This is a genomic window from Burkholderia sp. 3C (assembly GCF_054589155.1).
Window position 1 is genome coordinate 1 of the sequence record NZ_BAAILN010000159.1, and the last position, 47,859, is coordinate 47,859.

The 47,859-nt window shown below is 64.0% G+C and carries 33 protein-coding genes, 1 tRNA gene, 1 pseudogene and 1 riboswitch; of the genes and pseudogenes, 17 read left to right on the top strand and 18 right to left on the bottom strand.

The annotated features are described in order from the left end of the window. Window positions 1–151: pseudogene (glyA, locus tag ACYP33_RS34095) on the bottom strand (serine hydroxymethyltransferase); the annotation flags it as partial. A 141-nt stretch (window positions 152–292) separates the two neighbouring features. Further along, window positions 293–392, bottom strand: a riboswitch (ZMP/ZTP riboswitch). Window positions 393–627: 235 nt separating this feature from the next. Here glyA and ACYP33_RS34100 point away from each other — a divergent pair. The 10 genes from ACYP33_RS34100 (at window position 628) to ACYP33_RS34145 (ending at window position 9,125) form a co-directional block, all read left to right on the top strand. Beyond that, entirely contained in the window at window positions 628–1,374 is a 747-nt protein-coding gene (locus tag ACYP33_RS34100) for an SDR family oxidoreductase (RefSeq protein WP_459625515.1), read from the top strand. A gap of 118 nt (window positions 1,375–1,492) precedes the next feature. Next, a complete protein-coding gene (gene ybgC / locus ACYP33_RS34105) occupies window positions 1,493–1,969 on the top strand; it encodes a tol-pal system-associated acyl-CoA thioesterase (protein ID WP_459625516.1) in 477 nt (158 codons plus the stop codon). Window positions 1,970–2,141: 172 nt separating this feature from the next. Next, a complete protein-coding gene (tolQ, locus tag ACYP33_RS34110) occupies window positions 2,142–2,819 on the top strand; it encodes a protein TolQ (RefSeq protein ID WP_414444037.1) in 678 nt (225 codons plus the stop codon). Between the two features lie 10 nt (window positions 2,820–2,829). Further along, the gene (tolR, locus tag ACYP33_RS34115) at window positions 2,830–3,279 is read left to right on the top strand and encodes a protein TolR (RefSeq protein WP_414444036.1); all 450 of its coding nucleotides are present in this window, start codon (window positions 2,830–2,832) and stop codon (window positions 3,277–3,279) included. Continuing rightward, on the top strand, window positions 3,276–4,343 hold the full coding sequence (tolA, locus tag ACYP33_RS34120) for a cell envelope integrity protein TolA (protein WP_459625517.1): 1,068 nt from the start codon (window positions 3,276–3,278) through the stop codon (window positions 4,341–4,343). The genes tolR and tolA overlap by 4 nt, the downstream gene beginning before the upstream one ends. Before the next feature lie 88 nt (window positions 4,344–4,431). Continuing rightward, window positions 4,432–5,730, top strand: a complete 1,299-nt coding sequence (gene tolB, locus ACYP33_RS34125) for a Tol-Pal system beta propeller repeat protein TolB (RefSeq protein ID WP_414450282.1) — start codon at window positions 4,432–4,434, stop codon at window positions 5,728–5,730. Between the two features lie 17 nt (window positions 5,731–5,747). After that, a complete protein-coding gene (gene pal / locus ACYP33_RS34130) occupies window positions 5,748–6,263 on the top strand; it encodes a peptidoglycan-associated lipoprotein Pal (protein ID WP_414444033.1) in 516 nt (171 codons plus the stop codon). Window positions 6,264–6,282: 19 nt separating this feature from the next. Beyond that, window positions 6,283–7,032: a tol-pal system protein YbgF gene (gene ybgF / locus ACYP33_RS34135; protein WP_414444032.1), complete on the top strand. Its 750-nt coding sequence runs from the start codon at window positions 6,283–6,285 to the stop codon at window positions 7,030–7,032. 76 nt (window positions 7,033–7,108) lie between these two features. Further along, window positions 7,109–7,184: transfer RNA gene (locus tag ACYP33_RS34140), tRNA-Lys, on the top strand. A gap of 321 nt (window positions 7,185–7,505) precedes the next feature. After that, on the top strand, window positions 7,506–9,125 hold the full coding sequence (locus ACYP33_RS34145; RefSeq protein ID WP_459625518.1) for an NAD(P)/FAD-dependent oxidoreductase: 1,620 nt from the start codon (window positions 7,506–7,508) through the stop codon (window positions 9,123–9,125). A gap of 67 nt (window positions 9,126–9,192) precedes the next feature. Here ACYP33_RS34145 and ACYP33_RS34150 read toward each other — a convergent pair whose 3' ends face one another. Continuing rightward, window positions 9,193–10,314 (bottom strand): branched-chain amino acid ABC transporter substrate-binding protein, encoded by a 1,122-nt coding sequence (locus tag ACYP33_RS34150; RefSeq protein ID WP_459625583.1) that lies wholly within the window; start codon window positions 10,312–10,314, stop codon window positions 9,193–9,195. A 346-nt stretch (window positions 10,315–10,660) separates the two neighbouring features. On the opposite strand from ACYP33_RS34150, the gene ACYP33_RS34155 reads away from it, so the two are divergent. The 3 genes from ACYP33_RS34155 (at window position 10,661) to ACYP33_RS34165 (ending at window position 14,226) form a co-directional block, all read left to right on the top strand. Further along, window positions 10,661–11,821, top strand: a complete 1,161-nt coding sequence (locus ACYP33_RS34155; RefSeq protein WP_459625520.1) for a GlxA family transcriptional regulator — start codon at window positions 10,661–10,663, stop codon at window positions 11,819–11,821. 105 nt (window positions 11,822–11,926) lie between these two features. After that, on the top strand, window positions 11,927–13,168 hold the full coding sequence (locus tag ACYP33_RS34160; protein ID WP_459625521.1) for a D-amino acid dehydrogenase: 1,242 nt from the start codon (window positions 11,927–11,929) through the stop codon (window positions 13,166–13,168). A gap of 65 nt (window positions 13,169–13,233) precedes the next feature. After that, a complete protein-coding gene (locus ACYP33_RS34165; RefSeq protein WP_459625522.1) occupies window positions 13,234–14,226 on the top strand; it encodes an asparaginase in 993 nt (330 codons plus the stop codon). Window positions 14,227–14,267: 41 nt separating this feature from the next. Here the strand turns inward: ACYP33_RS34165 and ACYP33_RS34170 are convergent, their stop codons facing one another. From ACYP33_RS34170 to ACYP33_RS34200, 7 genes are read right to left on the bottom strand one after another with little or no spacing between them, the layout of a single operon-like run. Further along, the gene (locus ACYP33_RS34170) at window positions 14,268–14,906 is read right to left on the bottom strand and encodes a GNAT family N-acetyltransferase (RefSeq protein ID WP_459625523.1); all 639 of its coding nucleotides are present in this window, start codon (window positions 14,904–14,906) and stop codon (window positions 14,268–14,270) included. Between the two features lie 32 nt (window positions 14,907–14,938). Further along, entirely contained in the window at window positions 14,939–16,255 is a 1,317-nt protein-coding gene (locus ACYP33_RS34175; RefSeq protein ID WP_414450287.1) for an aminotransferase class I/II-fold pyridoxal phosphate-dependent enzyme, read from the bottom strand. 40 nt (window positions 16,256–16,295) lie between these two features. Continuing rightward, window positions 16,296–17,231 carry a UDP-3-O-acyl N-acetylglycosamine deacetylase gene (locus tag ACYP33_RS34180; protein ID WP_414451996.1) on the bottom strand — a complete coding sequence of 312 codons (936 nt, stop codon included), beginning with the start codon at window positions 17,229–17,231 and terminating at the stop codon, window positions 16,296–16,298. Beyond that, window positions 17,231–24,862 carry an SDR family NAD(P)-dependent oxidoreductase gene (locus ACYP33_RS34185; protein ID WP_459625525.1) on the bottom strand — a complete coding sequence of 2,544 codons (7,632 nt, stop codon included), beginning with the start codon at window positions 24,860–24,862 and terminating at the stop codon, window positions 17,231–17,233. The genes ACYP33_RS34180 and ACYP33_RS34185 overlap by 1 nt, the downstream gene beginning before the upstream one ends. A 2-nt stretch (window positions 24,863–24,864) precedes the next feature. Further along, the gene (locus ACYP33_RS34190) at window positions 24,865–26,394 is read right to left on the bottom strand and encodes an LTA synthase family protein (RefSeq protein WP_459625584.1); all 1,530 of its coding nucleotides are present in this window, start codon (window positions 26,392–26,394) and stop codon (window positions 24,865–24,867) included. Beyond that, the gene (locus ACYP33_RS34195) at window positions 26,391–27,182 is read right to left on the bottom strand and encodes an SDR family NAD(P)-dependent oxidoreductase (RefSeq protein ID WP_414444021.1); all 792 of its coding nucleotides are present in this window, start codon (window positions 27,180–27,182) and stop codon (window positions 26,391–26,393) included. The genes ACYP33_RS34190 and ACYP33_RS34195 overlap by 4 nt, the downstream gene beginning before the upstream one ends. Beyond that, on the bottom strand, window positions 27,175–28,380 hold the full coding sequence (locus ACYP33_RS34200) for a capsule biosynthesis protein (protein ID WP_459625585.1): 1,206 nt from the start codon (window positions 28,378–28,380) through the stop codon (window positions 27,175–27,177). Before ACYP33_RS34200 ends, ACYP33_RS34195 begins: the two co-directional genes overlap by 8 nt. A gap of 368 nt (window positions 28,381–28,748) precedes the next feature. Between ACYP33_RS34200 and ACYP33_RS34205 the strand changes: the two genes are divergently transcribed. After that, window positions 28,749–30,425 (top strand): hypothetical protein, encoded by a 1,677-nt coding sequence (locus ACYP33_RS34205; RefSeq protein ID WP_459625527.1) that lies wholly within the window; start codon window positions 28,749–28,751, stop codon window positions 30,423–30,425. A gap of 43 nt (window positions 30,426–30,468) precedes the next feature. Here the strand turns inward: ACYP33_RS34205 and ACYP33_RS34210 are convergent, their stop codons facing one another. The 9 genes from ACYP33_RS34210 to ACYP33_RS34250 form a co-directional block, all read right to left on the bottom strand. Further along, complete coding sequence (locus ACYP33_RS34210; protein WP_459625528.1) at window positions 30,469–31,116, bottom strand: ABC transporter ATP-binding protein; 648 nt, start codon at window positions 31,114–31,116, stop codon at window positions 30,469–30,471. Beyond that, a complete protein-coding gene (locus tag ACYP33_RS34215; RefSeq protein WP_459625529.1) occupies window positions 31,113–31,910 on the bottom strand; it encodes an ABC transporter permease in 798 nt (265 codons plus the stop codon). Before ACYP33_RS34215 ends, ACYP33_RS34210 begins: the two co-directional genes overlap by 4 nt. Window positions 31,911–31,920: 10 nt before the next feature. Continuing rightward, the gene (locus tag ACYP33_RS34220) at window positions 31,921–34,026 is read right to left on the bottom strand and encodes a hypothetical protein (RefSeq protein WP_459625530.1); all 2,106 of its coding nucleotides are present in this window, start codon (window positions 34,024–34,026) and stop codon (window positions 31,921–31,923) included. Between the two features lie 44 nt (window positions 34,027–34,070). Continuing rightward, complete coding sequence (locus ACYP33_RS34225; RefSeq protein WP_459625531.1) at window positions 34,071–36,017, bottom strand: glycosyltransferase family 61 protein; 1,947 nt, start codon at window positions 36,015–36,017, stop codon at window positions 34,071–34,073. Between the two features lie 113 nt (window positions 36,018–36,130). Next, window positions 36,131–37,444 carry a glycosyltransferase family 4 protein gene (locus ACYP33_RS34230; protein WP_459625532.1) on the bottom strand — a complete coding sequence of 438 codons (1,314 nt, stop codon included), beginning with the start codon at window positions 37,442–37,444 and terminating at the stop codon, window positions 36,131–36,133. A 119-nt stretch (window positions 37,445–37,563) separates the two neighbouring features. Continuing rightward, on the bottom strand, window positions 37,564–38,490 hold the full coding sequence (locus tag ACYP33_RS34235) for an NAD-dependent epimerase/dehydratase family protein (protein WP_459625533.1): 927 nt from the start codon (window positions 38,488–38,490) through the stop codon (window positions 37,564–37,566). An 8-nt stretch (window positions 38,491–38,498) separates the two neighbouring features. Next, the gene (locus ACYP33_RS34240) at window positions 38,499–40,454 is read right to left on the bottom strand and encodes a CgeB family protein (RefSeq protein ID WP_459625534.1); all 1,956 of its coding nucleotides are present in this window, start codon (window positions 40,452–40,454) and stop codon (window positions 38,499–38,501) included. A 214-nt stretch (window positions 40,455–40,668) separates the two neighbouring features. Next, window positions 40,669–41,703 (bottom strand): GDP-mannose 4,6-dehydratase, encoded by a 1,035-nt coding sequence (gmd, locus tag ACYP33_RS34245; RefSeq protein ID WP_459625535.1) that lies wholly within the window; start codon window positions 41,701–41,703, stop codon window positions 40,669–40,671. A 165-nt stretch (window positions 41,704–41,868) separates the two neighbouring features. Beyond that, complete coding sequence (locus tag ACYP33_RS34250) at window positions 41,869–43,041, bottom strand: polysaccharide biosynthesis/export family protein (RefSeq protein ID WP_459625536.1); 1,173 nt, start codon at window positions 43,039–43,041, stop codon at window positions 41,869–41,871. Between the two features lie 132 nt (window positions 43,042–43,173). On the opposite strand from ACYP33_RS34250, the gene ACYP33_RS34255 reads away from it, so the two are divergent. From ACYP33_RS34255 to ACYP33_RS34265, 3 genes are all read left to right on the top strand, one after another. Beyond that, window positions 43,174–44,340: a glycosyltransferase family 4 protein gene (locus ACYP33_RS34255; protein ID WP_459625537.1), complete on the top strand. Its 1,167-nt coding sequence runs from the start codon at window positions 43,174–43,176 to the stop codon at window positions 44,338–44,340. Continuing rightward, window positions 44,337–46,253: a capsular polysaccharide export protein, LipB/KpsS family gene (locus ACYP33_RS34260; protein WP_459625538.1), complete on the top strand. Its 1,917-nt coding sequence runs from the start codon at window positions 44,337–44,339 to the stop codon at window positions 46,251–46,253. The genes ACYP33_RS34255 and ACYP33_RS34260 overlap by 4 nt, the downstream gene beginning before the upstream one ends. 107 nt (window positions 46,254–46,360) lie before the next feature. Beyond that, the gene (locus ACYP33_RS34265; protein ID WP_459625539.1) at window positions 46,361–47,785 is read left to right on the top strand and encodes a mannose-1-phosphate guanylyltransferase/mannose-6-phosphate isomerase; all 1,425 of its coding nucleotides are present in this window, start codon (window positions 46,361–46,363) and stop codon (window positions 47,783–47,785) included. The last annotated feature ends 74 nt before the right edge of the window (window positions 47,786–47,859 follow it).

Genomic DNA, 47,859 nt, shown 5'->3' on the forward strand with positions numbered 1-47,859 from the left:
GCGAACCTTGCGCAGCCATCACGGCCGGGCTGGTGTAGTTCTCGGAAGCGATCAGCTCGATGTGATCTTCCTGGCGCTGGTTTTCGTGCTGGATCGCCTGCCAGAGGTCGGGATCGACGTTCGCGATGGTGCTTTGGGCTCTGTCAAACATACGGTTTCCGTCAAGTGTGTACAGGTTGACCGGGGCGGCCGAGTACATTGCGCAATGCTGGCGGCATGGCCAGCCCGGCGCGACGGAAAAATCCGGTTGACGCAAGGCGGACAGCCACCGGCAATGTACGCAACGGCGCACAACGGCTGCCCAGGCGAACGGCAAAAACGAAGCCCTGCGCTTCACGGTGGGATGCTCCACCTTGAACCCGAGGGTTCTATCGCCAGTCACGCAGGGGCTGATGAGCGCCGTAGTTTATTGGATGCCCGATGAATAGGCAACCGGCCGGCCACCCCGCCGAAGCAATAGGGGCACGAACAAAATCAATCCGACTCCCAAGCCGGACGCGGCTTTCCGAGCGGTCGGCACACGCTTGGCCGGCCCCGCGGCCGGAGCATGTCGCCTTGCCGCAACGCGGCATTCTCAGTAGGCTAACGATCCCCCCTATCGTTTCACCCTATCGACCAGGAGCAGCAATGATCGTGTTCGTCACCGGCGCATCCGCAGGATTCGGCGCCGCCATCGCCCGAGCGTTCGTCAAGGGCGGCCACCGCGTGGTCGCCAGCGCCCGCCGCAAGGACCGCCTCGACGCACTCGCCGCCGAACTGGGCGCAGCCCTGCTGCCCGTCGAGCTCGACGTGCGCGACCGCGCCGCCGTCGAGGCGACGCTGAACGGCTTGCCCACGGAGTTCGCCGATGTCGACGTGCTCGTCAACAACGCCGGCCTCGCGCTCGGCACCGAGCCGGCGCAGCGCGCCAGCCTCGACGAATGGCAGACGATGATCGACACCAATTGCTCGGGCCTCGTCACCGTCACGCACACCTTGCTGCCCGGCATGATCGCGCGCGGTCGCGGCCACGTCTTCAATCTCGGCTCGGTGGCCGGCACCTATCCGTACGCAGGCGGCAACGTGTACGGCGCGACCAAGGCATTCGTCCGACAATTCAGCCTGAACCTGCGCACCGATCTGCTCGGTACGCCGCTGCGCGTGACCGACATCGAGCCGGGCCTGTGCGGCGGCACCGAATTCTCGAACGTGCGCTTTCGCGGCGACGATGAAAAGGCCTCCAATGTCTACGCGAACGTCCAGCCGCTCACGGCGGAGGACATCGCCGACACGATCTACTGGATCGCGACGCGCCCCGCCCACGTCAACATCAATACGGTCGAAATGATGCCGGTCGCGCAAGCGCCGGCCGGCCTCGCAGTGCATCGCGGCTAAATACGCTCCCGGCCTGCTCCCATGCCCCTCGGCGGGGCCGGGCAGGTCGTCGCGCGCGCAACATTCGGTTACCAAACCCGGCCGAAAGCGGCGAAACGTTCCGGTAGAATGCGCTGCCATGACCGACGCCGATCGTAAGCCCGAAGCCGCGTTTGCGTTCCACTGGCCAGTGCGTGTGTATTACGAAGATACCGACGCCGGCGGGATCGTCTTCTACGCCAATTATCTGAAGTATTTCGAGCGCGCCCGCACCGAATGGCTGCGCGCCTGCGGGCTCGATCAGCATCATCTCGCCGCGGAAACCGGCGCGATGTTCGTGGTGCGCGACACGGCGGTCGATTACCGCGCGCCAGCCCGGCTCGACGATCTGCTGACCATCGTCAGCCGAATCGAGCGCTTCGGGCGAGCCTCGCTGATCTTCGTTCAGGAGGCCTGTCGCGGCGACGCGCTGCTGGTATCCGGGCGCACCGGCATCGGCTGGGTCGATCGCGCTTCGCTGCGGCCGGTGGGCATCCCGGCTGCCGTTCGCGGTGCACTGGAACGGGGTCCGGCCTCGAATCTGTCAACGGCCGACGCATCAATACCGTTTATCTAAAACCGGTGAAACTTGCGGCCCCGATCCGGGATCGATAAGAGCAGCGAACGGAAACGCAGCAACACAGGGCGTCGGCAGACGACCTGCCATAACCGTCCGGAAGCCGGACCCGTAGCGCCAGCCGTGCGACAACTCGGCGCGACGGCCAAGAAGGCATGACAACCACACACCTATGAATTCTGCTCAAGACTTGTCGATCGTTTCTCTCGTCCTCAATGCGAGCTTGCTCGCCCAGGCCGTGATGGGGCTGCTGCTGCTGCTGTCGCTGTTCTCCTGGACGATCATCTTCCGCAAGTGGTTCGCGATCCGCCGCGCCCGCATCCAGACCGAACGCTTCGAACGCGAATTCTGGTCGGGCGGCGACCTGCAGGCGTTGTATCAGAGCGCAGCCAACAATCGCCATACGATCGGCTCGCTCGAACGGATCTTCGAATCGGGCATGCGCGAATTCCTGAAAGCCAAGGAAAAGCGCATGACCGATCCGTCGCTGATTCTCGACGGCGCCCGCCGCGCGATGCGCGCCTCGTTCCAGCGCGAGCTCGACATGCTCGAAAACAACCTCGCGTTCCTCGCCTCGGTCGGCTCGGTCAGCCCGTACATCGGCCTGTTCGGCACGGTCTGGGGGATCATGAATTCGTTCCGCGGCCTCGCCAACGTGCAGCAGGCCACGCTCGCCAACGTTGCGCCGGGCATCGCCGAGGCGCTCGTCGCCACCGCGATCGGCCTGTTCGCCGCGATTCCTGCCGTGGTGGCGTACAACCGCTACGCGCACGACATCGATCGTCTGGCCAGCCGCTTCGAAACCTTCGTCGAAGAATTCTCGAACATTCTGCAGCGCCAGGCGCAATAAGGAGCACGCGATGGCCGGCACTCCCTTTCGTTCCAGCATGCGCGGCGGCCGTTCGCGCCGCTCGATGTCCGACATCAACGTCGTTCCCTACATCGACGTGATGCTCGTGCTGCTCGTGATCTTCATGGTCACGGCACCGCTCGTCGCGCCGTCGATCGTGAACCTGCCGACGGTCGGCAATGCCGCCCCGCAGGATCAAACGCCGCCCGTGGTGGTCAACATCCAGGCCGACGGCAAGATGAGCGTTCGCTACAAGAGCGAAGCCGGCGCGTCGCAGGAAGACGCGATGACGAAAGCCGAACTCGACGACTTCATCGCGTCGCGCCAGGCCGATCATCCCGACCAACCGGTTGTGATCGCAGCCGACAAGACCGTGCAGTACGACAAGGTCATGACCGTCATGTCGGACCTGAAAGCACGCGGCGTCAAGCGCGTGGGCCTCCTCGTCAAATCGAAATGAATCAGCGCAAACAACGCACCGCCTCGCCGTTGAGCCCGCCGCAAGAACGCGGCACGGGGCGCGCGTTCGTGCTGGCCGCGTTGATGCACGTGCTGCTGATCGCCCTGCTCTATCACGGCGTGCAGTGGCAAAACAGCACGCCGGCCGGCGCGGAAGCCGAGCTGTGGACCGAAGTGCCGGATTCGCCGGCACCCCAACCGGTTCAGCCCGCCCCGCCCGTCAAGGTCGCACCCGCGCCGCCGCCGCCGATAAAGGACGATAATGCCGATATTGCGCTGCAGCAAAAACGCCGCCAGCAACAGGAAGCGGCGGCACGCGAAGCCCAGCTCGCCGAACAGCGCCAGCAGGCACTGAAAGCCGAGCAGGAAGCGCAGGCCAAGCGCGCCGCCCAACTGGCCGCGCAGCAACTGGCCCAGCAGCAAGCGGCGGACAAGCAGGCCGAGAAGCAAAAACAGGCGGACAAGCTGCGGCAACAACAGCTCGCCGACCAGCAGAAGAAACTCGAACAACAGCAGAAGCTCGACCAGCAACGCAAACAGGCGCAAGCGCAGGCCGAAGCCGAGAAGAAGGCCGAGGCCGACAAGGCCGCGGCGGCGGCCAAATCGGAAGCCGCCGCCAAGGCGAAGGCCGAAGCCGCCGCGAAAGCCAAGGCCGATGCCGCTTCCAAGGCCAAGCTGGACAAGGAACGCCAGGCTCGCCTCGCCCAGTTGCAGGGCGCGGCCGGTGGTTCGGGCGGCGCCGACGGGCTCGCAAAGAGCGGCACGGGCAGCGGCTCGGGCGGCAACGCCGCCTCGCCGGGCTATGCCGACAAGGTCAAGCGCCGGGTGAAGCCGTTCATCACCTGGGGCGGCTCACGCGAAGGTCTGGAAACGCGCGTGCAGGTTCGCTGCTCGCCGTCGGGCGATGTGCTCGGCGTGACGGTAACGCGGTCGAGCGGCAATTCGGCCTGGGATGACACGGTCGTGAGCGCGGTGCGTAACGCCTCGCCGCTGCCGCCCGATACTAACGGAAGCACCCCGGGCAACATTGCAATTACCTTCCGGGCGGCCGGCGACGCGAATTAAGCATTACACTCGCGCGCAAGCTGTTCGGAACGAATCGACTATTGTCGAGTCTCTGCGCATGCGCAGTTACATACGGGAATCGGTAAGCATGAGTTTGATGACGAAGCTGGGTTTCAGGGCACTCGTGGCCTCGTGTCTGATCGCGGCGGGCAGTGCCGCGAACGCGCAGGTCAACGTTCTCATCACGGGCGTCGGATCGACCCAGATTCCGATCGCCACCGCGAATTTCGTCAACGAAGCGGGCCTGCCGCAATCGGTGACGGCCGTGGTGCGCTCGGATCTGTCCCGCACCGGCAAGTTCTCGAACATCGACGCGGGCAGCACCCCGGTGCCGGAAACGGCGCCGGTGGACTACGCGGCGTGGAAGGGCAAGGGCGCGAACGCGTTCGTCGCCGGCACCGTGGATCGCGAAGGCGGCCAGGTGAAGGTCAACTTCATGCTGTTCGACACGAACAAGCAGCAGAGCCTCGGCGGCCTGTCGCTGACGGCGTCGGGCGATGCCGAAAGCATGCGCAAGACGGGCCACAAGATCGCCGATTTCATCTATCAGAAGCTGCTCGGCGTGCGCGGCGTGTTCAACACGCGGCTCTCGTACGTGACGCGTTCGGGCGGCAAATACCGCCTGCTGATCTCCGATTCGGATGGCGAGAACGCGGTGCCGGCACTGACCAGTTCCGAGCCGATCATCTCGCCGGCGTGGTCGCCGAGCGGAACGAAGGTTGCTTACGTATCGTTCGAACTGCGCAAGCCGGTGGTGTATATCCACGACCTGCCCACCGGCCGCCGCTACGTGATTTCCAACCAGAAGGGCAACAACAGCGCGCCGGCCTGGGCGCCGGACGGCCAGACGCTGGCGGTCGCGCTGTCGTTGTCGGGCAACACGCAAATCTACTCGGTCAGCGCGACGGGCACGGGCCTGCGCCGGCTCACCCAGAGCAGCTCGATCGATACGGAACCGTTTTATTCTCCTGATGGCCGGTGGATCTACTTCACCAGCGATCGCGGCGGTGCGCCGCAAATCTACCGGATGCCCGCCCAGGGCGAAAGCGCCGGTAGCGCGCAACGCGTGACGTTCACGGGCAACTACAACACCAGCCCGCGCATCAGCCCCGACGGCAAGCTCCTCGCGTACATCTCGCGTACTGGCGGGGGCTTCAAGCTGTATGTCCAGGATCTGCAAACCGGCGCCGCCAACGCGGTCACCAATACGACGCATGACGAATCGCCGAGTTTCGCGGCAAACGGTCAGTACGTGCTGTACGCGACCCAAGCCAATGGCCGCAGTGTGCTTGCCGCCGTCCCGTCCGACGGCAGTTCGCCGCCGCAGATTCTGCCCGTCCAGGGCGGCTCGTTCCGCGAGCCGTCGTGGGGGCCGTTCATGCAATGACCAACAGGAGATTCACCATGAAGACCAATAAAGCTCGCCTCGCACTCGCCGTCATGATGTTCGCGGCACTCGCCGCCTGTAAGTCGGGCGTCAAGCTCGACGACAAGGCGAACCAGCAAGGCAACGCGCTGCAAACGCAACCGAACCCGAACGACGTCGCGCAAGTGAACGTCGATCCGCTGAACGATCCGAACAGCCCGCTGGCCAAGCGCAGCGTGTACTTCGACTTCGACAGCTACTCGGTGTCGGATCAGTATCAAGGTCTGCTGGGCCAGCACGCTCAATACCTGAAGAGCCGCCCGGCGCGCCACATCCTGATCCAGGGCAACACCGACGAGCGCGGCACCAGCGAGTACAACCTCGCGCTGGGCCAGAAGCGTGCCGAAGCCGTCCGCCGCGGCCTGTCGCTGCTGGGCGTGCCGGATTCGCAAATGGAATCGGTGAGCCTGGGCAAGGAAAAGCCGCAAGCGACCGGTCATGACGAAGCTTCGTGGGCGCAAAACCGCCGCGCGGACATCGTCTATCAACAATAAGTAAGGGACGAACCGCCGTATGACGCACCGCTTCCCCTGGCTGCGTGCAGCCGCCGCGGCCTGCGTCGCGGGTGTCGCGCTCGGCGCGGCGCCCGCGCACGCGGGCATGTTCGACGACGACGAAGCCCGTCGCGCCGTGCTCGACCTGCGTAGCCGCACCGACAACCTGACCAATCAGGTGTCGGCCGCGCAACGCACGATCCTCGATCAGTCCGCCCGTATCGACCAGCTCAACCAGCAGGTTGCGACGCTGCGCGGCCAGAACGAGGATCTGACCAACCGCCTCACGACGCTGGAGCGTCAGGAGCGCGACGCCTACTCCGATCTCGATACGCGTCTCAAGAAGTTCGAGCCGCAGCAGACCACGGTGGATGGTGTCGAAGGGACGGTCCAGCCCGGGGAAACGGACGCGTTCAACGCGGCCTCCCAGCAGTTCCGCGCCGGCGACTTCAAGGGCGCGGCCGCTTCGTTCCGCGCCTTCATCGCCAAGTACCCGCAAAGCCCGTATCAACCGGTCGCGCAGTACTGGCTCGGCAACGCGCAGTACGCGCTGCGCGACTACAAGGGCTCGACGGCAACCTGGCAGGCGCTCGTGAAGGCCTTCCCGCAGCACCCGCGCGCCGGTGACGCCCTCGTGGCGATCGGCACGAACCAGCTGGAGCAAGGCCAGAAACCGGCCGCGAAACGCACGTTCGAGCAGGTGGTGTCGCAGTTCCAGGGTTCGAGCGCGGCGCAGGCGGCGCAGGCGAAGATCGATTCGATCAAGTAGAAGATGGCAGGATCATGTCGTTAAGGGTCGAGTGCTTGACGATCCCGAAAATTAGCGGCTATAATTTCGCCTCTTTGGGTCGTTAGCTCAGCTGGTAGAGCAGCGGACTTTTAATCCGTTGGTCACAGGTTCGAATCCCGTACGGCCTACCAAAGCATCAAACAGAAAGCCCGGTCGAAAGACCGGGCTTTTTGCTTGATGGCCCGCCAGGTTCCAGCCCGGCTCGGCATGCACGCGGCATCGAACCGGAGTGCTATGCTGCCCGACTTGAACACCGCATCCGGCTTGGGCCCGCACGGCGAGGCGTTCGAACCGACGCACTCGCCAGGCGCTCGCCCCGAGTCTGCCCGACAGGCCTTGCGCCACGTCCCGGCAATGACGGGCCGGCATCCGGCATGCTCGCGGGGCCTACGCCCCCGCCTGTCTCAACACCGCCACGACCACGACGCCGTGGCCACAGTATTCGAGTCCCCATGTTACGGCTAAGCGAAGTCAAACTCCCCCTCGACCATGCCGAGAGCGATCTCGAAGCCGCGATCCGCGCGCGCCTCGCGGAACTCGGCCTGGGCGCCGATGCGCTGCTCCGCTACAACGTGTTCCGCCGCGCGCACGACGCCCGCAAGCGCGCCGACATCAAGCTGACGTACATCGTCGATATCGAGGTCGAGAACGAAGCCGCGGCGCTCCAGACAATCGCCGGCAAGCCGCATTGCGGCCCGACGCCCGACATGGCCTACCGCTTCGTCGCGAAGGCGCCCGAACACGGCACGTCGCTGCGCCCGGTGGTGATCGGCATGGGGCCGTGCGGCCTGTTCGCCGGGCTGATCCTCGCGCAGATGGGCTTCCGGCCGATCATCCTGGAACGCGGCAAGGCCGTGCGCGAACGCACCAAGGACACCTTCGGACTGTGGCGCAAGAGCGTGCTGAACCCCGAATCGAACGTGCAGTTCGGCGAAGGCGGCGCCGGCACGTTCTCCGACGGCAAGCTGTACAGCCAGATCAAGGACCCGAACCACTACGGGCGCAAGGTGCTGGAGGAGTTCGTCAAGGCCGGCGCGCCGGAAGACATTCTCTATCTGAGCCGCCCGCACATCGGCACGTTCCGCCTGGTCAGCATGGTGGAGAAGATGCGCGCGACGATCCACGCGCTCGGCGGCGAAGTGCGCTTCGAAACCCGCGTGGACGACATCGAGATCGATCAGGGCAAGGTGCGCGCGCTCACGCTCTCGAACGGCGAAACGCTGCGCTGCGACCACGTGGTGCTGGCCGTGGGCCACAGCGCGCGCGACACGTTCCAGATGCTGCACGACCGCGGCGTGTATATCGAGGCGAAACCGTTCTCGCTGGGCTTCCGGATCGAGCATCCGCAGGGGCTGATCGATCGTAGCCGCTTCGGCAAGTTCGCCGGGCACAAGCTGCTCGGCGCGGCCGACTACAAGGTGGTGCACCACGCCAACAACGGGCGCGCGGTGTACAGCTTCTGCATGTGCCCGGGCGGCACGGTGGTGGCGGCCACCTCCGAGCCGGGCCGCGTGGTCACGAACGGCATGAGCCAGTATTCGCGCGCCGAGCGCAACGCAAACGCGGGCATCGTGGTGGGCATCACGCCGGAAGATTACCCGGGCGGCCCGATGGCCGGCATCGCGTTCCAGCGCAAGTGGGAAGAGCGCGCGTTCGAACTGGGCGGCGGCGATTACCGCGCGCCGGGCCAGTTGGTCGGGGATTTCATCGCCGGCCGGCCGTCGACCTCGCTCGGCTCGGTGGTGCCGTCGTACAAGCCGGGCGTGAACCCCACCGACCTCAGCACCGCCCTGCCCGACTACGTGATCGAGGCGATCCGCGAGGCGCTGCCGCAGATCGACAAGAAGATCTCGGGCTTCGCGATGCACGATGCGGTGCTCACCGGCGTGGAAACGCGTACCTCGTCGCCGATCCGCGTTCGCCGCAAGGACGACTACCAGAGCATGAACGTCGAGGGCCTGTACCCGGCCGGCGAAGGCGCGGGCTATGCGGGCGGCATCTACTCGGCGGCGATCGACGGCATCGAGGTGGCGCAAGCGGTGGCGCTCGACATGACGGCGCCGCGCAAGTAAGCGGGTAAGCCAAGCAAGCCGCATCCGAAAACAACGAAGCCCGGTCGTTCGACCGGGCTTCGTGCGTTTACTTCTCCACCACGCCCAGCAGGCTCTGCTTGCCGCCGACGTAACGGTACAGCGAGATCACGCCATGCTTCAGGTCGCCGTTCGCGTCGAACTGCGTATCGCCGAGCACGCCCTGGTAATGCGTGGCCGGCATCGCGGCCAGGATCCTGGCCGGCTCCGTGGATTGCGCGCGCTTCATGGCGTCGACGATGATGCCCACCGCGTCATAGGCGAACGGCGAGTTAAGCACGGGCGCAAAACCGAAGCGCGCCTTGTAGCGCTCGACGAACGCGGGGCCGCCCGCCATCTTCAGCAGCGGCGCGCCGGCGATCGAACACACCACGTCGTCGGCCGCCTCGCCGGCCAGCTTGGCGAGATCGTCGGCGCACAGGCCGTCGCCGGCCAGCACCTTGGTGCGCATGCCGAGCGCGCGCGCCTGCTTGACGAACGGGCCGCCCGTGCCGTCGAGGCCGCCGTACATGATCGCGTCGGGCTTCTCGCCCTTGATCTTGGTGAGGATGGCGCGGAAATCGACGGCCTTGTCGGTGCTCGCGTCGTGCGACAGCACGGCGATGCCGTCGGCCTTCGCGCGCTTCTCGAACTCGACGGCCAGCCCCTGCCCGTAGGCGGTGGAATCGTCGACGATCGCCACCGATTTCACGTGCAGCGTGTGCGCCGCGTAGTCGGCCAGCGTCGGCCCCTGCTGCGCGTCGGTCGCCACCACGCGGTAGGCGGTGTTGAAACCCTGCTGCGTGTAGGCGGGGTTGGTGGCCGACGGCGAGACCTGCACGATGCCGGCGTCGTGATAGATCTTCGAGGCCGGTATCGTCGAACCGGACTGCATGTGGCCGACCACGGCCACCACCTTGTCGTCGACCAGTTTCTGCGCCACCTGGGTGGCCTGGCGCGGGTCGCCGGCGTCGTCCTGCGCGTCGAACGCGAGCGTGACCTTGCGGCCGCCGATCACGAGCCCGGCCTTGTTGATCTCCTCGATCGCGAGCCGCGCGCCGTTCTCGGTGTCCTTGCCGAGATACGAGGCCGGCCCGGTCACGGGCGCCGCTTCGCCGATTTTGACGATGTCGTCGGCATGGGCGGCCGTGGCCGCAAAACTGCCCGTCAAGCCCGCTGCTGCCGCGAGCATGCCGGCCGCGCACGCGCGGCGTCCCGATACGCTGTTCTTGTTCATGCTTCACCCGCCTGATGTGATGGCAATGGACCGGCGCAGGCACTGGAAGCCCGTCGCCGGGGCAGACACGGCCGGCCTCGCGCGCCGGGCGGCTTTCGTCTGACCTGGAAATCCCGCACACCGGAACCGGTGCGCGGTGCTGCGTCGACGGGATCGACTGTAGGCAGCCACAAAGCGGCGGCATTGAATCGTTCTGCCCGGAAATAGAACAAATGCGCCAAGCGCGAGGCGCCGGCCCGCGCACGGCTACAATCGGCGCATGCGGCCTTGGCCGCCCCGCCCCACGCCGCCGAGTTCGCGCATGACCCACGCCGACGCCGTCTCACCACCCGCCTCACCGCCTCCGTCCTCACCGGATATGCCAACCGCGCCGAGCCCATCGAGTGCCCTGCTGGTCGATGCGCTCGACGCGCGCGCCTCGACCCGCGACACGCTGCCGAGCCGCTCGGCCGGCGCGGAACTGAGCGTGGCGATCGTGCTGTGGCCGAAATTCCCGCTGCTGTCGCTCGCCGGGCTGTGCGACGCGCTGCGCCACGCGGCCGATCGCGGCGACCAGAGCCGCCAGTTGCGCTGCCTGTGGACCATCGTCGGTATCGAGGGCGAGACGATCGAATCGAGCTGCGGCATTCCAGTGCCGGTGCAGACGCCGTTCCCCGATCCGTCTCGCTTCGACTACGTGGTGGTGATCGGCGGGCTGCTGCCGCATCTCGATCAGACCGACCCGCGCTACCGCGACTATCTGCTGCGCGCGGCCGAGGCCGGCACACCGCTGATCGGCCTCTGCACGGGCAGCTTCGTGCTGGCGCGCGCGGGCCTCATGGACGATCGCGTGGCCTGCATCCACAGCTTCCATGTGGACGACTACCGCCGCCTGTTCCCGTCGCTGCGCCTGGTCACGCATGCCGATTATCTGATCGACGGCGACCGCGTGACCTGCGCGGGCGGCATCTCGATCGTCGAGCTGGCCACGCGGCTGATCAGCCTGCACTGCGGGCCGGATCGCGCCTCGAAGGTGATCCACCAGATGACGGTCAGCCGCCAGAGCGGCGCATCGTTCGTGGAGCGGCGCGCGGCGCTCGGTTACCTGTCGGTGGACGACGCGACGGTGCGCCACGCCGTGCTGCTGATGGAAGAAAATCTCGAAGCACCCCTGACGATCGCCGTGATCGCGCGCATGACGGGCAGCAGCGTGCGCCATCTCGAACGCGCGTTCGCGGCCGAGATGCGCTGCTCGCCGAACGAGTTCTACCGGCGCATGCGGCTGCGCTACGCACGCTGGATGCTGGTCAACACCACGCGGCGTATCACCGATATCGCCTATGAATGCGGCTTCTCCGATTCGGCGCATTTCATCCGCGTGTTTCGCGAGGCCTATGGCGTGACGCCGGGCAAGCTGCGCGGCGCGCGCAAGGCCGGCAGCGGCGGTGAACGCGCCCCGGCCGACGTGCCCGAACCAGCCTGACGCAATTCTTCTATTTTCGGGCAGCGTCATGCAATGCGCGCCGCGCCGCGCGCCCTACAGTGTTCCGCATCGATTGCGAATCAAGCGGGAAGCCTGGAGAACGGCATGCATATCCTGATCGTCGGCGCGGGTGTCATCGGCCTGTCGAGTGCGTACTACCTGCAACGGGCCGGGCATAGCGTCACGGTGATCGACCGTCGCGACGACGTCGCCAGCGAAACGAGCGCCGCCAACGGCGCTCAGTTGTCCTACAGCTACGTCGCGCCGCTGGCCGGCCCCGGCGTGATCTCGAAGCTGCCGGGCTGGCTCACGCGCCGCGATGCGCCGGTGCGCTTCCAGCCGTCGCTGAGCCCCGACCAGTGGCGCTGGTGCTTCGCGTTCCTGGCGGCCTGCACGCGCTCGCGCAGCGCGCTGACGACGCGGCACTTGCTGTCGCTGTCGTTCCTGAGCCGCACGCTGATGCACGAGATGATCGCGGCCGAGCCGTCGCTCGATTTCGATTTCGTGCGCTCGGGCAAGCTCGTGCTGCATCGCGATCCGGCTGCCATGCGGCAGGCGGTGGGGCAGCTCGAACTGCAGCGCGCGCTCGGCTGCGAGCAGGCTGCGCTCGACATCGCGGAGTGCATCGCGCTCGAACCGTCGCTCGCGCGCTTCCGCGACACATTCGCGGGCGGCATCCACACGCCCAGCGAGGACACCGCCGATTGCCGGCGCTTCTGCCTCGGGCTCGCGGCGCTGCTGCGCGAGCGCGGCGTGACGATCGACACCGGCACGCCGATCGACGGCCTGCGCGCCGGCCGCGACGGGCGCGTCACTGCCCTGCGCGGCGGCGAGGCGATGCCGGCCGACCAGATCGTGATCGCGGCCGGCGCCGCCTCGGCCGCACTGCTGAAGCCGCTCGGGCTGCGCGTGCCGCTCTGGCCGCTGAAGGGCTACAGCCTCACCTACGCGCTGCCGCCCGGCGCCGACGCGCCGCGCACGAGCCTGACCGATTTCGCTCGCAAGGTGGTCTATGCGAGGCTCGGCAACCGGTTGCGCGCGGCCGGCATCGCCGATATCGACGCGACGACCGCGCCCGATCCTGCGCGCCTCGCCACGCTCGAAGCCGAAGTGGCCGCGCTGTTCCCCGACATCGCGCGTGCTGTCGAGCCGCAACGCTGGACCGGCCTGCGCCCCGCCACGCCCACCGGCGTGCCGGTCATCGGCCCCACCCGCTACCGCAACCTGTGGCTCAACGTCGGCCAGGGCGCGCTCGGCTTCACGCTCGCCACCGGCTCGGCACTGCTGCTGGCCGACTGGCTCGCCGGCGACGGCCAACACCCGCTGCGCGCGCGCTTCGCGCACTGAGCCGTTCCGGCGCGGCGCCTTCACCGTCTTCCGCCGCTTCCCGATCCCCTTCATTTCGGATAACGATGCAAACTCGTCCCCACCTCGCCGTGATCGGCACCGGCGGCACGATCGCGGGCCAGGGCGCCGCGGCAACCGATACCGCGTCCTACACCTGCTCGGTGCTCGGCATCGACGCCGTGCTCGACGGCGTGCCGCAGGCCGCGCAATTCGCCGAGCTGCACACCGAGCAACTGATGCAGACCGGCTCCGAGAATTTCGGCAACGCAGCGCTGCGCGAGATCGCCGAGCGCGTGGCGCACTGGCTGGCCGAGCCGCATATCGATGGCGTGGTGCTCGCGCAGGGCACCGACACGATCGAGGAGACCGCCTACTTCCTGCACCTGACGCTGAAGCAGACCAAGCCTGTGGTGGTGGTGGGCGCGATGCGGCCGCCGTCTGCGCTCAGTTCGGACGTGGCGCTGAACCTGTACGCGGCGATCGCGGTGGCCGCCGATCCGCGCTCGCACGGCCTCGGCACGCTGGTGGTGACCAACGACGAGATCCATTCGGCGCGCGACGTGGTCAAGCAGCACAGCTTCAAGCTCGATGCGTTTCGTTCTCCGTACGGTCCGCTCGGGCTCGTGGTGGACGGCGCGCCGCGCTATTACCGCCGCCCGGCGCGCGCGCACACCATCAACACGCCATGGTTCGCCGCCGCGCTGCCCGAGCTGCCGCGCGTGGACCTCGTGCAGGCCTACGGCGAACTCGACGCCGCCTGGCTCGACACCGCCACCGCGCAGTCGCACGGGCTGATCTTCGCGGGCACCGGCAACGGCAACGTGGCGGCCCACCTGGTCGACACGCTGCGCGCGGCCGCGCGGCGCGGCGTGTGGATCGTGCGCGCCTCGCGCACCGGCAACGGCGTGGTCACGCGCAACGGCGCGCAGCCCGACGACGCCTATGGCTGGCTCAGCGTGGACGACCAGGTTCCGCAGAAGGCGCGCATCCTGCTGATGCTCGGGCTGACGGTCAGCCGCGATCGCGCGGTGCTGCAGGCGATGTTTTCGAAGTATTGAGGAAGGACGGCGCGCCGGAATGGGCGCGCCGGGAATCGATGTCAGCCGTCCAGCCGCATCCGCACCGATTCGATATTCGCCGGCAGCTTCGGCGACACCGGCTTGCGCCGCGGCACATCGACGAAGCCGAGCCGGCGATACAGCGCGGCCGCGCGGGTGTTATCGAGCAGCACGTCGAGCACCACCTCGCGGCCGGCGCCCTCGGCGAACGCGCCGGCCTGGCGCGCGTCCTCGAACAGCGCAGTGAACACGCCGGTGCCGCGCCAGCGCGCATCGATCGCGCAGTGGGCAATGTGGGTCTGCGTGCGCTTCGGCGCCGGCAGCTCGCCTTCGAGCACCAGCCCGCGCAGCAGGCTGCCGACGGTATGGCCCAGCCCGAAGCTGCGCAGCAGCATCCAGGCGACATGCGGATCGTCGAAGCCGACCGTACGGCCGTCATGCGCGGCCAGCACGCCGGCCACGCTGCCGTCGGGCGCGACGGCCACGCGGTGACGACGCCACGAGAAACGACCATACGCAGACCGAAACGTCGTGCGCAAAAATGCGACGATCGCCTCGTCGGACGCACCGAGAAAAAACCCGAATTCACGCACGCCCGACGCGAAAATCAGCGGCGCGCAGGCCGCCGCATCGTCGGGCCGCGCGGCGCGGAAGGTCCAGCCGGGTGGAAGCGTGGTCATGGCGGTGGCGGCCCGGTGCGGGTTTGACGCGCTTAACGCGCGAGCCGCGCCAGCGCGGCCACGGTCTGGGTGATCTGCTCGGGCTGATGCGTCGAGCAGATGAAGAAGCGCAGCCGCGCCGCCTTCTCTTCCACGGCCGGATAGAAGATCGGCTGCACGTTGATGCCCTCGTCGAACAGCGCATTGGCCCAGCGCGCCGCCTTCAGCGAGCTGCCGGTGATTACCGGCACCACCGCGTAGCCCTCGCTGGTGCCGGTGTTCAGCCCGGCCGCGCGCGCTTCGTCGAGGAACTGCTTGCCGCGCTCGCGCAGTTGCGCGACGCGTTGCGGCTCGCGTTGCAGCGCCTCCAGCGCGGCCAGCGACGCGGCGGCCAGCACCGGCGCGAGACCCACGCTGTACAGGAACCCGGGCGCCAGGTGGCGCAGCATGTCGACCAGCGGCTGGCAGCCGGCGATGAAGCCGCCGCAACCGGCCAGCGTCTTGGACAGCGTACCCATCCAGAGGTCGACGTCGTCGGGGTTCACGCCCGCATGCTCGCGGATGCCGCGCCCGGTCGCGCCGAGCACGCCGAGCGAATGCGCCTCGTCGACCAGCAGGAACGCGCCGTGGCGATTGCGGATCTCGACGAACCTCGGCAGGTCCGGCAGATCGCCGTCCATGCTGTACAGCCCCTCGATCGCGATCAGCACGTTGCGATATTCGTGGCGCGCGCGCGCCAGCAGCGCGTCGAGCGCCTGCCAGTCGTTGTGCGGAAAGCTCAGGCGCTTCGCGCCGCTCAGTTGCGCGCCCTGCACGATGCTGTTGTGCGCCAGCGAATCGTGCACGATCAAATCGCCCGGCCCGAACAGCGAGCCGATCACCGTGACATTGGTGGCGTGGCCGCTGACGAACACCACGCAATCGTCCGTTTCGTAGAACGAAGCGAGCGCGTGTTCCAGCTCGCGCTGCACGGGCCGTTCGCCGGCCACCATGCGGCTGGCCGACGCCGAAGTGCCGTACCGGTCGATCGCGGCCTTGGCGCGCGCCGACACGTCGGCATCGCCCGCCAGGCCCAGGTAGTTGTAGTTCGCGTAATTGACGTATTCGCGGCCATCGATCGTGGTGGTCGCGCCGGCCAGCCCGTCGTGCACGCGGAAGAACGGCGATTCGACGCCGAGCTTCTCGCCCATCTCGCGCATGATGCGCAATTGCTGGTACTGCGTCATCGCCTCGAAGCGGCTGCGCGGCGTTTCATGCGCGGTCGACACGGGCACGGGCGCCGCGGCCGAGCCGCCTTCGGTCACGCGGTCCAATTGACGCTTCAGCGCCTTCGCAGCGAGTTGCTGCCGGAGATGATCTCCCAATCCCATCGATTCGTTCGCCTGTAAAACCTGGATCAAGACCGCCGTGTCATGCGTCGAACTCGGCCCATTCCCATGCATCGGGGGCCGAGAGCAGCGCATCGACGAGGCGGAAGTTCATTTCGTGACTCGGCCGCAACGCCGTCACGCGCGCGAGCAGCGGCGCACCGGCCATCGCCAGGTCGCCGACCAGATCGAGCACGCGGTGCCGCACGAATTCGTCGGGCAGGCGCATGCCGCCCAGCACGCGGCTGCCGACGATCGACGCCGTGCACGACGGCCGCGCGCCGCGCAGGATCGGCACGCCGCGCAGGTAGCCGGCCACGATCGCGGGCACCGCCCATTTGACGCGGCCATAGGAGCGCGACGGCGCGATGTCGGTGGCGAACGTCGCGGGCGTCAGCGCGCCGCTCCAGTGCATCTCGCCGAAGCCCTTCAGATCGTTGCGCACGCTCATTTCGTAGTGCGATGCAGGATCGAGCCGCATCTCGCGGCGCGAACCGCCCTCGCCGTCGGCCACCGTCACCGGCCGCGTCACGCGGATGAAGCGCTTCGGCGCGTTCAGCGCGGTGCGGCCGCAGGCGCGGATCGCATCGATCCACGGCGCGGCGCTGCCGTCGAGAATCGGCACCTCCTCGGCATCGAGTTCGACCACCGCGTGATCGATCTCGCAAGTCAGCAACGCAGCAAGCAGATGCTCGATGGTGCGTACACCGACACCTTCCGGATTCCGAAGCATGGTGCACAGCGGCTGCGCGCGGCGCAGCGCCGGATCGACCGCCAGCACGGCCAGCTCGCGCCCGCCGTCGAGACGGCGAAAGCGGATGCCGCGCGTGGCCGGCGTGTCGCCCGCGGCCGGCAGAATCCGCACCGACACGCGGCGGCCGGTATGCAGGCCGTGCCCGTCGAGCCGCAGCTCGCGCGCGAGCGTGCCCTGGCTGGCGTGCCAGCCGGCCGGCAGCGCGGCTGCAGCCGCCGTCGACATCACTTGACCACCCCGAGCCGCACCGCGCGATCCTGCTCGGCGGCCACGGCCGGGTCGTTGGCGGCCACCTTCAGTACCGCCTTCGCCTCGGCGTCGAGCGCGTGCTTGGCCGCCATCGCGGCCACCGCATCGACTGCGCCGGCATCACCGCCCGCATTGGCTTCGGCCGCCGCGATCGAATCGACGATGCGGGCCGCCAGCGACAGCACGCTCGCGCCGTCGGCGATCGCCATCACCGACAGCTTCACCTCGAACACTTCCTCGACCGCGAGGCCGAGTTCCATGCCCATCAGCGAATCCATGCCCATTTCCAGCACCGAGCGGTCGAGCGCGATGCGGTCGGCCGTCATGTGCAGGATTCGCGCGATCTGGGCGCGCAGCGTTTCGGACACGAACGCCACCGCCTCGTCGTGCGGCAGCGCGGCAACCTGCTCGCGCAGCTTGTCGCCGCCGTCGCGCGAGGCATCGCTGCCGCCGCGCGTCTGCATCTGCGCATACCGGCGCGCATTGGCGGCCGGCATGCCGCGCGACAGCGCCTGCCAGTCGATCCGTACCACGGCCTCGCCGGCAATGCCGTCGGCCAGCGCCTGTTCGAGCGCGTCGAGTGCTTCGTCGGAGGTGATCGACGCCCCGCCGATACGCGATTGCAGCGCCTCGCGGGTGGTGTCGTTGCGCGCCAGGAAGCCCACATCCTCCAGCGGCCCCCAGGCCATGAAGGTCGCCGGGCGGCCCGCCGCGCGGCGATGCGCGACCAGCGCTTCGAGGAAGCTGTTGGCCGCCACGTAGCTGCCCTGCCCCGGATTGCCGAGGAAGGTGGTGGCCGACGAATAGACCACGAACCAGTCGAGCGGCGCATCGAGCGTCGCGCGATGCAGGTTCCAGGCCCCCGCCACCTTCGGCGCGAGCACCGCTTCGAAGCGGGCGTCGTCGAGGTTGCACACCAGGCCGTCGTCGATCTGCATCGCCGAGTGCAGCACGCCCTTGAGCGGCGTGCCGCGCGCGGCGATCCGCGCCACCATCGCCTGCACCGCAGCCGCATCGGTCACGTCGCAAGCCACCGCCTCGACGCTCACGCCGAGCGTGTCGCGCCAGCGATTGGCTTCGGCCTGGGCCGCCTCGGCAAGCTGGCCGCCGCGGCTCGCCAGCGTCAGATGACGTGCGCCGCGCTCGACCAGCCGGCGCGCCGTGGCGAAGCCGAGCCCGCCCGTGCCACCGATAACGAGATAGGCCGACCGAGCATCGAGCGCCAAAACCGGTGCAGCCGCCAAGCCGCGCGTCGGCGCGGGCGTGCCCGACGGGTAGGTGACCAGCACCTTGCCGATCTGGCGCGCCTGCTGCATGTAGCGGAACGCATCCTCGGCCCGCTCGGCCGGGAACGCGCGATACGGCAGCGGATGCAGCACGCCGTTGGCGAACAGCGCCATGACCTCGCCGAACAGGCGCGCGGTCAGCTCGGGCAGCACGCCCATCAACTGGTCGGCGTCGATGCCGAAATAGCTGATGTTGTTGCGGAACGGACGCAGCCCGATATGGCTGTTCTCGTAGAAATCGCGCTTGCCCAGTTCGAGGAAGCGGCCGAACGGACGCAGCGTGTCGATGCTGCGCACCATCGCCTCGCCCGCCAGCGAATTGAGCACGATATCCACACCCTGCCCGCCCGTCAGCACGCGCACTTGATCGGCAAACGCGAGGCTGCGCGAATCGAGCACGTGATCGGCGCCGAGCAGGCGCACGAACTCGCGTTTCTCGTCGCTGCCGGCGGTGGCGAACACCTCCGCGCCGAAGTGACGCGCGATCTGGATCGCCGCGATGCCCACGCCGCCCGCGCCGCCGTGCACCAGCACGCGCTCGCCGCGGCGCAGGCGCGCCAGCTCGACCAGCGCGTACCAGGCCGTGAAGAAGGTGGTGGGGATCGTCGCGGCTTCCTCGAAGCTCAGGCGTTCCGGCTTCAGCGCGATGGCGTCGGCGCGGGTCACCACGCGCGTCGCGAAGCAGGCCGGCGCGAAGCCGAGCACCGCATCGCCCGGCGCGAAGCCGCTCACGTCGCGGCCGACGCGCACGATGCGCCCGGCCAGCTCCATGCCGATGGTCGCGCCGGCGAAGCCGTTCTCGACCGCTTCGTCGGACAGCAGGCCCATCGCGTACATCACGTCGCGGAAGTTCAGGCCGGTGGCCACCGGTTCGATTTCGACGTCGAGCGCGGCCAGCGGGCGCTCGACCTGCGCGAACCATTCGAGGTTGCGCAGCGAGCCGGGCGCGTCGAACGCGAGCACGGCCGGCACATTGGCGGCCACGGCCGGCTGGCGCGCGGCCGCGCGCTCGACGCTCAGCATGCGCGGCACGCGACGGCCGGCGGCGCTCAGCAGCACCTCTTCCTCGGCCACGTCCACCAGCAACTCGCGCGCCAGTTGCGCGATGTCGAAACCGTCGGCCGGATCGACATCGATCAGGCGGCAGCCCAGTTCGGGATGTTCGTTGGCGAGCACACGGCCGAGGCCCCACAACGCGGCCTGGGCCGGCGTGTTCGGCGCGGCGCCCTCGAACGGCGCGCAGCCGCGCGTCACCACCGACAGGCGCACGCCCGCCGCGCGGTGCTCGTCGTTGAGCGCGCGCACCAGGCCGGCCAGCGCGATCGCACCCGACTGCTGCGCCTGCATCAGCGCGTCGGCGTCGGAGCGGTCGCTCAGGCGTGGCGACGGCGCGCAGAACACCAGATGGGTGGCGTCGGCCGCCGGCATGGTGGCGAGGAAACCGGCCGCCTGCCGCATCTCGACCGCTTCGACCACATGGCCGGCACGCGTCAGCGCGTCGGCCAGCACCGTGCCGATCGGTTCGGCGTCGTCGTCGGCGGTGACCACCACCCATTGCTCGGCGCGCTCCAGCGCGTCGAGGCTGTCGTCCTCTTCCTCGGCCGCGCTGTCGTCGGCCAGCGGACGGCGCGCGACAACGAGGCTCGGCGTGCCTTCGAGTTCGAGATTCTGCTCGGCGTGACGCGCGGCCTCCACCAGCCCGACGCGCTCGCAGAGCTGTTCGAGCTCGGCCGGCGTCAGCGATGCGGTGCGGCCGTCGGCGGCCTGCAGGCCGAACACGATGTCGGCGAAGCGGTTGCGGCGCGATTCGGCCAGCACCACCAGGCCGCCCGGCGCGAGCCACGCGCGGATCGACGCGAGCACGTCGGCCGGATCGGTCCGGCCTGCCAGCGCGCGATCGACCAGCACCAGGTCGTACAGTTCGTCCGGATCGGCCTTCAGCGCGAAGCGCTCGCCCGGCAGTTGCGCGACCGTCGAGAGCGCCGGCATCGCATCGGTATCGAACGCGGCCAGTTGTTCGGCCGTGCCGCAAATGGTGCGTTCGCAACGATCGGCCGGCAGGCGCACCACCAGCGGGCGCAGCATGTCGCCGCGAGTCGATTCGATTTCGAGCAGACGCAGGCGGCGCGGCGCTTGCCAGCCTTCGACGGCGCTCGCCGCGCAGGCGGCCATCATCGCGTGCAGGTGTTCCCAGGTCGGCGACGCGTCGAAGAACTGCTCGACCAGCGCCTTGCCCGTCGACGACAGCACGCGCGCCGCATCGAGTTCGCCCTTCAGCACGCGCGGCAAGGCCTTGCCGCAATGCGCGAGCAGCGTCAGTTCGGCGCTGTGATGCGGCGATTCGGCCAGCAGGCCGCGCCAGAGTTCGCCGAGCGGCGGCAGCGCCGCGCAGGCTTGCTCGTCGCGCACCAGATGGCCGCCCTCGCGCGTGACCAGGCCGTCTTCCACGAGGATCTCGGCCAGGCGCGCGACCAGCGCGGCTTGCGGATGGGTAGGCAGGATCGGCGAGGCGAACGCATCGATCGCGTCGAGCGCGCGCAGCGCATAGAGGCTCGCGAGCACGTCGAGCAGCGGCAGCATCTCGGTCAGATGCTGGCTGCGGCGCGCGGTGTCCTCGCTCGCCGCGACGCGCTGCGTCGCATCGCGCAGCAGATCGGCCGGCGCGGGCAGGCTGTCGGCGCGGGCGTCGGCCGGCAGCGGGCGATGTTCGAGCGTGTAGACGAAACGCGACGGCGCATGATGGCGGCGGCCGAGCAGATCGACGCGGCGGAACCGGCAACTGCCGAGGCGGGCCGCGACGATGCCGTTCGCATCGATGAAGTCGAACGAGGCCACCACCGAATGCGGGCTGCGGCGTTCGATGCGCACCAGTACGCGGTCGATCGCGTCGCCGTGCAGGTAATCGACGCGGCCGATCTGCACCGGCACGTAGGCCGCGCGGTCGGCCTGGGCGCCTGGCTTGCCGAGGCCGCCGAGCAGCGCGAACAGCGGATGGAAGCCGCTGTCCATCAGCGCCGGATGCAGGTGATAGGCGGCCAGCGCGGCGGCGTCGCCACACGCGGCGGGCGCGGCCAGCTCGGCCAGCGCCGTGTCGCCGGCCACGCGCACGTTGCGCACCCAGCGGAACGCCGGGCCGTAATCGAGGCCGATCACGGCGGTGTTCTCGTACAACACGGCGCCGTCGAGCGTGCCGGCGCCGCGCAGCGCGTCGAGCGCGGCGGCATCGGCCAGCGACTTCGCGCCGAGCGTATTGCCGCTCGCGAGCAGGCGGCCGGTGACGTTCAGCGTCCACGGCGCGTCGCTCATGCGGTCGCGCGTCTCGATCGTGAAGATCGCCGTTTCGGGCTCGATATGCAGGCGGAACAGCTTGGCCTGCTGCGGCTGGAACACCACCGGCGCGCGAATTTCGAGGTTTTCGAGCGCGGCCGTGCCGGTTTCGAAGTAGACCCGTGCGGCGGCCAGCGCCATTTCCACATAGCCCGCGCCCGGGAACGCCACGCCGCCGTCCACCACGTGGTCGGCCAGCAGCGGCAGCTTGGCCGGGTCGAGCTGGTTTTCCCAGCCGTAGGCATGTTCGTGCAGGCGGTAGCCGAGCAGCGGGTGATCGCGGTGACGATTGACGAGGTTGTAGGCCTCGACGGTCGGCTCCAGCCAGTAGGATTCGTGCTGCCACGGATAGGTCGGCAGCGCGACCGTGGCCGCGCCCGGCACGGCCGGCGCGAAGCGATCGAGATCGACCGTCGCGCCATGCGCGATCGCCGACAGGATCGACGCGTCGAGCGTCGCGGCGCTGCCCTGCCCGCGCTTGAGCGTCGGCAGCACGGCGCCTTGCGCCTGCGCCGCCGCCAGCGAATGCTTCATGTAGCTGCGCAGGATCGAATGCGGCGCCACTTCGATGAAGATCCGCACGCCTTCCGCGATCAGGCTCGCGATGCCGTCGCCGAAGCGCACCGGCTCGCGGATGTTGCGCCACCAGTAGCGCGCGTCGAGCGTCTTGCCGTCGAGCAGTGCGCCCGTCACGGTCGACACGAAGCTGCCGTCGCCGGCCTGCGGCGCGAGCCCGTCGAGCTGGTCCAGCACGATCGGCTCGATGCTGTTCATCTGCCGGCTGTGGAACGCGTAATCGAGATCGAGCAACTGGAAGAAGCGACCGCTTTCGCGCTGTGCCGCCTCGATCGATTGCAGGCCCTGCAGCGAACCGGCCAGCGTGACCGCTTCGGCGCTGTTCACGCCGGCCACTTCGACCAGGCCCGTCAGGCCCAGGCGCGCGATCGCCTCGTGCGCGGCGGCCTCGCTGAGGCCCACCGCCGCCATCCGGCCGGTGCCGCGCGTCGTGCCCTGGGCACGGCTGCGGATCTTGATCACGCGCACCGCGTCGGTCAGCGTGAGAATCTTGGCGGCCCACGCGGCGGCCACTTCGCCCACGCTGTGGCCGATCGTGGCTTCGTGGCCGACGCCACGCGCTTCCAGCACGCGCGTGAGGCCCACCTGGATCGCGAACAGCAGCGGCTGCGCGTTTTCAGTGGCGGCGAGCCAGCTTTCGCCCGCGCCCGCGCGCATCACCTCGACCAGCGAGGCGCTGCCGTCGGCGCACCAGAGCGCATCGACTTCGTCGAGCGCCGCACGGAACACCGCATCTTCGTCATAGAGCTGCTGGCCCATGTTGGCCCACTGGCAGCCGTTGCCCGAGTAGACGAACGCCACGCGGCCCGTGTCGGGCGGCGCTTCGCCACGCGTCACGCAAGCGGGCGACGCCGATGCGTCCTCGGCCAGCGCCGCGAGCGCCGCGCGGCCCTCGTCGGCCGTGGCCGGCGCGATCACGAGCCGGTGCGTGAACCACTGGCGGCGACGCGCGGCCGAGGCCGCGACGGCCTGCCAGTGCGCGCCGCGTTCGAGCACGGCCAGATAACGCGCCGCCAGCGCGGCGAACGCCTGCGACGAGCGCGCCGTCAGTACCAGCGGCGACAGGCGTTCGGCCGGCGCCTCAACGGCCGCAGCCACCGCTTGCGCCACGGCCGGGGCTTCCATCAGCACGACGTGCGCATTGGTGCCGCCGAAGCCGAACGAGTTGACGCCGACCGTCAACGGTTGATCGTCGCTCGCACAGTGTTCGGCGCCGAGCGGCGTGAAGCGGTCGGCCACGCGCAGGCGGCCACCCGCGAAATCGATCGACGGATTCGGGGTTTCGAAGTGCAGCGAGCGCGGCACCGCGCGGTGCTTCAGGCACATCACGGCCTTCAGCAGCCCGGCCATGCCGGACGCCGTTTCGAGGTGGCCGATGTTGGTCTTGATCGAACCGATCAGCAGCGGCTTGTCGGCCGGACGGCCCGACGACAGCACGTCGATCAGCGCGCGCGCCTCGATCGGATCGCCGACCGCCGTGCCGGTGCCGTGCGCTTCGAGATACGACAGCGATTGCGGATCGACGCCCGCGCGCGCGTAAACGCTGCGCAGCAGCGCGGCCTGCGTGGCCGAGCCCGGCACGCTGATGCCGCCCTGCGTGAAACCATCGGAATTGACGCCCGAGCCGGCGATCACGGCGTGGATCGTGTCGCCGTCCGCGAGCGCACGCTCGAGCGGCTTGAGCAGCACGAACGCACCGCCTTCGGAGCGCACGTAGCCGTCGCCGGTTGCGTCGAACGCGCGGCAGCGGCCGCGTGGCGACAGCATCGAGGCTTTCGAGAACGTGACGAAGCCGAACGGATGCATCAGCAGGTTCACGCCGCCGGCCAGCGCCAGCTCGGTTTCGCCCGAGCGCAGCGCCTGCACCGCCTGGTGCAGCGCCACCAGCGACGACGAACAGGCGGTGTCGATCGACATGCTCGGCCCGCGCAAGTCGAACAGGTAGGACACGCGGTTCGAGGCGATGCTCAACGTGTTGCCGGTGGCCGAATACGGATCGACCGAGTTCAGATCGTCGACGCTGCGGTTGCCGTAATCGGGGCTGGCCACGCCGACGAACACGCCGCAATTGCGGCCGCGCATGTCCTGCGGGCGCACGCCCGCGTGCTCGAACGCCTCCCAGGCCAGTTCGAGCAGCAGGCGCTGCTGCGGATCCATCTGCGCCGCTTCGCGCGGCGACACGCCAAAAAATGCCGCATCGAAGCCGGCGATGTTCTCGAGCACACCGGCCGAGAACGTGTAGCTCTTGCCCGCCTCGCGCTTGGACGGATGCTGATAGAACTCCGTCCCGAAGCGCTCGGCCGGAATCTGCGTGACGGCATCTCGCTCGTCGCGCAGCAGGCTCCAGAGTTCATCGGGATTATTGGCGCCACCGGGGAAGCGGCAGGCGATCCCAACAATTGCAATCTTTCCGTTCATCGTTATGTCGTTTTCTCTGATGCTCGCGACTCGTCCACGCGACTCCGCCCCAGCTGTGTCGCTTGCAGCAACAAGCCGCCCAGTTCGGCGGCCCGCACGTCCCGACGTTCGGGAATATCTGGCCCGAAATTTCGCCAGATGAAATAGTCACTGTGTTCCGGACTTGCGCCCAGACGGTCGAAAACCCTGGAAAGGGCCGGAACGTGATCGCCGTAGAAACAGACGACCGTCTCTCTGTCGCTCGAACGCAGATGATCCAGCAGGCGGCCGATCATTGCATCTGCATTTTCAATATGTCGCAAATAGGCGGTCAAATCCCGCCATGCGGAACCGTCGCCGAGAGTATGCCGTGAAGCGGCTTCGCCAGGCAGAACAGTTTCCAGGTGCAGCGGGCCGTGATTCTCCATCGTCATCGCGAACACGAAACGCGCCCGCTCGTGCGGCAGCGCCAGTTCGTCCAGGATCGCGTCGGCCACGGCCGCGTCCGACACGTACGGGCCGGCGCGTGGCGCCGCGGTGAAGTGACCGATGTCGAGGAACCGCTCGAAACCCAGCAGCGGGAACACGCGGTTGCGGCCGAAGAAATCCGCGTAATAGGGATGGATCGCGACCGTGTCGTAGCCGCCACGGCCGAACCAGGCCGCCAGCGAGGCGAGCTTGTGCCTGACGAAAGCGTAAGGATAGAAGCGCGCGTAATTGAGCGAGGCCGATTCAGTGCCGGTGAGCACCGCAAATTCCGTGCGCATCGTGTTCGCGCCCCATGCCGGCACCGCCATCTCGCCGTGCCAGACCGCTTCGCGGCGCGCTGCGTCGAAATGCGGCAGCAGGCCCGGTTCGATCTCGTCGCCCAGGCGCCGTGCGTCGAAGAACGATTCGCTCTGGATCACGATCACGTCGGGGCGCCGCGCCGGCTCGCCGGCCGCGAACGGCGCACGCGCCATGACCTCGCGGAAGCGCCGGAACGTGGCCGGCCGCAGACCGTTCAGCAAATAGGCGACGAACACCGCGAAGAAGCCGTGGCGGCGCTGGTCGGCGTTCGGGTCGAGCGTGAGCGGCAGGCGCGCGGCGATCCCCAGCGCCAGCGCGAACGGCAGCGCCACCGCGAGCCAGGCGAACGCCGCCGAGCCGTGCGCCGCCGGCGGCTCGGCGATGAAGCCCGCGATCACGAGCACGATGCCCACCCCGATCGCGATGACCTTGCCGACGCTGAGAAACGGCAAATACAGCCGTGGGTGCGAGAACAACTGGCTGAACAGGCTGAGATCCGTGAAGACGAACGGCTCGCGCAGCGATTCATACTTCGCATTGCTGACGGCCGCCACCAGGCCGACGAGCGCCAGCGCCACGAACGCCGAGAAAATCGGCCGCGAAGTCAGCGCGAGCGCCAGGTCGGCGAGAAAGAGTACGGAAAGAATGTGAAGCGCCAAAGACAGCGGCGGCCGGCGCAGCGGCGCGCGCGGCACGGCGATCGCGTCGAGCGCGAACGACAGCGCCACGGCCGCCGCCAGCGTCGGGATCAGGTGGCCGCTCACCGTGGAGCGTCCTCGGCGGGCAGGTACGACAGGCGATCGAGGATCGCATCGGCCAGCGCGACCGGCAGCAGCGGCAGCAGGCGCATGCCGAGCGTCAGCAGCGCCGGGAACGCGATCTCGCTGCGGCCCGCGTCGAGCCGGCGGCGGATGTAGGCCGCCGCTCGCTCCGCGCTCCAGAGGAACGGCTTCTCGCCGGGGAACACGTCGCTCATGGCCGTTTTCACGAAGCCGGGCAGGATCACCGTGACGCGCACGCCGTCGCGCTTGAGCAACGGGCGCACCGAATCGGCGTAGGCCTTGACCGCCGCCTTGCTCGCGCAATAAGCCGGCGAGATCGCCATGCCGCGCAGCGCCGCGATCGAGCTGACCATCGCGATGCGGCCGCGCTTGCGCACGCGCATGCGGTCGATCACGGGCAGCACCGTGTGCAGGGCGCCGTAGAGGTTGGTGTCGATCACGCGGGCGGTGCGCGCCAGATCTTCCCAGTCGTTCGCGTGCGCGATCGTGCTGGCCACGCCTGCGTTGGCGATCAGCAGGTCGATCGGGTGTTGTTCGTCGAAGGCGGTCAGCCAGGCGGCGGTAGCGGCTGCGTCGCGCACGTCGAGGATGCCGGTTTCGACCGTGGCGCCGCGTGCGCGGCAGGCAGCGGCCGTGGATTCGAGTTCGGCGGGATTGCGGCCCACGATGCCGAGCATCATGCCCGGCGCGGCGTAATCGAGCGCGAGCGCGCGGCCCAGGCCCGCGCTCGCGCCGGTGATCGCGACGTGACGAACCAACGGCTCAGGCATCCGCGCGGTCCAGACGGTCGACCGCGCCCGCCACCGCCATTGCGATGCCGGTGCGCGTGTAGAAATCGCCGTTGATCTGCGTGTGGTGCATCACGTAGTCGAGAAACGCGTGGTAGAGGGTCATGTTGGGGCGCTCGTCGCACAACCAGAAATCGTCGAGCGTGCCTTGCCAAGTCAGGCCGGGAATATTATAGATCGCACTACCAAGCGCCACTAATGGGCGTTCGTGATGTAGGGCCGACAGACCCACCGTGCTGTTGACCACAACCACGCCGCGCGCGTGCTCGAGCAGCGTGGGCAGATGGCCCGAATCGATGAAATGCACGCGTGCGTCGACGCCGAGCGTACACGCCAGCGACAACGCGAAATGCCTATATTCGATCAGCCCCGTATCGAGCGGGTGATTCTTGATCACCAGCGTCGCGTCGCGCGGAGCAGCGGCGGCAAACGAACGAATAACATGCTCGATCGCTTCGCGCACACCCTCGAACGGCGAATGCACGACAATCTGCGCATCGGAATTCAGTTGCAGTGGAAACAGATAGTAAGGATTGGTCTGCGCCAGCACGGTTCGCGTAACCAACTCGGCCCGACGACGATGCCCACGCTGCAGCAGGGCACGCACTGCCAGCCCCGTGTATTCGAGCAATCCGTTACGCGGCCGATGGCTACGGTAATGCGGAAACCGCCAGGCCAGGCATGCATTCGCGAGGCGATAGGCGATGTCGTGAAAAACGCGCTCATATAGGTTGTAGCCGGTGGGCTGGCCGGGCGGGGCGGGAGGAATCTGCTCGCGCTGTCGCAAATACTCGTCCGCGTCCGTCGGCATCAGCGAACGACCGTTGACGCCATGCCTCTCGAGCGTGATCCAATGCGGGCGGATGTAACCTTCCTCGAACACGTGAACGCGCAGATGCTGCGCTTCTGATATGGGATGGATATGCCGATGGATTTCACGGCAATCGCCGAACATCAGCACATCGGTGATGCCTTCACGACGGATGAATTCGGCGTACCAACCCGGCAAAGCACTCAGTTCGCCCGAGTAACAGCTGCTGCCGCTCCGGCGATCATAGGCCCAGTCGCCACCACAGAAATTGACTCGATGTACCGTATTGCCGCGTGCACGAAGTGCATCGGACAGCCGACTAAAAAACAGCGATGCCGTGCCTTGCAGCACAAGAAACGAGCGAGGCATGTATGGAGGGGACGAATTAACCTGAAAATAAGCCTGGCTCAGCAAACCCTGATCGCGGCCTTCGACATTGCGTCGCCGGTCGACCCTCTACCGGAAATGATCCGCAAATATAGCACTACGAATGTGACATACCAAACTTATATCAACGGGGATTTCAGCTTCGCCTTTAGCACACGGCTCGATCCGAGGCGGGAGCGAACTTGCAACACGCGCAGAACGTTCCTCTCCGAGCGGGAGTCTGACTCATTTCCACTTCACCTCGCAACGACATGAGAAACGACATCCGGCGACCGATGCGAGATCGCACGACACGACAGCCTCGGTGCTGGCTGTCTCGTGCCGGCCTGACGGGCCTCACGTTGGGCCTCATGTTGGGCCTCATGCACGAGCCGCCCGCGCTTGCCGAAACGCAAGCCATCGCTGCGACGGCAGCGACGTTCCGATTGCAGGCCCCCAGCAGCGTCGCGCGCCCGCTTGCCGACAAATTGTCGGACACCATCAGCGTATTCGACTTCATGACACCGGCACAAATCGCCGACGTCAGGTCGGGCAAAGCCTCCATCGACGTCGCACACGCCATACAGGCCTGCATCGATTTCCAGTCGATGAAAGCAATGGGCGGCACATGTGATATGCCCGCCGGCATCTATCTGATCACCTCGACGCTTCACGAAGCGCACCCCCACGTGCGGCTGCGCGGGGCCGGCAAGTCGGCCACGGTTATCGTCACTCGCACCGACATCGTCGACCTGATCGTGGGGACCAACCCGGTTACCGCATTGGTCGGCAACGATATCCTCGATATCGGCTTTTTCCATACCAATGCGACGCCGAAGAGCCGGCCGCATCTGATCTTGCTATCTCCGCTGCAATCGACGATTCGCGCCTCGTTTACGAATGGCGCCTACGGCCTGGTCCTGTACGGCGGTCAAGGCGTCAAGCTGGACCAGATCATCGCACCTGGCAACTACGAGCCGGCCGCCGACCCGACACGCAATTCAGACACCGCGATATCACTGCGCGCGTTGAGTGAGGCGGACGGCTACCGGGCTGGCGTCGGTGCGGTCGACCTACCCACCGAGGTCGAAATCACGAGCCCGTATATCAATGGCCCGCTCATGCAAGGCTGGAAATACGGCATCGTTATCTCGGCGGGCGAGCATGTCACGCTCGACGGCACCTACTACGTCGGCCAATCGGTAGTGGACAATGTGCACATCGAGCAGGGCACCGACAACAAGCTGATACTCGAACCCACGCTCGCACCGGGCGGCTATATCGATGGCGCGGGCCGAGCTGGCGTGTGGGTGGGGGGGCCGTCCGGCAACGGCTCTCAATACATCGGGCAACTGACAATCTATGCAACGATCAAGGGGCAGTCGGGATCGGGGTTGGACGGAATCCTGATCGACGGCACCGATCGCGGCAATGCTTACCCACAAGCAGTGATCAATGCAACGCTGTCGCCTGCGCAAGTCAGCGGCTGGCGCAGGCACGGCATCTACATGGCTGGCGGTCAGAACATCAACCTGGCGTCGCCCAATGTATTCGGCAACAGCTTTCTCAAAATGAGCCAGGGCAGCGGCATCGTAATCGGCCCAAACGCATCGGGTATCAGGGTTTTCGGCGGACGCTCCGGCGGCGACAGCTACGGCCGCGGCACCGGTAATCAGGCTTATGGAATCGAGATTGATCCGGCCTCCCGCCACGTCACGGTCGGCAGCGTCGATCTGGGCGGCAACCAGGCACCGACCAACGGCATCACCAATGCCGGAATCAGCAGCAACCAAATCACGGACAGCCCCGGCTACAACGGTGATCGCGCGATCGTCACACCGCAGATGCCCACCTCAAATACACCTTTGCGCAATCCGCTCGGCGAACGCGCCCTGGTGTCGATCCAGGGCGGCAAGGTCAGCGCAATCGAGCTGAACGGGCATCGACTCGCCAGTGGTCCCGCCATCGCGCCCTTTCCCATTGCGCCAGGCGACATACTGCGCATCACTTACTCGTCTCCGCCAACCTGGACATGGTGGCCCCAATGACATGATGCCCGGCTCCGCCAACGGTGCCGGGTATCGGGCAGGGTCACAGATGGTTGTAGAAGTCGTAAGCGTCGCCAATATCGTCGAAGTGATGCAGCCGTCCGCCTTCGAGAACGCAGGCACGGTCGCAATACTCACGCACGGTTACCGCGTCGTGCGAAACCAGGATCATCGCGCGATCCTTACGCTTCTCGAACAACTCATAGCTGCATTTTTCATGAAAGCGCCGGTCGCCCACGGCAATCACTTCGTCGATCAGAAAGCAATCGAACTCGATCGCCATCGAAATGGCAAAGCCAAGACGTGCACGCATACCACTCGAATATTTCTTGACCGGTTCGCGCAGATATTCGCCAAGCTCAGAAAATTCCTCCACGAACGGCAGCGCTTTTTCAAACGAAGTCTTGTAGATCCGGCACACGAATCGCAGGTTGTCGATACCGGTGAGACTACCCTGGAAGCCACCCGAAAATGCTAACGGCCAGGACACGCTCATGCTGCGAGTAATATTCCCGGAGCTTGGCAGTTCCGAGCCGCTGATCAAACGGATGATGGTCGACTTGCCGGCTCCATTGCGCCCCAAAATACCGATGCGCTCGCCTGGGCGAATCGTCAGGTTGATTCCATCGAGAACCAGCCGTTGACCATTTCGCGTCGAATAATACTTCTGCACGTTATCAAGCTCGATCATTCAGGCTCCACCCGGCGCGCAGCCGCCGACACGACAAATAACCCCAAGCAGGTCAGCACGAGATTACAAAGGACTACGTAAGTAATATCGTAGTAGGTACGAATCTCGTTGCCGTAGTAGCCATGCCGAAACAACTCGACGCAATTCGCGACGGGAAATTTCTGCACGATATTGCGGGCCGATTCCGGCAACCACGCCGCCATCACCAACGCACCCGACACAGGCAGCTGGAAGTAGGCAATCGGATGCCACAAACGCTCGACAACCTCGCTGAACTCCACCAGCCCACCTACCAAGAGCCCCATGGCCGCCGCATACCAGCACAACAGTACCCAGCCGATAAGCATGCTCATTACATCATGCGGCAATGGAATCAGCCCGATCGACATGAAGAAGATGAACAGAATGATCATCGACATCGTCGTGCCCAGTAATTCGAGCAGGATTCGTGCGAGAAAGAAATCGATGACGCGCACGTTGCGGTGATAGAGCAGAGACGCGTTGGGCTCCACCGCCATCACGCATCGCCCGATCGTGTTCCGCCACACAAGAATGGTCGAATAGCCGGTCAGCGAGTACGCAATCGCGCTGATGTGGTGGCTCGTCCCTTCGTTGTGAGCGACGTTCCATAGAATCACGACGCCGATGGAGAACAACATCGGCTCGGCGAACAACCAGGCGAAACCGATATTGTGCCGGCCGTAGCGCGTGATGATCTCTCTCATCAGGAGCGCGTACAACACGCGCCCCTGAATTTTCAGCGAATCGGAAAACTCCCGAAAATGAGTATTCAATTTGACCGCCTCAGTCACGGTGCTCTTTGATGCTCGCAATCAGCAGCTTCAACGTGCACCAGACAATGAATCCAATGGCGAGAATCGCCAGGACCGTTCTGCCGCGACGCGGCAGCAGCGCCTTGTCGGGCTCGTTCGGCTGAGAAATGCGCTCAAGATACAGATGCTGACGTTGCGCATCACTGCGCGCCGTTTCGAGCGCCGTCACTGCGGCCGCGAGCTGTTTGTCGGCGAACTGCTTGTCGAGTTCCAGGCGCTCGTAGGCCGGGCTCTTGAATGCCAGCGACGCCTGACCGTTCGTCACGTTGCGCGAAGCAGCGTCCACCTGCTCTTCCAGGGTTTTGATCTTGACGTTGAGCGCACCGATCTGCGGATTGCTGGGGGACACCGCCTTGAGCTGCGCCAGTTGGATCTTGCTCGCGACCAATTCTCCCTGCAGTTTGCTAATACCCTGGAGAATCATCGACGACTGCAGATTCGGGTCGAATACGGCCTGCTTGTCACGGTAACGCGATAGCGCAGTCGATGCCTGCTTCAGGTTCGTTTCGGCCAGCACCACTTCACGCTGCGCATAGGTCACCAGATCCTGTTGAGCCCGATCGTTCATCTGATTGATCCGCTGCTCGCCCAACTCCAGCAGTGCCTCGTTCACACGCTTGGCTTCCGGTGCCGAAAACGCATTAATCTCCAGTGTCGAAATTCCGGTATCCGAATCAAACTGCACTTCAGCGTGATTCTGGAAATACTTGAACAGGTCTTCAAAGGTGCGCTGCTGCGGCAACAGACCGAAGCGACTCAAGATATCGGCCTTCGAACCGCTATACGCCTGTTCGTAGCGGGAGCCGACGTTCAGGGACACCAATGCGTCGCGTGAAGTCAGGTAGTTGTTGACCGCATAGGTATCATCCGATGCGCGCGAGATGCCGGTAGTCTGCAGTAACTGGCCAACAAAGCCGCTCGACTGATTGCTTTTGCTTGGCGTGCGGATGATGAAAGACGACTGAGAAACATAGACATCCGAAGCGATAAGGCCGAAATAAAGCGCGGACAACACGAACGGGACGATCACACACAGTATGAACAAGCGGTCAGTGCGGGCAATCAACCCCTGCAGCGACCGATCGCCGGAAGTGTGCAGTTCGCTCGCGGCCCGGTTACCCGAGGCGGTCCGCTCTCCAGCGCGCGTGACATTTTCCGCATTGAGTTCAGTTGACCGATCGGAAAATCGGCTGCGCGGAAATTCAAGCATGGGCGCATAGAATTTCGCGTAATCGGTAACCCAACGCCGGTAATCCATCCGTCTGCCGTAGATCTGATACTTCTTGCTTTCGGATACCCAGGTCAGATTCAGGATCGTACCGATACGCGGATGGATCGGGGTATCGGGTTGCAATATTTCGTCTGACGACATCAGACGACGCGACTCCGAGCGATACTTGTCGTTGAGTGTGAGGAAAGATTCGATCTTCTCGACCAACAACTGCAGCGACGCATTGGCGGGCAACGTGTGCGAATTAAACAGTTTCACGGTCGAGAATTTCTCGATCAGATAGTCGTAGAAACTCCAACCGCACTCGCTTTGCAGCAAGGACCATTGATTTTTGTCGAACTCGAAGGCTTCCTCGACTTCCGCCTCGTTCAGCCCTTCTCCACCAATGTATTCGAATACTTCGTCTTCCGACACATCATCGGATTCAACGAGTGCCTTGAGCCGCGAATCACCACGCGTGCCGGCGATCGACAAACCCGACCCTTGCAGCGCGCTGTCGTAACAATCGTTTGGCCAAAGGCTTGAGCACAACAACATCGGCACCTTGAGGACCGAAATGCCATCGCGCCCCTTCAGATAATCCGAGATCGACGTGCAGACAGCAAGCCGATTCGGGTTGATCTGCAACACAACGTGCGCAGCCGAGCCGACAAGTGCATTGACCGCATCCAGGCACTTGTCGTCGTTGGTATCGACAAAGTGAACATGCGAGACATCAGCACCTGCAGCACCGAACACTTGCTGAAAGTGGCGATACATGCCAAGGGCCTGCACCTCTCCGACAAAAAGGATGCGCGTGGGCTGCGCAGCGGCATCGGAGCGTTTTTCCGTATTACTAGTCGTCACAGTAGTTACCTTGGCAGTTATTCAAAACAGTTTGTCGCGAGTATTCAAATCAACTGTTCCATCAATTCCGCCACATCCAGGGGATTGACCGTGAAATCGCAATGACCATAGGGCAAGCGCCGCCCCATGTCGCGGGTCGATCGGAAGCTCTCTCCAAACACATGGTATAGATTGAATCCGCGCAGCCGTCCGATAGTGCCCAAGATCGGCATCATGTAGTCCTCGTCGCAAATGCTGACAACGTGCGAGTTCTCCTGTGAGAACACCGATGCGTACATGCCCGCCCCCTCGGCACCGACCAGGACCTTCGACTGGTTGAACAGGTCGATCTCCTCCTCGATGCTGAGCTTCTCGGGCTTCACTTCTTCAAAATGATAGCGATCGGTCAGGATTCTGCGGACCGAATCATAGTTGATCATGTTGCGCCAAGTTCGGCGGCTTTCGCGACTGATCAGCAAATTCTTCATGGGACGCCGGCGCGTCTTCACGACGCGGCCCAGCAGTTCCTCATAGATCTGAATCGTCAGGCTTGACATCGCGAGCGGCCAAGCACGTGGCACGATCAGTTCATCGGCCTTGACGATCACGTTGGGGGGCATCTTCACGATCCGATCGTCGGCAATACCGGCGAGCCGAAGCATGGCCAGTTGCTTCGCTCGCAGATTGTGCGGCACGATAATCTTGGCATCGGGGATCCCCAATTCGCGCAGGATCAGGATGCGTGGGAAGCACTGCAAAATGAAGTGCGAAAAGAAGGTATGGACGTCCGGCGTAAACGTCAGCGGCATGGCTGGCCCTTCGACGTTGAGCACTCTGCCCTGCTTCAAATGTGAGGTAACGACACCGCCGACATCAGTACCACTGCGGAAGAGCTCGGTCATCTCGGTACGCGCGATCTCGTTGCCCGCATCCATCGCGATCTCGCCGTTTTCCGCAAAATGGATGTAAGTGGAATCGACCGAGCCACGCTGCGCGGCGATCGAGCCGTTGCGGATAGTCACGACATCGTTGCAGAACTGTATCTGCGACGACATCTTCAACGAATTTTCCGACGAAATCGGCGCAAAACTCACGATCTTCTTCGGCTCCATCGGCGTGAAAAACTCTGTTTCCGAGAAGCTCAAATTGCGGAAATCATCGTTTTCGCTGGCTGCGGCCGTGGTGAAACGACATTCGAGAATATCGAAGCAGACTATCTCGATGTCCGGAAGGACGGACAGCCCATCGACGACCAAGATCGCCTTTTCCTCATGCGCGGCTGACGATTTCAACACGTAATCCAGGCTATGGCAAACCGCATCGGGATATCGATCCGATAACTCTTGTTTCAACTTCGCGACTACCGTTTTCTTGCCACAAAACACATAAGTCGTGTTTTCATCCACCCAGTGTGCAAATGGAGCATAACGCTCTGCCAAGTTAAAACGCTCGACATCGGCAGGCAACGAAACGGCAAGCGCTCCGACCTTACGACGAAGTGATTCCGCGAAAACGGTCAGCTCGCTCAAATTACGACTGTGAATGTTGTCGTAGTTGTATTCGATATGCGGCAGGTTCGAAGTCCACTCCGGCATCATGCGCAGCGACGGCTCACCCAGCACCACCCCCGCCGACGTACTTGCGTTCGCCATCGCGGCATAGAACATATTCTTGGGCGCATCGCAAACCAGCAGTTCCGGGCCATGACCGGACGTAAAATGTCGGGTTTGGAATTCGAGTTGCAGAACGATCTTGTTCAGGACGGCAGCGAACAACGCATCGAAGTCGACTTCATGCTGTTCGAACGTGGCCAACATCGAAGTGTAGTAATAGTCGTCGGCCTCGCCACCGAACACGTACGATTTGCTGAACTCGGACAGCTTGCGCTCGAACTGATCAAACGAGTAGTCAACACGACTGACCTGATAAGCATATTCGAGCGCGGACCGCTTGCGAGGCTCGTCCTGCGTCCCGACTTCGCGAAAGTTGTTCAGCAGATAAGAACTGTCCATTCCATCATTCCCCAAAATCCGTCTCGGCAAGCACAATTGTGCCGGCCCATTTCAACTTTCTCGTCACACCATCGAAGCCGGCCGCGTTGGCAGCTCGATGATCATTCCTTGTCTCAACGAAGCTTTGCAATCAACTGCCCCAACCGCTCAGCACTCTGCTGCCAGGTCAACACCGTCATAGCCTTGCTGCGAATCGCAGCACCCTCTTCGAGTTCACGTAGCCAATCCCTCAGGCTGTCTACGACGCCAGACGACCCGGCGCCGCCAAAATAACGCGCATGCTCGCCCGCTACTTCCCTGAACACCGGAATATCGCGCAGCAGCAACGGGATATCCCGTAACGCAGCCTCTACGATCGGCAAGCCGAAGCCTTCGGCTTCGGACGCCATGATCACGCCGTCCACGCTTTGATACCACTGCGTAAGCTCGGCATCGCTTGCATCGTTAATCCAGACCAGCCGACCCGGGCGGCTCTGTAATGCCTTGATCCGCTCGGCCAGCGCATCGACCTTCCAGCCTTGCTTCCCGGCAATCACCAAACGTGCCTCGACACCCTCGCCCCAGAGCGCCTCGAAGGCCGTCAGTATTTCGGCATGCCCCTTGCGCGGCTCTACCGTACCGACCATCAGAACTGTTGGCGTCGTGATCTCCCTCGCGCGAGGAAGTAGCGTGGTTCGCGGCGCACTCGGAACGCAATCGGTTGGCCGAAAATCGGCCCCCAGGTGAAACCAATCGACCAGAATTTCATCCCGATCGAGATGCATCCGATTCTGCAGCCATGCACTGACGTCGTTGGCGACCGCATTCGAAATGCAGAATAGGGCATCACCATGGATTGCAAGCGTGTCGAGCCAGCGCTGAAACGACCGGGATGCCACCGACGTGAACCATTCGGGACGCACGAGCGGCAGCAGATCATAGACGACGAAGGCGCAACGCGCCCCAGATTTGCGCCAGAGGCGTAGCTCACGCTGCCGCATCGGCAAGGGGCGGCTGCACAAGTCGAGTCCGAGAAAAATATCGCCTGGACGCACGTCCGGCGCCACGTCATCGGCCGCGGCATCGCTCCCATCAACCGCCTTTCCGGTCAACTGACGCTGGTACTGCGTCGCGTAGCGATACGGCAGTTTGCGCGTCGCGCGCACGAGATGCACCGTCATGCCTTCCGGCGGATCGGCCAGCAAATGCTCCGCGATCGAGCGCACGACGCGTTGAATACCGGTTCCTGCGTCGCTGGCGGCAATGATCGATACGTCGACAAACAATTGACGCTGCGGCGGCAATATCGCCGGCCGCCGAATCGCATTCGCCAAGGCGCGTCGCGTCGCAGCGACGCCGCCTGGCACCCACCATACGTCGAACCAGCGCAACAAATAGCGATGCACAAACGTGTGCGCACTGAATCGTATCGCGTCACAGGCCTGCATGGATCTGCTCTCGTTACCCAATACGTCCATGCTCCAGAAATAAGACTCGCGCACCAGTCGCCCCTCGACCGACGAACTGGATCCGCGCGACGATACGAGACAGGCCTGGACCGAAGGGCTTACTTGAGTCGTGCCGAAGCGAGATTGTCCTTGAACCAGCGGTAGGTCGTGGCAACGCCCCCGTCCAGGTTCGTGTTCACGACGAATCCGGTTTCCGCGAGTCGAGCGATATCGACAGAGCGACGCGGAATACCAACCGGCTTATCAGACAGCCAATTGATCGGCGTGGTAAGGCCGGCGGCCGCGCTCACGGCCGTAGCCAGGTCGCCCATCGTGCTCTCGACGCCAGACGCGATATTGACCAGCCCCGTCGCGGCATCCAGCAAATGCACAACGGCTCGTGCTGCGTCGTCGACATACATGAAATCACGCGTCGTATCGGGCCGCCCCCACACGTCGAGCGGGGTACCGTTGGCAGCGGCCTGCTCTGCTTTGCGAATCAGGGAAGGTACAACGTGCCCGTTCTCGACATCGAAACGATCGTTCGGCCCATACATGTTGGTGAAGATGCCGTACACGTAGTCGATATCGTTGTACTTCTTCAGCAATTCCAAGTAATGGAACGCGTGAATTTTCGAATTCGCATAGCCATACTCTCCGAAATGCGGCTGCCCCTTGAACATGTCGCTTTCGCGCAGGGGAATGGAGAGATACGGGAATGGATACGAGGCCACCGTGCCCGCAAAGAACACTTTCTTGACCGAACTGCCACCGAGGCCGGCCAGCAGATTTTCGTTGATACGCGTATTCAACGACAGCGATGACAACTGATTGCGCAAGTTACCTTGGAGACCAAACACCTGAGAAGCCAGATGAATCAGATGGGTCGGGCGTTCGTCGGCGATGAAGCGCTCGACCGCCTCACGATCGAGCAGGTTCAGATCCGCGCGCCGCGGTGCGACGAACGACACACCATTCAACTCGAGTTGCCGGCAAACCGCAGAGCCCACCAGCCCGTGACCACCTGTTACGAAGTACTTGTTCATAGATAGTCCTAAATGACTTTTTTCTTCCACAGCCATTGGATCGGTGCGGAGATGAATTTAGGCATCTTCACCGAATCGTACAGTTTGACCAGCAACGCGCGCGCTGCGGCCGGATCCACCTGCTTTACGAAAGCCATAGGCTCGACCAGTTGACCGTGCACCACGGCAGCGGCGCGCAAGTTCCGATCGGCATATTCGATACCGAGAACGTCCGTGATCAACTCCGACTCGCGCATCAGTTGCTCATGGCTGGAAACCCGATGGTGCACAATGTAATACTCGTGATTCACAACGGAGGCGACACGTACGTCGCCAAACCCCTTCTCGAACCGCTGATAGGCGATCGACAGCAACCGTTGCCAGAAATACGGCGTATAGACAAAGGTTGCGAATACATCGGCCATCGAAGCCGAATGACGATACAGCGTAGACGCACAGGAGAAATAGGCGCTCGCATCGAGCATGGAGCTCAACCGCGTAAGCCGGAGAAACGTGGCACGGCCTTCATGCGGCTTGCCGACATTTTCCAATATCGTGAAGCCGCCGGAGATGTAACCCATTTCCGGCTGGGCATCGAGTTGCGCCCACATCGATTCGATCGTAGGCCACACCGGACGTTCCCAAGGCGGCACGACCTGGTAGATTGCATCACTCGACAAGGATTGCACGATGCCCGTCAGCTTTCCGATAACGGATTCCGCCGACTCAATGTAATTCTGCGCATTACGGTTGAATCGAACGATCTCGATACCCTGGAATGCCTGGGTGATCTCATCGACGCGTGCCGCTGAACTCGTCTCGGGAATCAGTGCGTAAGCATGGACCCGCTGCTTGCCGGCCATGTGTAACGCAAATGCGCGGATCTTCGACACGAACTCCGGATTGCATTCATCGGCGATGAACACCGTGTTGAGCTCGCTCCCCGGTGTGTCGGGTGCAACGACGTCGCGATGCGGGCCAGACTCGCTAAGACGCCGGAAATTCTCGACGAGCGAGAAACGCTCAAGATAAATCTGCTGGGCTTTTGTCGCGCGCTCGATAGCTTGCGCGGGATTCTCGCGAATCCAGGTGACATGCTCCTCGATCCTGCGAGCCACCGCCGTGGCGGGCTGCGTAGTATCGATATAGAACAGCAGATCGCCGAAGTTGTCGCTGGCAAACCGGTTCTGATCACAGACAATTGGCACGCCGGCGGACAGGCATTCGAACAGTCGACTCGACATCAATCCCGATTTAATGTGCGCTTCCGACGACAGCACGAGCCCGATACCGGATTGCGCTACGCGAGTGATCAGCGTCTTGCCATCGAACGGGATTTCACCCTGATACGACGCATAACCGTCCCAGACGCGGACATTCTGAAAGATTTCGGGACCATAGATATCGAGCATGCCCCGCTGGTCCAACAGCTTCATCAGTTCATGATGACGGCCACCACGCCCACTCAAGGCTTCCCAGTTGATACCGACATAGAACAGCTTGCCGCGGCCGACAGCCGGCGTGACAACCGGCTCGTGAACTGCATGGAAGAGCGTCGGGAACGGGGCACTCGCCTCACGGCCGGCACCCTTGAGCAGTCGTCGGGCATGATCGTCGGCAACCTTCGATCCACACGACAGGAAAGCGTCGTTGGACAGTATGTTTTCCGACTTCTCTCGATAATTCCATTGAAAATAGAAATCGAGAGGATTCCATAAGGCATAGTACGTAAATGCGCGCCACGACTTGGCGGAATCGAAATGCAAGGCAAGTACGAACTCGACCTGCAGTTCATCGATGTGTGTAAGCGCGTCGTCGACAAGATAGCCGTGGCGATTGATCGACACGCACGCCCAGCCCAGTGCCTGCAAGGCGGACTTGATGCGCAGAATACACTCTGTCTCGGCATTCTCGATCGTCGGCCAATAATCGACAACGGCAATGGTCTTCGTACTTTCCACAAGCGACATATTTTCAATATCCACAGTAACCGCACCAACCGATTTTCGGCCCCGCGTCCTCCGCGGGCATGGTGCTGACGCAAGCGATCACGCGCCGTGCTCGCGATCGCGAACCGCGATCTCACATATGTTGGCAGCGATGCTTGGAACGCTTTGCTGGCGAGGGGCAGCGATACCCGTTGCTTATCATATGCATCTGACACCCTCACCAATCGCCGAAAGAATCACCACTCTCGAATCAGAATGAAAACCCGATCTTGTTGCGTCGCAGATCGGCTTCCACCATCATCTGACACAGCGACTCCAGGCTCGTCTTCGGCTCCCAGCCCAGATCGTCCTTGGCTTTCTGCGGATCGCCGATCAGCAGATCAACCTCGGCCGCGCGATAAAACTTCGGGTTCACGCGCACGATCGTCTTGCCGCTCTTTCGGTCGATGCCAACCTCGTTCTCGTCTGCACCGCTCCACTCGAGGTCGAAATCGCAAGCCTTCGCGGCCAACGAAACGAAATCACGCACCGCGGTGGTGCGGTTCGTTGCCAGCACGTACGTATCAGGTTGCTCGGCCTGCAGCATGCGCCACATGCCATCGACGTATTCCTTGGCGTAACCCCAATCGCGCAACGCATTCATATTGCCGAGTTCGAGCAGATCCGCCTTTCCGAAATGGATCTTCGCCAGCGTATCGGTGATTTTGCGCGTCACGAACTCCTGGCCGCGCAACGGCGATTCGTGATTGAACAGAATGCCGCTGGCCGCAAAAATATCGTAGCTCTCGCGGTAATTGATCGTCATCCAATGTGCATACAGCTTGGCGACGCCATACGGACTGCGCGGATAGAACGGCGTAGCTTCCGTCTGCGGAATCGACTGCACCTTGCCGAACATTTCCGAGGTGCTTGCTTGATAAAAGCGAATCTTCGGATTGACGATGCGGATTGCTTCGAGCAAGTTGACAGCACCCAGCCCGGTGATATTGGCCGTCGTCAGCGGCTGATCGAACGAAACACCGACGAAGCTCAGGGCCGCGAGGTTGTATACCTCGGTCGCCTCGGTGCTCTGCAGCAGACGAATGCTCGAACCCAAATCGGTCAGATCGTATTCGACAAGGCTCAGGTTCGGATGATTGAGGATACCCAGTTCTTCGATACGCCAAAAGTTGACCGAACTGTTCCGGCGATATGAGCCATAGACACGGTAGCCTTTTTCAAGCAAAAATTCCGCAAGATATGCACCATCCTGTCCAGTAATACCGGTAATAACAGCCGTCTTCATATTTTCCCTTGAGTCAATGTAGATATTTCGCCTGCAATTCCTGCTATAGGTATTGCGTGTATCGTGGTATCCGCTGTCGCCGTGCGCCCCCACTCGAAAATACCGGGCGCAATCGCCCTGGAGTCACCGGGCAATCACGACGCAGAACAGAAGCAGAACGCCGCATCACTTGAACGACTGAACCCCTGTCACAACCGGGTAAGCCACCGTGAAGACCAGATTCAGCACCTTCTGGATCTCGGTAATCGGCGCGTTAGAGACATACAGCACGTCCTTGTTGTCCATCATGAAGCTCTGGACAGCAAAAAAGGTATTCGGATCGCGTAAGTTGACGCGATAAATGACGGGCACCTTGCCATCGGCCGTTGTGCGAACAGGTTGATCGGGCCAAGCGAGCGCCTTCGCGTCCTCAAGCCGGAAGATGAACACACCCTGAGCGTCAGAACGCGAATCCTGCAAACCGCCGGAGCGAGCGAGCGCCTGAGCCAACGTAATACCCTGTGCCTCGAAATTGACTTCCTCGTTCTTCCCGGTGGCACCCAGCGCAAGGAAACTGTACGGCTGATACAGCGCAGTCACTACGTCTCCAGCTCGCAGCGGCACGTTTTGCCGAGGGTCCCTAATGATCGACTGCAGCGGCAAGGACGTCACCTCGTTGCCGCGCGTGATCTGGATCGTGATCTTGTCGACCGACTGGCGCACACCGCCCGCCGATGCCAATGCATCCAGCAGGCGCTCGCCGCGCGCACTCAGTTGCATGCGCGTACTGTTCGATACATCGCCTACGACTGTAATGTACGAGGTTTCGTTATGCGCTAACCGCACGAGCACCTGCGGATCGTGCGCGATATTCTTCAGACGCGAAGCGATGGTTTTCTGAAGTTGCGCCGGAGTTTGCCCTGCCGCCCTTACAGCACCCACGAACGGGACGTTGATGCTGCCGTCACCGTCGATGACCTGCAGCGGCAGCGTGGTCGGCTTTGAGCCACTCGGTGCGCTACCGGCGCTGCTATCAGACACGCCACCACCGAACAACGTTGCGGGCGGTGCTTCCCAGATCGATATCTCCACCGAATCACCCACGCCGAGTTGCTGGCGGAAAGATCGGTCGTCGCCAAGTACGGTCGCGAAGTCGGAGTGCTTGCGTTCGGCATAAAGCGCGTGCGCTATGGCGTCCGTAACGTCAACAATTTGGACGCCTTGCGGATTGCCCTTCGCGCCAGCAGAATCGACCTGCGAGCGGCTGGGGCCAGATGTCGGAATAGCAGAACATGCGCCCAACCCGATCAAAGCAACGACAATCGTTGCCAACCGCACACTGCGTTTCACACTTGCCATTTATACAATCCGGTCAGCCATGAGGAAGGGCCAGCGATTGTCTCACGATGCAGAATAAATTTGCGTATAGTTGGCGCAATTTCCCACATCTGCCCCATTTCCGCACAGCATTCCTAACAGATTGCATGCCGCATGAATATTGCAAAGCTATTAAATGTTTGTCTGGATGTTTCACGCTTGCTGACCCGCCGATCGGCAGGGCTGTTGCCTACCGGAGTCGATCGAGTCGGACTCGCCTACCTTGAGCACTATCGTGCCCGGGCGCACGCCGTCGTCAGTCAAAGCGGATATTCCCGAGTGTTGACGAAGCATGCCTCCTCACGGGCGTTCGATCTTGTCTCGTCGTCCAGCCCAGGCCGGCTGGAGATCCGCCGCGCGCTCATCGGTGCCTGCCTGAATCCGCGCCGCGTCGAATTTGATCAAGCAGTACTGCTGCATACCAGCCACAACGGCATGGAGTACCCGCGCTATTACGAGGCGATGCGCCGACGCAACATACGCACCGTGTTCATGATTCACGACCTGATTCCTCTCACTCATGCGGAATACTGCCGCCCAGGCGTCGACGTCAGCCACCGACGCCGGATTCATACCGCGCTACGCAACGCAGACGGACTGATTGCCAACTCCGAGGACACCCATGGCGCGCTTGCGCGCGAAGCACATCAGGCCGGCCTGCCAATGCCGCCGTGCGTGGTGGCCCCGCTCGCCGCAGGATATCGCTCGAGCACGAACCCGACTGCGCCGCTGGCCACCCCTTACTTTGTGATGCTCGGAACGATCGAACCTCGCAAGAATCATTGGTTCATTCTGCACGTCTGGCGACGCATCGTGGAACAGTTGGGCAGTGCAGCACCCAAGCTTGTCATCATTGGCCGCCGTGGCTGGGAGTGCGAGAACGTAGTCGACATGCTTGAGCGGTGCGCGCCGTTGCGCGATGCCGTAATCGAGATTTCCGACTGCGACGACGATCAGCTGCATGCGTGGCTTCGGCACTGCCGAGCCCTGCTTTTTCCGTCGTTTGTCGAGGGTTACGGCATGCCGCTCGTCGAAGCACTCGGAATGCAGATCCCCGTGATCGCAAGCGATTTGTCAGTATTTCACGAAATCGCCGACGACATTCCCGACTACCTCGATCCGCTCGACGGGCCGGCATGGATGCAACGCATCCTGCGTTATGCGCATAGCGACAGCCCGGAACGCCAGGCGCAGGTGACCAGGAGCGTGAGCTTTCGCGAGCCGACTTGGGCCGACCACTTCGCACGTATCGACAGCTTCATCGAATCCTTGATCCAATGAAGCGCGACACCCGCTATCGAACAGCCCTGATACACGCCCGCATTAAGGACATGTCCGGGCAGAAGGCCATTCTTGCAGGCCCGATTCTGCCGGGCAGAGGCGGCAGACATGCACCGCTATCCTGGTTCGCTACCGATGTGCGTGCAACCAGTACAAACGCTGCGGATGCACTTGCCTGCACGTTGGCGTCACGGCTGCACGACACGGAAGTTGCGTCCGCCCCATCACCCGAACTTGTCTCCCTGATGCAACGCGTTTTGCGGTCCGATGCCCTGCACGTCCGGCACCGTATCGTATCGCTGCCGGACGACTGGTATGCCGTAACGGCACGTCGGCGCATCGTGCTGATCGATGAACGCCAGACGTCACTGACGAACGCCCATAGCAATCAGCGCCGACGGCGTGCAGCCTTCGACGCCATGCTGCGCACTGCACAAGCCGCACACCCCGATGGGGACTTCTGGCTGTTTCCGTCAGCGGATGAAGGCAACGGCAACTGGCTGTCGAAACAGCGCACTTTACCCGATGGCATAAGACGTCTCAGTATCGACCACTCCCTGCACGAAGTGCTCGCCATGGTCGATGAGCTTTATGTGGTTGCGGCATCGGAAGGGATGGGCGCGCTGCTTGCCGGCGTCCCGGTCCATGTGTTCGGTACTCCATACTATGCCGGATGGGGCCTCACGCATGACTACCTCATCACACCGGTGCACCGAGCGGCCCCCAGCATCGACATGCTGTTCGAAGCTGTGTTTTTGCACGCAGCCTCCTATCTCGACCCGATCGCATACAACATCGGCACACTCGACGCAGCCCTGACATTCATCGAACTTCAGCATGAAATCGCCCACCGATTCGCAGATTTGCAGGTCGTGACAGGCGTAGCATTTCAATGGTGGAAGCGCCCATTCGCGACGCCATACCTGACGGCCGGGGGTGCAAAACTGCGCTGGGTAGCGCATGCTGAGGATATCGAAGCAACAGAAATCGCCGCAATATGGGGAGGAAGGTCGGCCGCTGGACTGCATGAATCAGCCCGTCACATCAGAATCGAAGACGGCTTCCTGCATTCGACTGGGCTTGGATCGGACATGGTGGCACCGTGCAGCCAGGTGATCGATCGACTCGGCATCTATTTCGACTCGACCCGTCCGAATGAATTGACGGCCATTCTGAATTCTGTCGCATTCACACCGGCCGAATTGCTACGCGCAGCACATGTGCGCCAAGCCATCGTAAAATATGGTCTGACGAAATACAATCTTGGTCGCTGCAAGCCCACCTGGAAAGTCCCGGCAGGCCGACGCGCAATCCTGGTGTCCGGGCAGGTTGCCGACGATGCATCGATCCGGCTCGGTACACAAGGCATCACCACCACGCAGGCATTACTGACCGAAGTGCGCGCACTCGCACCCGATGCCTTCATCGTCTACAAGCCGCACCCGGACGTTTTGTCCGGCAACCGCGTCGGCCATATTGGAAACACGTCCGTGGCAGATGTCGTAGACGCTTCGTCCGACATGATTTCCCTGATCGAAGCGGTTGATGAGGTCCACACGCTGTCGTCACTGTCGGGCTTCGAAGCGCTGCTCCGAGGCAAAACCGTACATACATACGGGCTGCCGTTCTATGCCGGATGGGGACTGACTACCGACGCACTCGTGCAACGCTGGCGCGAACGCCCGCTGACACTTGACATGCTGGTGGCCGGCGTCCTGCTACGCTATCCGATCTATTGGGATTGGCGCCTCGGGCGTTTCACCTGCGCAGAGGCCATCGTCAATCAGCTTGCCGAGCCGGCCGCGCGCCCGCTCACCGCCATTCGTTCCGGCCCTCTGCGCCTGTTCGTCAAGGTATGTCGATGGACGCGCAATGTCGTCGCGCATTTCCTCTGGAGATTACGCGCGACATAAAGAATACAAAGAGAGATTTCTGACTTCTCTCGACTCATATCCAGTGTTTAATATTGTCGATTGGACTGAAACCGACTGGCACCGACGTCAACAAGTGGAGCAACACGATGATTTACCCGGTAATTCTGTGCGGCGGCAGCGGCACGCGGCTTTGGCCGATGTCGCGCGGCGGCTACCCCAAGCAATACCTGAAGCTTGTGGGCGACGCGACGCTGGTTCAACAAACGGCGGTGCGCGCCACCCATATCCCGGACGTGACCAATCCGATCGTCGTCACCAACAACGAACAGCGCTTCCTGGTCGCGGAACAGCTGCGCCAGATCGGCGTCACGCCTTTATCCGTCGTGCTGGAGCCGGTGGGTCGCAACACGGCGCCCGCCATCGCCATCGCGGCACTGCTGGCACTCCGTGAGTCCCCCGATGCCATGCTCCTCGTCCTGCCGTCGGATCAGGTGATCCAGAATGAAGCCGCTTTCATCGAGGCAACGCTCGAGGCCGCCACGATCGCGACAGATCGCCATCTCGTCACGTTCGGCATCGCGCCGACCGAACCTCACACCGGATACGGCTATATCCGCCGCAGCAAAGCCGTTGTAGACGGCAAGCCGGTCTATCACGTAGATGCCTTCGTAGAGAAACCGGACGCGGAAACCGCCACTCGCTTCCTCGCGGATGGCCGCTATTACTGGAACAGCGGGATGTTCATGCTGAAAGCCTCGACATATATCGAGGAGCTCGAACGTCACGCGCCGGAAATCGCACAGAATGCACAGCGCTCGCTAGAAACCGCTCAGAAGGATGCGGATTTCGTCCGCCTCGATAGCGAAGTGTTCGGTGCCTGCCCGAACATCTCCATCGACTATGCCGTCATGGAAAAAACCGACCGTGCCGCCGTCGTGGAAGCAGCGGACCTGGGTTGGAACGACATCGGCTCCTGGAGCGCACTGGCCGATATCGCCGAACGCGACGCCGCGCTCAATACGCAAATCGGCGACGTGTTTTCTCACGACACGACGAACACCTACGTCCGCGCCGAACACCGCATGGTCGCCGCCATCGGCGTCGACAACCTCGTGATCGTCGAAACCGCCGATGCCGTGCTCGTCGCCCACCGCGACAAGACCCAGGACGTCAAGAAAATCGTCGAATGGCTCAACGCCTCCGGCCGCCACGAATCGATCACGCATCGCCGCGTGATTCGCCCGTGGGGCGACTACGAAGGCATCGACCAGGGCGAGCGATTCCAGGTGAAGCGGATCGTCGTGAAACCCGGCGCGCAACTGAGCCTTCAGATGCACCACCACCGCGCCGAACACTGGATCGTCGTGAAGGGCACCGCGCTGGTCACCAACGGCGACAAGGAAATCATGTTGACGGAAAACCAGTCGACCTACATTCCGCTCGGCGCCACGCACCGTCTCAGCAACCCGGGCAAGATCCCGCTCGAACTGATCGAAGTGCAATCGGGTTCGTACCTCGGCGAGGACGACATCGTCCGCTTCGAGGACACCTACGGCCGCGCACCGAAGTAAGCATCGCGCCCTGCGCGCGCCGCATTCGCGGCGCGCGCGTCCGTGCTGCACAACCCGGGGCCGCACGGACGCCC

Bases quoted from the DNA above. Each gene is read 5' to 3' on its own strand.
- ACYP33_RS34235 (WP_459625533.1), bottom strand. From the start codon at position 38,490: ATGAACAAGTACTTCGTAACAGGTGGTCACGGGCTGGTGGGCTCTGCG.
- ACYP33_RS34160 (WP_459625521.1), top strand. From the start codon at position 11,927: ATGCATATCCTGATCGTCGGCGCGGGTGTCATCGGCCTGTCGAGTGCG.
- ACYP33_RS34230 (WP_459625532.1), bottom strand. From the start codon at position 37,444: ATGCAGGCCTGTGACGCGATACGATTCAGTGCGCACACGTTTGTGCAT.
- ACYP33_RS34155 (WP_459625520.1), top strand. From the start codon at position 10,661: ATGACCCACGCCGACGCCGTCTCACCACCCGCCTCACCGCCTCCGTCC.
- ACYP33_RS34150 (WP_459625583.1), bottom strand. From the start codon at position 10,314: ATGCTCGCGGCAGCAGCGGGCTTGACGGGCAGTTTTGCGGCCACGGCC.
- ACYP33_RS34210 (WP_459625528.1), bottom strand. From the start codon at position 31,116: ATGATCGAGCTTGATAACGTGCAGAAGTATTATTCGACGCGAAATGGT.
- pal (WP_414444033.1), top strand. From the start codon at position 5,748: ATGAAGACCAATAAAGCTCGCCTCGCACTCGCCGTCATGATGTTCGCG.
- ACYP33_RS34185 (WP_459625525.1), bottom strand. From the start codon at position 24,862: ATGAACGGAAAGATTGCAATTGTTGGGATCGCCTGCCGCTTCCCCGGT.
- tolR (WP_414444036.1), top strand. From the start codon at position 2,830: ATGGCCGGCACTCCCTTTCGTTCCAGCATGCGCGGCGGCCGTTCGCGC.
- ACYP33_RS34205 (WP_459625527.1), top strand. From the start codon at position 28,749: ATGTTGGGCCTCATGCACGAGCCGCCCGCGCTTGCCGAAACGCAAGCC.
- ACYP33_RS34260 (WP_459625538.1), top strand. From the start codon at position 44,337: ATGAAGCGCGACACCCGCTATCGAACAGCCCTGATACACGCCCGCATT.
- gmd (WP_459625535.1), bottom strand. From the start codon at position 41,703: ATGAAGACGGCTGTTATTACCGGTATTACTGGACAGGATGGTGCATAT.
- ACYP33_RS34195 (WP_414444021.1), bottom strand. From the start codon at position 27,182: ATGCCTGAGCCGTTGGTTCGTCACGTCGCGATCACCGGCGCGAGCGCG.
- ACYP33_RS34165 (WP_459625522.1), top strand. From the start codon at position 13,234: ATGCAAACTCGTCCCCACCTCGCCGTGATCGGCACCGGCGGCACGATC.
- ACYP33_RS34265 (WP_459625539.1), top strand. From the start codon at position 46,361: ATGATTTACCCGGTAATTCTGTGCGGCGGCAGCGGCACGCGGCTTTGG.
- ACYP33_RS34200 (WP_459625585.1), bottom strand. From the start codon at position 28,380: ATGCCTCGCTCGTTTCTTGTGCTGCAAGGCACGGCATCGCTGTTTTTT.
- ACYP33_RS34255 (WP_459625537.1), top strand. From the start codon at position 43,174: ATGAATATTGCAAAGCTATTAAATGTTTGTCTGGATGTTTCACGCTTG.
- ybgC (WP_459625516.1), top strand. From the start codon at position 1,493: ATGACCGACGCCGATCGTAAGCCCGAAGCCGCGTTTGCGTTCCACTGG.
- ACYP33_RS34250 (WP_459625536.1), bottom strand. From the start codon at position 43,041: ATGGCAAGTGTGAAACGCAGTGTGCGGTTGGCAACGATTGTCGTTGCT.
- ybgF (WP_414444032.1), top strand. From the start codon at position 6,283: ATGACGCACCGCTTCCCCTGGCTGCGTGCAGCCGCCGCGGCCTGCGTC.
- ACYP33_RS34180 (WP_414451996.1), bottom strand. From the start codon at position 17,231: ATGTCGACGGCGGCTGCAGCCGCGCTGCCGGCCGGCTGGCACGCCAGC.
- ACYP33_RS34100 (WP_459625515.1), top strand. From the start codon at position 628: ATGATCGTGTTCGTCACCGGCGCATCCGCAGGATTCGGCGCCGCCATC.
- tolA (WP_459625517.1), top strand. From the start codon at position 3,276: ATGAATCAGCGCAAACAACGCACCGCCTCGCCGTTGAGCCCGCCGCAA.
- tolB (WP_414450282.1), top strand. From the start codon at position 4,432: ATGAGTTTGATGACGAAGCTGGGTTTCAGGGCACTCGTGGCCTCGTGT.
- tolQ (WP_414444037.1), top strand. From the start codon at position 2,142: ATGAATTCTGCTCAAGACTTGTCGATCGTTTCTCTCGTCCTCAATGCG.
- ACYP33_RS34225 (WP_459625531.1), bottom strand. From the start codon at position 36,017: ATGGACAGTTCTTATCTGCTGAACAACTTTCGCGAAGTCGGGACGCAG.
- ACYP33_RS34170 (WP_459625523.1), bottom strand. From the start codon at position 14,906: ATGACCACGCTTCCACCCGGCTGGACCTTCCGCGCCGCGCGGCCCGAC.
- ACYP33_RS34145 (WP_459625518.1), top strand. From the start codon at position 7,506: ATGTTACGGCTAAGCGAAGTCAAACTCCCCCTCGACCATGCCGAGAGC.
- ACYP33_RS34175 (WP_414450287.1), bottom strand. From the start codon at position 16,255: ATGGGATTGGGAGATCATCTCCGGCAGCAACTCGCTGCGAAGGCGCTG.